The 57671-nt window shown below is 68.6% G+C and carries 51 protein-coding genes (2 of these 51 only partly in view); 23 read left to right on the top strand and 28 right to left on the bottom strand.

Going from position 1 to position 57671, the window contains the following annotated elements; translation table 11 throughout:
* Positions 1 to 1166: the 3' portion of a hypothetical protein gene (locus RWH43_RS05900; protein ID WP_316000918.1), read on the top strand. Its footprint begins 13 nt before the window's first position; 1166 of the gene's 1179 nt are visible here — the last part of the coding sequence; its start codon lies beyond the left edge, outside the window; it ends in the stop codon at positions 1164 to 1166.
* Positions 1167 to 1227: 61 nt separating this feature from the next.
* A complete protein-coding gene (locus RWH43_RS05895) occupies positions 1228 to 2337 on the top strand; it encodes a hypothetical protein (RefSeq protein ID WP_316000917.1) in 1110 nt (369 codons plus the stop codon).
* A 276-nt stretch (positions 2338 to 2613) separates the two neighbouring features.
* Here the strand turns inward: RWH43_RS05895 and RWH43_RS05890 are convergent, their stop codons facing one another.
* From RWH43_RS05890 to RWH43_RS05865, 6 genes are all read right to left on the bottom strand, one after another.
* Positions 2614 to 4305 carry a dipeptide ABC transporter ATP-binding protein gene (locus RWH43_RS05890; RefSeq protein WP_316000916.1) on the bottom strand — a complete coding sequence of 564 codons (1692 nt, stop codon included), beginning with the start codon at positions 4303 to 4305 and terminating at the stop codon, positions 2614 to 2616.
* A complete protein-coding gene (locus RWH43_RS05885; protein WP_144831079.1) occupies positions 4302 to 5381 on the bottom strand; it encodes an ABC transporter permease in 1080 nt (359 codons plus the stop codon). The genes RWH43_RS05890 and RWH43_RS05885 overlap by 4 nt, the downstream gene beginning before the upstream one ends.
* Position 5382: 1 nt before the next feature.
* Complete coding sequence (locus tag RWH43_RS05880; RefSeq protein WP_316000915.1) at positions 5383 to 6456, bottom strand: ABC transporter permease; 1074 nt, start codon at positions 6454 to 6456, stop codon at positions 5383 to 5385.
* 122 nt (positions 6457 to 6578) lie between these two features.
* Positions 6579 to 8219, bottom strand: coding sequence for an ABC transporter substrate-binding protein (locus RWH43_RS05875; RefSeq protein WP_316000914.1), 1641 nt, complete (start codon positions 8217 to 8219; stop codon positions 6579 to 6581).
* A gap of 240 nt (positions 8220 to 8459) precedes the next feature.
* Positions 8460 to 9209: a 3-hydroxybutyrate dehydrogenase gene (locus RWH43_RS05870; RefSeq protein WP_316000913.1), complete on the bottom strand. Its 750-nt coding sequence runs from the start codon at positions 9207 to 9209 to the stop codon at positions 8460 to 8462.
* Positions 9206 to 10597, bottom strand: a complete 1392-nt coding sequence (locus RWH43_RS05865) for an MFS transporter (RefSeq protein WP_186325442.1) — start codon at positions 10595 to 10597, stop codon at positions 9206 to 9208. Before RWH43_RS05865 ends, RWH43_RS05870 begins: the two co-directional genes overlap by 4 nt.
* A gap of 104 nt (positions 10598 to 10701) precedes the next feature.
* Here RWH43_RS05865 and RWH43_RS05860 point away from each other — a divergent pair, with 104 nt between their 5' ends.
* Entirely contained in the window at positions 10702 to 11607 is a 906-nt protein-coding gene (locus RWH43_RS05860) for a LysR family transcriptional regulator (protein WP_260979708.1), read from the top strand.
* A 7-nt stretch (positions 11608 to 11614) separates the two neighbouring features.
* Here RWH43_RS05860 and RWH43_RS05855 read toward each other — a convergent pair whose 3' ends face one another.
* Together RWH43_RS05855 and sfnG are read right to left on the bottom strand one after the other, a co-directional pair.
* Positions 11615 to 12646 carry a putative FMN-dependent luciferase-like monooxygenase gene (locus RWH43_RS05855; protein ID WP_154097029.1) on the bottom strand — a complete coding sequence of 344 codons (1032 nt, stop codon included), beginning with the start codon at positions 12644 to 12646 and terminating at the stop codon, positions 11615 to 11617.
* A 130-nt stretch (positions 12647 to 12776) separates the two neighbouring features.
* The gene (gene sfnG / locus RWH43_RS05850; RefSeq protein WP_154097028.1) at positions 12777 to 13910 is read right to left on the bottom strand and encodes a dimethylsulfone monooxygenase SfnG; all 1134 of its coding nucleotides are present in this window, start codon (positions 13908 to 13910) and stop codon (positions 12777 to 12779) included.
* A 123-nt stretch (positions 13911 to 14033) separates the two neighbouring features.
* Here sfnG and RWH43_RS05845 point away from each other — a divergent pair, with 123 nt between their 5' ends.
* Positions 14034 to 15095, top strand: coding sequence for an LLM class flavin-dependent oxidoreductase (locus RWH43_RS05845; protein WP_316000912.1), 1062 nt, complete (start codon positions 14034 to 14036; stop codon positions 15093 to 15095).
* A gap of 248 nt (positions 15096 to 15343) precedes the next feature.
* On the opposite strand, the gene RWH43_RS05840 is transcribed toward RWH43_RS05845, so the two are convergent.
* Both RWH43_RS05840 and RWH43_RS05835 read right to left on the bottom strand, forming a co-directional pair.
* Positions 15344 to 16657 carry an O-acetylhomoserine aminocarboxypropyltransferase/cysteine synthase family protein gene (locus RWH43_RS05840; RefSeq protein WP_316000911.1) on the bottom strand — a complete coding sequence of 438 codons (1314 nt, stop codon included), beginning with the start codon at positions 16655 to 16657 and terminating at the stop codon, positions 15344 to 15346.
* Positions 16650 to 17591, bottom strand: a complete 942-nt coding sequence (locus RWH43_RS05835; protein WP_316000910.1) for an ATP-grasp domain-containing protein — start codon at positions 17589 to 17591, stop codon at positions 16650 to 16652. The genes RWH43_RS05840 and RWH43_RS05835 overlap by 8 nt, the downstream gene beginning before the upstream one ends.
* Before the next feature lie 107 nt (positions 17592 to 17698).
* On the opposite strand from RWH43_RS05835, the gene RWH43_RS05830 reads away from it, so the two are divergent.
* Positions 17699 to 18529 (top strand): class I SAM-dependent methyltransferase, encoded by an 831-nt coding sequence (locus tag RWH43_RS05830; protein ID WP_316000909.1) that lies wholly within the window; start codon positions 17699 to 17701, stop codon positions 18527 to 18529.
* Here the strand turns inward: RWH43_RS05830 and RWH43_RS05825 are convergent.
* From RWH43_RS05825 to RWH43_RS05815, 3 genes are read right to left on the bottom strand one after another with little or no spacing between them, the layout of a single operon-like run.
* The gene (locus tag RWH43_RS05825; RefSeq protein WP_316000908.1) at positions 18507 to 19034 is read right to left on the bottom strand and encodes a hypothetical protein; all 528 of its coding nucleotides are present in this window, start codon (positions 19032 to 19034) and stop codon (positions 18507 to 18509) included. The genes RWH43_RS05830 and RWH43_RS05825 overlap by 23 nt on opposite strands.
* The gene (locus RWH43_RS05820; protein ID WP_437127380.1) at positions 19031 to 20827 is read right to left on the bottom strand and encodes an alpha/beta hydrolase; all 1797 of its coding nucleotides are present in this window, start codon (positions 20825 to 20827) and stop codon (positions 19031 to 19033) included. Before RWH43_RS05820 ends, RWH43_RS05825 begins: the two co-directional genes overlap by 4 nt.
* Entirely contained in the window at positions 20824 to 21114 is a 291-nt protein-coding gene (locus RWH43_RS05815) for a hypothetical protein (RefSeq protein ID WP_144831043.1), read from the bottom strand. Before RWH43_RS05815 ends, RWH43_RS05820 begins: the two co-directional genes overlap by 4 nt.
* A 181-nt stretch (positions 21115 to 21295) precedes the next feature.
* On the opposite strand from RWH43_RS05815, the gene RWH43_RS05810 reads away from it, so the two are divergent.
* Genes RWH43_RS05810 through RWH43_RS05795 form a run of 4 tightly spaced genes read left to right on the top strand, consistent with a single transcriptional unit; the run spans position 21296 to position 24756 of the window.
* Entirely contained in the window at positions 21296 to 22231 is a 936-nt protein-coding gene (locus RWH43_RS05810) for an ABC transporter ATP-binding protein (protein ID WP_316000906.1), read from the top strand.
* On the top strand, positions 22228 to 23025 hold the full coding sequence (locus RWH43_RS05805) for an ABC transporter permease (protein WP_316000905.1): 798 nt from the start codon (positions 22228 to 22230) through the stop codon (positions 23023 to 23025). The genes RWH43_RS05810 and RWH43_RS05805 overlap by 4 nt, the downstream gene beginning before the upstream one ends.
* Positions 23026 to 23044: 19 nt before the next feature.
* Positions 23045 to 24154, top strand: a complete 1110-nt coding sequence (locus RWH43_RS05800; protein WP_316000904.1) for a sensor histidine kinase — start codon at positions 23045 to 23047, stop codon at positions 24152 to 24154.
* Positions 24151 to 24756 carry a response regulator gene (locus RWH43_RS05795; RefSeq protein ID WP_316000903.1) on the top strand — a complete coding sequence of 202 codons (606 nt, stop codon included), beginning with the start codon at positions 24151 to 24153 and terminating at the stop codon, positions 24754 to 24756. Before RWH43_RS05800 ends, RWH43_RS05795 begins: the two co-directional genes overlap by 4 nt.
* On the opposite strand, the gene RWH43_RS05790 is transcribed toward RWH43_RS05795, so the two are convergent.
* The 4 genes from RWH43_RS05790 to RWH43_RS05775 form a co-directional block, all read right to left on the bottom strand.
* Positions 24753 to 25142, bottom strand: a complete 390-nt coding sequence (locus tag RWH43_RS05790) for a DUF779 domain-containing protein (RefSeq protein WP_154097019.1) — start codon at positions 25140 to 25142, stop codon at positions 24753 to 24755. The genes RWH43_RS05795 and RWH43_RS05790 overlap by 4 nt on opposite strands.
* A 111-nt stretch (positions 25143 to 25253) precedes the next feature.
* A complete protein-coding gene (gene exaC / locus RWH43_RS05785) occupies positions 25254 to 26804 on the bottom strand; it encodes an acetaldehyde dehydrogenase ExaC (protein ID WP_154097018.1) in 1551 nt (516 codons plus the stop codon).
* 269 nt (positions 26805 to 27073) lie between these two features.
* Complete coding sequence (locus RWH43_RS05780) at positions 27074 to 27598, bottom strand: hypothetical protein (protein ID WP_144831020.1); 525 nt, start codon at positions 27596 to 27598, stop codon at positions 27074 to 27076.
* A gap of 62 nt (positions 27599 to 27660) precedes the next feature.
* Positions 27661 to 28947 (bottom strand): GAF domain-containing protein, encoded by a 1287-nt coding sequence (locus RWH43_RS05775; protein ID WP_144831017.1) that lies wholly within the window; start codon positions 28945 to 28947, stop codon positions 27661 to 27663.
* Between the two features lie 163 nt (positions 28948 to 29110).
* Here RWH43_RS05775 and RWH43_RS05770 point away from each other — a divergent pair, with 163 nt between their 5' ends.
* The 3 genes from RWH43_RS05770 to RWH43_RS05760 all read left to right on the top strand — a co-directional run bounded on the left by RWH43_RS05770 (position 29111) and on the right by RWH43_RS05760 (position 31754).
* Entirely contained in the window at positions 29111 to 30145 is a 1035-nt protein-coding gene (locus tag RWH43_RS05770) for an NAD(P)-dependent alcohol dehydrogenase (RefSeq protein WP_316000902.1), read from the top strand.
* Positions 30146 to 30294: 149 nt separating this feature from the next.
* Entirely contained in the window at positions 30295 to 30654 is a 360-nt protein-coding gene (locus RWH43_RS05765; RefSeq protein WP_144831012.1) for a PadR family transcriptional regulator, read from the top strand.
* Complete coding sequence (locus RWH43_RS05760) at positions 30651 to 31754, top strand: NHL repeat-containing protein (protein ID WP_316000901.1); 1104 nt, start codon at positions 30651 to 30653, stop codon at positions 31752 to 31754. The genes RWH43_RS05765 and RWH43_RS05760 overlap by 4 nt, the downstream gene beginning before the upstream one ends.
* Before the next feature lie 301 nt (positions 31755 to 32055).
* On the opposite strand, the gene RWH43_RS05755 is transcribed toward RWH43_RS05760, so the two are convergent.
* Positions 32056 to 33483, bottom strand: a complete 1428-nt coding sequence (locus RWH43_RS05755; protein ID WP_144831005.1) for a CCA tRNA nucleotidyltransferase — start codon at positions 33481 to 33483, stop codon at positions 32056 to 32058.
* A gap of 44 nt (positions 33484 to 33527) precedes the next feature.
* Positions 33528 to 35042, bottom strand: a complete 1515-nt coding sequence (locus RWH43_RS05750; protein ID WP_316000900.1) for a DUF7059 domain-containing protein — start codon at positions 35040 to 35042, stop codon at positions 33528 to 33530.
* A 107-nt stretch (positions 35043 to 35149) separates the two neighbouring features.
* On the opposite strand from RWH43_RS05750, the gene RWH43_RS05745 reads away from it, so the two are divergent.
* The 4 genes from RWH43_RS05745 (at position 35150) to trxA (ending at position 40468) form a co-directional block, all read left to right on the top strand.
* Positions 35150 to 37390: a DUF6049 family protein gene (locus RWH43_RS05745; protein ID WP_316000899.1), complete on the top strand. Its 2241-nt coding sequence runs from the start codon at positions 35150 to 35152 to the stop codon at positions 37388 to 37390.
* Positions 37387 to 39009: a murein biosynthesis integral membrane protein MurJ gene (gene murJ / locus RWH43_RS05740; protein ID WP_154097011.1), complete on the top strand. Its 1623-nt coding sequence runs from the start codon at positions 37387 to 37389 to the stop codon at positions 39007 to 39009. The genes RWH43_RS05745 and murJ overlap by 4 nt, the downstream gene beginning before the upstream one ends.
* 87 nt (positions 39010 to 39096) lie before the next feature.
* Positions 39097 to 40083 carry a thioredoxin-disulfide reductase gene (gene trxB, locus RWH43_RS05735; RefSeq protein ID WP_144830993.1) on the top strand — a complete coding sequence of 329 codons (987 nt, stop codon included), beginning with the start codon at positions 39097 to 39099 and terminating at the stop codon, positions 40081 to 40083.
* 61 nt (positions 40084 to 40144) lie between these two features.
* Positions 40145 to 40468: a thioredoxin gene (trxA, locus tag RWH43_RS05730; protein WP_144830990.1), complete on the top strand. Its 324-nt coding sequence runs from the start codon at positions 40145 to 40147 to the stop codon at positions 40466 to 40468.
* Positions 40469 to 40590: 122 nt separating this feature from the next.
* Here the strand turns inward: trxA and RWH43_RS05725 are convergent, their stop codons facing one another.
* The 3 genes from RWH43_RS05725 to RWH43_RS05715 all read right to left on the bottom strand — a co-directional run bounded on the left by RWH43_RS05725 (position 40591) and on the right by RWH43_RS05715 (position 42924).
* Complete coding sequence (locus tag RWH43_RS05725; protein WP_144830986.1) at positions 40591 to 40938, bottom strand: tryptophan synthase subunit alpha; 348 nt, start codon at positions 40936 to 40938, stop codon at positions 40591 to 40593.
* Between the two features lie 82 nt (positions 40939 to 41020).
* Positions 41021 to 41992, bottom strand: coding sequence for a ParB/RepB/Spo0J family partition protein (locus RWH43_RS05720; RefSeq protein ID WP_316000898.1), 972 nt, complete (start codon positions 41990 to 41992; stop codon positions 41021 to 41023).
* Complete coding sequence (locus RWH43_RS05715; RefSeq protein ID WP_437127379.1) at positions 41992 to 42924, bottom strand: ParA family protein; 933 nt, start codon at positions 42922 to 42924, stop codon at positions 41992 to 41994. Before RWH43_RS05715 ends, RWH43_RS05720 begins: the two co-directional genes overlap by 1 nt.
* 3849 nt (positions 42925 to 46773) lie before the next feature.
* Between RWH43_RS05715 and RWH43_RS05710 the strand changes: the two genes are divergently transcribed.
* A complete protein-coding gene (locus RWH43_RS05710) occupies positions 46774 to 47373 on the top strand; it encodes a TetR/AcrR family transcriptional regulator (RefSeq protein ID WP_316000896.1) in 600 nt (199 codons plus the stop codon).
* Here RWH43_RS05710 and rsmG read toward each other — a convergent pair.
* From rsmG to rpmH, 6 genes are read right to left on the bottom strand one after another with little or no spacing between them, the layout of a single operon-like run.
* Positions 47365 to 47994 (bottom strand): 16S rRNA (guanine(527)-N(7))-methyltransferase RsmG, encoded by a 630-nt coding sequence (gene rsmG / locus RWH43_RS05705; protein ID WP_144830975.1) that lies wholly within the window; start codon positions 47992 to 47994, stop codon positions 47365 to 47367. The two genes, RWH43_RS05710 and rsmG, sit on opposite strands and share 9 nt — an antisense overlap.
* A gap of 6 nt (positions 47995 to 48000) precedes the next feature.
* On the bottom strand, positions 48001 to 48504 hold the full coding sequence (locus tag RWH43_RS05700) for a Jag family protein (protein ID WP_230703934.1): 504 nt from the start codon (positions 48502 to 48504) through the stop codon (positions 48001 to 48003).
* Between the two features lie 15 nt (positions 48505 to 48519).
* Entirely contained in the window at positions 48520 to 49581 is a 1062-nt protein-coding gene (gene yidC / locus RWH43_RS05695) for a membrane protein insertase YidC (protein ID WP_144830970.1), read from the bottom strand.
* A gap of 2 nt (positions 49582 to 49583) precedes the next feature.
* A complete protein-coding gene (gene yidD / locus RWH43_RS05690) occupies positions 49584 to 49940 on the bottom strand; it encodes a membrane protein insertion efficiency factor YidD (RefSeq protein WP_154097008.1) in 357 nt (118 codons plus the stop codon).
* Positions 49937 to 50275 carry a ribonuclease P protein component gene (rnpA, locus tag RWH43_RS05685; protein ID WP_144830964.1) on the bottom strand — a complete coding sequence of 113 codons (339 nt, stop codon included), beginning with the start codon at positions 50273 to 50275 and terminating at the stop codon, positions 49937 to 49939. Before rnpA ends, yidD begins: the two co-directional genes overlap by 4 nt.
* 8 nt (positions 50276 to 50283) lie before the next feature.
* Positions 50284 to 50421, bottom strand: coding sequence for a 50S ribosomal protein L34 (gene rpmH, locus RWH43_RS05680; RefSeq protein ID WP_013584598.1), 138 nt, complete (start codon positions 50419 to 50421; stop codon positions 50284 to 50286).
* Between the two features lie 294 nt (positions 50422 to 50715).
* Between rpmH and dnaA the strand changes: the two genes are divergently transcribed.
* The 6 genes from dnaA to gyrA all read left to right on the top strand — a co-directional run.
* The gene (gene dnaA / locus RWH43_RS05675; protein ID WP_144830933.1) at positions 50716 to 52152 is read left to right on the top strand and encodes a chromosomal replication initiator protein DnaA; all 1437 of its coding nucleotides are present in this window, start codon (positions 50716 to 50718) and stop codon (positions 52150 to 52152) included.
* A gap of 449 nt (positions 52153 to 52601) precedes the next feature.
* On the top strand, positions 52602 to 53753 hold the full coding sequence (gene dnaN / locus RWH43_RS05670; protein ID WP_316000895.1) for a DNA polymerase III subunit beta: 1152 nt from the start codon (positions 52602 to 52604) through the stop codon (positions 53751 to 53753).
* A gap of 53 nt (positions 53754 to 53806) precedes the next feature.
* Positions 53807 to 54961, top strand: a complete 1155-nt coding sequence (gene recF / locus RWH43_RS05665) for a DNA replication/repair protein RecF (RefSeq protein ID WP_144830928.1) — start codon at positions 53807 to 53809, stop codon at positions 54959 to 54961.
* The gene (locus RWH43_RS05660; RefSeq protein ID WP_316000894.1) at positions 54954 to 55442 is read left to right on the top strand and encodes a DciA family protein; all 489 of its coding nucleotides are present in this window, start codon (positions 54954 to 54956) and stop codon (positions 55440 to 55442) included. The genes recF and RWH43_RS05660 overlap by 8 nt, the downstream gene beginning before the upstream one ends.
* A 119-nt stretch (positions 55443 to 55561) precedes the next feature.
* Complete coding sequence (gene gyrB, locus RWH43_RS05655; protein WP_316000893.1) at positions 55562 to 57595, top strand: DNA topoisomerase (ATP-hydrolyzing) subunit B; 2034 nt, start codon at positions 55562 to 55564, stop codon at positions 57593 to 57595.
* A 47-nt stretch (positions 57596 to 57642) separates the two neighbouring features.
* Positions 57643 to 57671 carry the beginning of a DNA gyrase subunit A gene (gene gyrA, locus RWH43_RS05650; RefSeq protein ID WP_316000892.1) on the top strand. Its footprint extends 2602 nt past the window's final position, so only the first 29 of its 2631 coding nucleotides appear in the window; the start codon lies at positions 57643 to 57645; its stop codon lies beyond the right edge, outside the window.

Genomic DNA, 57671 nt, shown 5'->3' with positions numbered 1-57671 from the left:
GACCGTTCGACGCGCGAGCACTGCAGGTCGCGCCCGACCGCGCGGCGGCGAAGGCGTTCACGAAACGGCTGCGCGACGAGGGCCGTCTGCCCGGCAACACCACCGCGACGATCGTCGGCTGGGTGTTCGCGTTCGTCTTCCTCGGCGGGATCGGCATCGCGCTGGTGGTGCTGCTCATCGTGCTGTCGACGTGGCTGCGCGAGGGGACCCTCGTGGTGGGCCTGCTCTTCGCCCTGCCGCTGCTGATCGGCGTCGGCGGACTGATCGCCGCCCTGCTGGTGGGCCTGCGCGGGCAGCGCATCGTCGAGGACCGCCGGTGGCGCCTCGCGGGGTTCGCGCGCGACGTGGGCATGGAGTACGTGCCGGCCGTGCAGAACCCTCCGCTGCCGGGCGTGATCTTCGGCATCGGCAGCTCCCGCACGGCATCCGACATCGTCCGCGGGCGCCGCCCGCGCTTCGTCGAGGTCGGAAACCACGCGTACACGGTGAGCGACGGCAAGAACACGACGACCGTGCGCTGGAGCTACATCGCGATCAAACTCGACGTGCCGCTCCCCCACATCGTGCTCGATGCCACGGCGAACAACGGCATGTTCGGCTCGAACCTGCCCGCCTCGTGGGGTCGTGGCCAGCGCCTGAGCCTCGAGGGCGACTTCGACAAGCACTTCACGTTGTACTGCCCGCGCGGCTACGAACGCGACGCCCTCTACCTCTTCACCCCCGACGTCATGGCGCGCTTCATCGACAGTGCGTCGGTGCTCGACGCCGAGATCGTCGACGACTGGCTGTTCCTCTACTCCCGCGACGAGCTGTCGACGATCGACCCGGCGCGCTGGGCCTGGGTGTTCTCGGTGATCTCGGTGCTGCTCGACAAGCTCGACCAGTGGTGTCGATGGAGAGACGACCGGATGCCGGTGGCCCTGCCCCCCGCGTCGGTTCCGGCCGCTGCCGGCCCCGGTGGAGCCCCGTCGGCCGCGGGTGCGCCGACGGTCGCCGCCGCGCAGGCCGCCCTGCTCGCCCGCCCGCCCGCGGGGGTCGCCGTGCCCGGTCGACGGCTGCGGCGCGCGAACCCCTGGATCGTCGTGGCGATCGTGCTGGGGGTGTTCGGGCTCGGCGGACTGGTGCTCGCCGTGGCTCCGCTGCTGCTGCTGATGGTCGCGCGATGACCCCGGGCGCCGCCCCGACGATGTCGGACACCACCGCTACGGTCGAACGAGGGGGCACGACATGAACGCACAGACCCGGCTCGACACCGCGCCGCTGACCGAGCCCGTCGACCGCGCCCAGGTACGCGCGTTCACGAAAGAGCTGCGGCAGCAGGGCAAGCTCAGCAGCAACGTGGCCGGCATCATCGTTTTCGCGGTGGTCGGCGTGGTCTTCTTCTTCATCATCGGCCCGGTGTTCCTGGGCGTCATCTCTTCCGTCGTCGGCAGGAACTCACTGAGCCTGGTGGCCGCCGCTCCCCTGCTCGTGTTCGCCGCGGTCATCGTGGTGATCGTCCTGGGGCTGATCCGCGGCGTCGGCGGCGCGGGTGTGCGCCGATTCCGCCTCGACCGCTTCGCGCGGGCCAACGGCATGACGTGGGAGCCGGGGTTCGCGAAGCCGCAGCTGCCGGGCATGATCTTCAGCCTCGGCGGCGATCGCAAGAACTCCGACCTGCTGCGGAGCACGTCTCCGCGCTTCATCGAGGTCGCGAACTACACGTACGAGACGGGGTCGGGCAAGAGCAGGCAGACGCACCGCTGGGGCTACGTCGCGCTCAAGCTCGAGACGCCGCTCCCCCACATCGTGCTGGATGCCGTGGGCAACAACGGCCTGTTCGGCTCGAACCTGCCGGTCACCTTCGGGCGCGACCAGCGGCTCAGCCTCGAGGGCGATTTCGACCAGCACTTCGCGCTGTACTGCCCCGAGGGCTACGAGCGCGACGCGCTGTACCTCTTCACTCCCGACGTGATGGCGCGCTTCGTCGACAACGCCGCAGCGCTGGATGTCGAGATCATCGACGACTGGCTGTTCCTCTACGCCAAGCGCGACCTGTCGACGCTCGATCCGGCCACCTGGCAGTGGCTGTTCACGACGATCGACGCGATCGACGAGAAGTTCGCGCAGTGGGCGCGGTGGCGCGACGACCGTCTCGCCGCAGAGGTCGCCGCGAGCAGGAACGCCGGCACCGCGGCATCCGGAGCCCCCGCCCCGAGCGTGCCGTTGCTCACCCCGCCCCCGGCGGGCGTGGCCGCGCAGGGTCGGCGACTCAAGCGCGGGTTCCCGGTGTGGACGGTCGTGGTGGGCGTCGCCGTCGTCGGCTGGTGGATCCTCACGACGGTGTTCGGGCGCTGACGCGGCGGGGCTCTGTCTGCGGGTGCCGCGCACACTCCGCGATCCGCACAACCTCAGCCACGATTCGCCGCATCGCGCTGAGAATGCGCGAATCACTGACCCTGCGCAACGCGCCGCGCGCTCGCCGCGCCGCGCACACTCCGCGATCGGCACACCCTCAGCCAGGATCCGCCGCATCGCACTGAGAATGCGCGAATCACTGACCCTGCGCAACGCGCGCCCACACGACGCGGGGCCCCCACGCTGCGCGCGTGAGGGCCCCGAGGTCGTCAGCCGTCAGACTCCGCGGGTGGTGCGCCACAGCTCGCGGCGCGCCTCCTGCTCGACGGGATCGGGCACGGGCAGCGACACCAGCAGTCGCTTGGTGTATTCGTCGCGCGGCTCGGTGAGCACCTGCACGGTCGTCCCCTGCTCGCGGATCACGCCCTGCTGCAGCACGACCACGCGGTCGGCCACCTCGTCGACGACGGCGAGGTCGTGGCTGATGAACAGGCACGCGAAGCCGAACTCCGCCTGCAGCTGCGCGAACAGCTGCAGCACGCGCGCCTGCACCGACACGTCGAGCGCCGAGGTCGGCTCGTCGGCGATGAGCAGCTTCGGGTCGAGCGCGAGGGCGCGCGCGAGCGAGGCGCGCTGACGCTGACCGCCCGACAGCTCGTGCGGGTACCGGTCGCCGAACGCGGTCGGCAGCTGCACCGCGTCGAGCAGTTCGTTCACGCGCTGGCGCGCGGCCCGGGCACCCGAGGCGCGCTTGTGCACGATCAGCGGCTCGGCGATGCACTCCGCGATCGTGAGCAGCGGGTTGAAGCTCGTCGCCGGATCCTGGAAGACGAACCCGATGTCGGGCCGCGTCTTGGCCAGCTGCCGCGGCTTGGCGCCGTTCATCTCGGTGCCGAGCACCTTGAGCGATCCGCCGACGACCGAGGTGAGTCCGACCATCGCGCGACCGATCGTGGTCTTGCCCGAGCCCGACTCCCCCACCAGGCCGAGCACTTCGCCGGGTCCGATCCAGAAGTCCACGCCCTTCACCGCGACGACGCCCGGCGAGCCGAAGCGTCCGGGATACCCGATCTCGACCTTCTCGGCCACGACGAGGCTCCCCGCCGGTGGCGAGGTGGGCGCGGCATCCGCGAGCGACTGCTGCGAGCTCTTGCCGCGACCCACGTGCGGCACCGCGGCGAGCAGTTCGCGCGTGTACTCCTCGCGCGGGGCGGCGAACAGCTCGCGCACCGGAGCCTGCTCGACGATGTCGCCGCGGTACATCACGATCACGCGATCGGCGAGGTCGGCGACGACGCCCATGTTGTGCGTGATGAGCACGATCGTCGCGCCGAACTCGTCGCGGCACGTGCGCAGCAGGTCGAGGATCTCGGCCTGCACCGTGACATCGAGCGCCGTGGTCGGCTCGTCGGCGATGATCAGCCCGGCGTTCAGCACGAGCGCCATCGCGATGACGACGCGCTGCTTCTGACCGCCCGAGAACTGGTGCGGGTAGTCGTCGACGCGCTTCTCGGGGTCGGGGATGCCGACGCGCCGGAGGATGTCGACCGCCTTGGACTTGGCATCCGCGTTCGACATCTTCTCGTGCGCGCGCAGGCCCTCCGCGATCTGCCACCCCACGGTGTACACGGGGTTGAGGGCGGTCGAGGGCTCCTGGAACACCATCGCCGCGTCGCGCCCGCGCATCTCGCGCAGCTGCGCCGAGGTCGCGTGCACGATGTCGGTCTGCTCGCCGTCGCGCCCGCGCACGATGACCGCACCCGAGAGCGTGGCGGTCTCGGGCAGCAGCCCCAGCAGGGTGTTGGCGGTCACGGTCTTGCCCGAGCCCGACTCGCCGACGATCGCGAGCACCTCGCCGGCGTGCGCCTCGAGCGAGATCCCGTTGATCGCGGCGACCGGCTCGCCGTCAGTGGCGAAGGCGACGCGCAGGTCGTCGATGCGGGCGACGGCTTCGGTGGTGCCGGTCATGAGGGGCTCCCGTCGGAGGGGGCGGATGCCGGGGGCCCGGCGGGGGACGCGGTGGCCGAGGCCTCGGCGGGAGCCGTCGACGGATCGATGGCGGTGACGGGCGCGGGTGCCCGGCCCGCGCGGCGGCGGGTACGCAGACGCGGGTCGCTCAGGTCGTTGAGGCTCTCGCCCACGAGGGTGATGCCGAGCACCGCCAGCACGATCGCGACGCCCGGCGGGATCGCCGTCCACCAGATGCCACTGGTGACATCGCTCACCGAGCGGTTGAGGTCGTAGCCCCACTCGGCGGCGGCGGTGGCCTCGATGCCGAAGCCGAGGAAGCCGAGGCCGGCCAGGGTCAGCAGCGCCTCGGAGGCGTTGAGGGTGACGACCACCGGCAGCGAGCGCGTCGAGTTGCGCAGCACGTGACGCAGCAGGATGCGGCCGGTGGGAACGCCGATCACGCGGGCCGACTCGACGAACGGCTCGGCCTTCACCCGCACCACCTCGGCGCGGATCACGCGGAAGTACTGCGGCACGAACACCACGGTGATCGAGATCGCGGTGGCGAGGATTCCGCCCCAGAGCGTCGACTGGCCGCGGGTGATCGCGATCGACATCACGATCGCGAGGAGCAGCGACGGGAAGGCGTAGATCGCGTCGCACAGCACCACGAGCACGCGGTCGAGCCAGCCACCGAAGTAGCCGCCGACCAGGCCGAGGAAGATGCCGAGGAAGATCGAGAACGCGATCGCGCACACGATCACGAGCAGCGCCGTCTGGCCGCCCCAGATCACGCGCGAGAGCACGTCGTAGCCGCCGACGGTCGTGCCGAGCAGGTTCATCGCGCTCGGCGCCTGCTGGGTGCCGAACTTCACGCCGTCGGCCTCCTGCTGCGCGAAGCCGTAGGGCGCGAGCAGCGGAGCGAACACCGCCGTCAGCAGGAACACCGAGGTGATCACAAGACCGAGCACCAGCATGGTGCGCTGCAGACCGACGCTGCGGCGCAGGTGCGAGATGACCGGCAGGCGATCGCGCAGGGGAACCTTGCGCACCGTCACGGCATCGGGGGTCGTGGGGGTCGTGGCATCCGACATGTCAGTACCTCACTCGCGGGTCGATGATCGCCGCGATGACGTCGACGAGGAAGTTGGTGAAGGCCACCAGCACGGCGATGATCACGACGATGCCCTGCACGGCCACGAAGTCGCGGGCCTTGAGGTACTCGCTGAGCATGAAGCCGAGGCCCTTCCACTCGAAGGTGGTCTCGGTCAGCACCGCACCCGACAGCAGCAGGGCGATCTGCAGACCGATGACCGTGATGATCGGGATGAGCGCGGGACGGTACGCGTGCTTGGTGACGAGGCGGTACTCCCCCACGCCGCGCGAGCGCGCCGAGGTGACGTACTGCGCGCCGAGCGTGCCGATGACGTTGGTGCGCACGAGGCGCAGGAAGATGCCCGCGGTCAGGATGCCGAGGGCCACCCCGGGCAGGATCGCGTGGATCAGCACGTCGCTGATCGCGTTGCCGTCGCCGAGGCGGATGGCGTCGATCAGGTAGATGCCGCTGGGGTTGTCGAGCGTCTGCAGCTTCAGCTCGGTGCGCGTGCCCGCCCGGCCCGCGACCGGCAGAACGCCCAGCCACACCGAGAAGACGAGCTTCAGAAGAAGGCCGACGAAGAAGATCGGGGTCGCGTAGCCGAGGATCGCGCCGATGCGCAGCATCGCGTCCTGCCAGCGGTCGCGCTTGTAGGCGGCGATCAGACCGAACGGGATGCCGATGAGCAGCGCCACGATGAGCGCGTAGATCGCGAGCTCGAGGGTGGCGGAGCCGTACTGCAGCAGGATCTCGATCACCGGACGGTTGTCGGTGAGCGTGGTGCCGAAGTCACCGCGCAGGATGCCGCCGATGTACTCGAAGTACTGCACGATCAGCGGGCGGTCGTAGCCGGCGGCGGCGATGCGCGCCTCGAGCTGATCGGGTGGGAGGCGGCCGCCCAGGGCGGCGGTGATGGGGTCACCGGTGATGCGCATGAGCACGAACACCACGGTGACGAGGATAAAGACCGTCGGGATGATCAGCAGGAGGCGGACAAGGATGTAGCGCCAGAGTCCTCCCCCCTTGGGGGCGACGGGTTTGGCGATGTCGGCGGCGTCGACGGCGGTGACCATACGGAAAGAGACCTCACTCGATGGGGAAACGGCGCCTCGTCGCTCCGCTCTCACCCGACGACCGAGGGTACGTGACCCCCGGTCGTCGGACGAACGGAACGCGACGAGACGCCGTGTCGGTCTTACTTGTGCAGCGGCGCGTAGCGGAACTTGAACGAGCCGTCGAGAACGGCACCGTCCACGCTCGAGCCCACGATCGCCACCTGCTTGCCCTGGAGCAGCGGCAGGGTCGACAGGTCGGCGGCCACCTTGTCCTGGATCTCGCCGATCTCCTGCTCGCGCGTGGTCTTGTCGGTCTGCGTCGCCTGGTCGACGAGCAGCTTCTGCACGTCGGCGTTGTCGTAGTGGTTCAGCAGGAAGTTGTCCTTCGAGAAGAACGGGGTGAGGTAGTTGTCGGCATCCGAGTAGTCGGGGAACCAGCCGAGCTGGTAGGCGGGGTACGCGTCGGCCTTGCGGTCCTTCGTGTACTGCACCCACTCGGTCTGAGCGAGGTTGACCGTGAACAGGCCGTCCTTCTCGAGCTGCGCCTTGACCGCGGCGTACTCGTCACCCGACGAGGGGCCGTAGTGGTCGCCGTTGTACTGCAGGTTCAGCGTGACGGGCGTCGAGAGACCGGCGGCCTCGAGGGTCGCCTTGGCCTTGGCCGCGTCGGGCATTCCGCTGCCGTCGCCGTACATGTCCTTGAGCGCCTCGTTGGCGCCCGCGAGACCCTGCGGGACGTACGAGTACAGGGGCGAGTAGGTGTCTTTGTACACGTCGGTGGCGATGGCCTGACGGTCGACGAGGTCGGCCGCGGCCTGACGGATCGCGAGCGACTTGGCCGGGTCGGCGTCGGGGGTCTTCGCGCCGTACGGCATGGTGTCGAAGTTGAAGACGATGTAGCGGATCTCGCCGCCGGGGCCGTCGATGACCTTGACGGCGTCGTCCTTCTGCAGGTCGGCGACGTCGGTCGCGCTCAGGCTGCGGTAGGCCACGTCGATCGCACCCGACTGCACGTCGAGCTTGAGGTTCGAGGAGTCGGCGTAGTACTTCGCCGAGATTCCGCCGTTGGCGGCCTTGGGCAGCGAGCCCTGGTAGGTGTCGTTGACCTTGTACGAGATGAGCTCGTTGACCTTGTACGAGTCGATCATGTACTGGCCGGCGAACGCCTTGCCTTCGACGATCGTGTCGTCGGGGGTCACGGCATCCGCCGAGAAGACCTCTTCGTCGACGATCGGAGCGGCCGGGCTCGACAGGATCTGGGGCCAGACCTGGTCGTTGCCGTTCTTGAGCGTGAAGACGACGGTGGTGTCGTCGGGAGCGGCGACGCTGTCGAGATTGCCCAGCAGCGACGCGGGGCCGTTCGGGTCGTTGATCGCGACCTGGCGGTCGAACGAGAACTTCACGTCGGACGACGTGAGGTCGTGGCCGTTCGCGAACTTCAGGCCCGACTTGAGCTTGACCGTGTACTCGGTCGGCGAGGTGAACTCGGCCGACTCGGCGATGTCGGGGGTGACCTCCGACGTGCCGTACTGGCTGCTCATCAGGAACGGGTAGACCTGCGTCATGACGGCGAACGAGCCGTTGTCGTACGAACCCGCGGGGTCGATCGAGGTGATCTTGTCGGTCGTGCCGACGATCAGGGGGTCGGTCGATCCGCCACCGTCACCCGACGAGGCGTTGTCGCCGCCGCCGGAGCAACCCGCGAGAAGAAGGGCCGAGGCGCCGAGGGCGGCGCCGATGACGAGGCCGAAACGGCCGCGCCCACTGGTGTGCAGTGTCATGAATTACCTCTGCTGTGAAGAGTCGACTGCGACAAGCGCCGTAGTCCCTCGGACATCCTTGACCGGGGAGGTGTCCACCGTAAAGCACTCCCGCGCATATTTACGAGACCGAAACCCGCCGGAGACCCCGCTGGGACCCTCATCTCACCGGATCCCTTCCGGCATTCACCCGCTGTGTGTCGTAAATCGTCCTGCCGTGGGCGATGACGACGAGAGCGGCCCCCGCGAGGCCCGACCCCGTCAGTGCGCCGACCAGCCGCCGTCCATGAGGTAGCTCGAGCCGGTGACCATCGCGGCGTCGGGACCCGCGAGCCAGAGCGCGAGCGAGGCGACCTCCGCGGGCTCTACGAGCCGCTTGATCGCGGCATCCTTCAGCAGGATCGTCTCGAGCACCTGCTCCTCGGCGATGCCGTGGGTGCGGGCCTGGTCGGCGATCTGCTTCTCGACCAGCGGCGAGCGCACGTAGCCGGGGTCGATGCACACGCTCGTCACCCCGCGTGGGCCGCCCTCGAGGGCCGTGGTCTTCGACAGCCCCTCGAGGCCGTGCTTGGCCGTGACGTACGCCGACTTGTACTCCGAGGCGCGGATGCCGTGCACGCTCGACATGTTCAGCACCCGCCCGAACCCGCGCTCGTACATGCCCGGCAGAGCCGCGCGGATCAGCAGGAACGGCGCCTCGAGCATGAGCCGCAGCATGAACGAGAAGCGCTCGGGATCGAACTCCTCGATGGGGCTGACGTGCTGGATGCCGGCGTTGTTGACGAGGATGTCGACGTCGAGGCGCAGCTCGCGTAGGGCCGCCGTATCGGAGAGGTCGACGGCCCAGGCCTCTCCCCCGACCTCGGCCGCCACCCGCGCCGCCTGCTCGCCGTTGACGTCGGCGACGGTGACGTGGGCCCCGGCGCCGGCGAAGGCGCGGACGATGGCCTCGCCGATCCCGCTCGCTCCCCCCGTGACGAGGGCGCGGCGGCCGGTCAGATCCGTGCTCATCGGACTCCCTTCGCCCCCGTCGTCGCGGGGCCTGCCGCCGTGCGCGCGGCGTCGGCGGCGTCGATGTCGCGCAGCGAGATGCCGCGCGTCTCCTTCAACGACAGCACAGCGATCGAGGTGACGATGCACGCCACGACGATGTAGAGCGCGATCGGCAGCCACGAGCCGAAGTCGCGCAACCACTGGGTGGCCAGGATGGGGGCGAGCGAGCCCGCGAGGATCGCCGTCACCTGCGCGCCGAGCGAGACGCCCGAGTAGCGCATGCGGGTCGGGAACAGCTCGGCCATGACGGCGGGCTGCGGGGCGTACATGCCGGCGTGGAAGACCAGGCCGATCGTCACCGCGAGCACGATCATCACAGGGTTGAGCGTGTCGAACATCGGGAAGGCGAAGAACGCCCACGTCGCGCTGAGGATCGCGCCCGCGAGGTACACCGGGCGGCGTCCGATGCGGTCGGACAGGCGTCCGAGCGGCGGGATCACGGCGAAGTGCACGATGTGGGCGATCAGCAGAGCGAGCAGCAACTGGCTGGTGTCGTACGAGTGCACGATCTTCAGGTAGACGATCGAGAAGCTGACGACGATGTAGTAGACGATGTTCTCGGCGAAGCGCACGCCCATCGCCTGCACGACGCCCTTCGGGTAGCGACGCAGCACCTCGACGACACCGAACGAGGTGGCCTTCTCCTTCTCGACCTGCGCCTTGGCCTCGAGGAAGATCGGGGCCTCTTCGACGTGGCGGCGGATCCAGAAGCCGACCAGCACGATCACGGCCGACAGCCAGAAGGCGATGCGCCAGCCCCAGTCGAGGAACGCGGCGGGGCTCAGCACGAACGAGGTGATCAGCAGCACGAGCGTGGCCAGCAGGTTGCCCACCGGGACGGCGGCCTGCGGCCAGCTCGACCAGAAGGCGCGACGGCGGTCGGGGCTCTGCTCGGCCACGAGCAGCACGGCGCCGCCCCACTCCCCGCCCACCGCGAAGCCCTGGATGAAGCGCAGGGCGACGAGCATCGCGGGAGCCCAGTAGCCGACGCTCGCGAAGCCGGGCAGGCAGCCCATCAGGAAGGTCGCGACGCCGACGATGATGATCGTCGCCTGCAGCGTGGGCTTGCGACCGAAGCGGTCGCCGATCTGGCCGAACACGATGCCGCCGAGCGGGCGCGCGATGAACCCGACCGCGTAGGTGACGAAGGCGGCGATGATTCCGTCGAGCGGTGAGCCCGACGACGGGAAGAAGAACGTGCCGAAGACGAGGCTCGCGGCGGTGGCGTAGAGGAAGAACTCGTACCACTCGACGACGGTGCCGGCCATGGAGGCGGCGACGACATGGCGGATGCGGCTCGAGGTGGGGGCGTCGCTGCTGCGCGGCGCGGTGGTGGGGGGTTGCATGATGCTCCTTCGGTGTCGACGGTGACGACCGCGCCTCAGTCTGAGGTGGTCTGCTGCGCGCGACAATGCCCAGTACCGCTCTCCCGCTGTGCAGAATTGCACACATGGATGCCGGGAACGTACGCGCCGACGACTTGCTGATGCTGCTGGCCGTGGCCCGCACAGGCCGGTACACCGCCGCCGCCCAGCTGCGCGGGGTCGACCACACGACCGTCGCTCGGCGCATCGCCGCCCTCGAGGAGGCCCTGGGCGGCAGGCTCGTGGCCCAGTCGGGCCGCGGGTGGGAGCTCACGACGCTCGGAGCACACGCCGCCGAGACCGCCGGGCGCATCGAGGCGGCGATGTCGCAGCTCGCCGCCGGGGGAGCGGAGCCCGATCCGGTATCGGGTGTCGTGCGCATGTCGGCCACCGACGGGTTCAGCGCCTACATCGCCGCCCCCGCCATCGCGGGCCTGCGCGAGCGGCATCCGGATCTCGTCGTCGAGGTGGTCGCGGCCCAACGGCGCGCAGCCCTGCACCGCCCCGGTCTCGATCTCGAAGTGGTCGTCGGCCAGCCGCAGACCTCGCGCGGCACGACCGTCGAGCTCGGGTCGTACGCCCTCGGCATGTACGCCTCGCGCTCGTACCTCGACCGGCACGGCCACCCGCGCGACCTCGATGAGCTGCAGACGCACGGGCTCGTCTACTTCGTCGACGCGATGCTGCAGGTCGAAGCCCTCGACCTTCCCCGACGCGTCGTGCCGCGCATGCGCGACGGCGTCACCTCGACGAACGTCCTCGTGCAGGTCGAGGCGACGCGCGCCGGGGCCGGTATCGGCATGCTCCCGTGCTTCGTCGCCGACCGTCACGACGATCTCGAGCGCCTCCTGCCCGAGACGATGACCGAGCGGTTGCCGTACTGGATGATCGTGCGCGCCGACTCGATGCGCATCCCCGCCGTCGCCGCCCTTGCCGACGCGCTGCGCGAGCAAACGCGGCGGTCAAAGGCGATGCTCGACGGGGTGTGGTGACGCGGCGTCAGACCTCGGCGCCGAGCGAGCGGAGTTCCTCGGCAGCCGCGGCGCCCGTACGCAAGCCGAGCTGAGGGGCGACCTCGCTCGCCAAGAGGTCGATCGACCGCAGAGTCACCTCGTGGGCCGGGTCGATCGAGTGCACCTGGAAGGCGACGTCGGTCGCGAGCTCGAGGGTGCGATCCGTTCGGAGCGACGCGACCACCTCATCGACCGTCCCGAGGTGAGTGTTGGTCAGAGCCGCGAGTTCCCGCAGGTCGCCGTCCGCATTCCGCTGAAGGAATGTACGCGCGAGACGTCGGATTCCGGCATCCGCCCTCGCCCACACCTCATCGAGGCGGTCGGCGTCGACGACCACCGCGGTGCGCGACGCGAGGATGCGCGGAGCGACACCGCGGGGGAGCGCGGCGAGGTACGCCTCGACGATCGGCACCTGCACCTCATGCAGATCTTGACCGTCGTCGCGAGGCTGCGTGCGCGAGAGGAGCAGTCCGTCACCGGCGGATCCGGCTCGTCGACCGCCGTCGATGGAGAATGTCGCCTGCCACAGCCGACCGCCGAGGTGCGGCGCCGCGGGGTTCAGGCGCAGATCGGTGTTCCGAATGCCGCGCCCAGCGAAGGCGTCACGCAGGACGTCGAGGTGCGCGGCGTGGATCGCCCGGCGATCGTCGGAGGACCGCTCGAAGGCCGCGAACGACGAGGGCGTGCCGCCCGTGCCGATGCCGAGCTGTACGCGACCGCCGCTCAGGGCGTCGACGAAGGCGGCGTCCTCCGCCACGCGCACGGGGTCGTCGATCGGAAGGGTCACGATGCCCGTTCCCAGCGCGATCCGTTCAGTCTGCACGGCCGCCGCGGCCAGGAACGGGAACGGCGACGGCAGGCCTCCCTCGTCACGGTCGAAGTGATGCTGAGCGACCCAGAGGGATGCGAAACCGTGCTCGTCGGCGGCACGGACCTGTGCGAGCGCCTTGCCGTATCGGTCACCGTCGGTACCGGCATCCAGCACCCGTGTGAAGAATCCGAGGCGTGCGCCGCTCATCGAACCGAGTCCCTTCGGGGCCACGCGGCCCGATATCGCTGTATGCGCGGAGTGGAATACACCCGCGCACACCAGGCTAGGCCCGTGTCGTCGAGCTGGAGGCCTCTCTCGGGAACCTGTGACGGGATGCTCAGCCGGCCGCCACCCCGATCGGATCACCCGTGCGCGCGAGATCCGCCTCGAGCTCGCGCACGATCGGGATCACCGTCTCACCGAAGTGCTCCAGCTCCTCCTGGAAGTGCAGGAAGCCGAGCAGGAACAGGTCGACGCCGCGCTTCTTGTACTCGATGATGCGCTCGGCGATCTGCTGCGCGTCGCCGAAGAGCTGCGTGCGGAACCCGTCGTTGTACTGCACGAGATCCTCGAGCGACGAGTCGGCCCACATCCCCTTCTTGTCGGCCGTCGCGTTGCCCGCCTCCTGCACGCTCTTGCGGAACCCCTCGACGGCGCCCGAGTCGGCGTGGGCGATGATCTCGCGCAACTGGGCCTCCGCCTCAGCGCGGCTGTCGCGCTGGATGACGAACCCGTTGAGGCCGAAGCGCGTGCGCCGACCGTGCTCGGCCGCGATGCGCGTCACGTCGTCGTACTGCTCGGTGAAGCCGTCGAAGTCCTTGCCGTTCGAGAAGTACCAGTCCGAGAACGCGCCGCCGTTGACGCGCGCGGCCGTGGAGTTGCCGCCCTGGAAGATGTCGGGGTGGGCCCGCCCCGGCACCTCGTACGGGAAGGGGCGCAGCGTGAAGTCGGTGATGTCGTAGTACTTCCCGTGGAACGAGAACTTCTCCTGCGTCCACAGGCCCCGCAGTACCTGGATGAACTCCGCCGCACGCTCGTAGCGCTCGTCGTGCTCGAGCCACTCGAGACCGAGGTCGGTGTACTCGTCTTTGAACCAGCCGCTGACGACGTTCACCGCCGCGCGCCCGTGCGAGAACTGATCGGCCGTGTTGATGAACTTCGCCAAGACGGCCGGATGCCAGATGCCGGGGTGGATGGCGGCGATGACCTTCAGCTTCTCGGTGGCCAGCAGCAGCGCCAGGCTGATCGAGGTGGACTCGTGCTGCTGCGCGGCGCCGTAGCTGGAGGCGTACCGCACCTGGCTCAAGGCGTATTCGAACCCGACGCGCTCGGCCGTGCGGGCGAGCTTCACGTTGTAGTCGTAGTCCCAGTCGGTGCGCTGCTCGATCGAACTGATCACGAGCCCACCGCTGACGTTCGGCACCCAGTAGGCGAACTTCAGCGGCTCGTGGGTGGGGGTGGAATCGGTCATGGAATCCTCCTCGCGGATCGGAACCCGGCCAACTTCCCACCGCGTCGAGCATCGGTCAACGACATGTGACGGACCGTTTCGTCGCGTGACGCCGGGCGACATGCGGCGGGTGAGGATGGAGCCATGACCTCCCCCCAGCGCGTGCGTTTCGGCTACTGGACCCCCATCTTCGGCGGATGGCTGCGCAACGTCGACGACGAGCAGACGCCCGTGTCGTTCGCCCATATCGCCGCGATCGCTCGCGCTGCGGAAGAAGGCGGCTTCGACCTCACGCTCATCCCCGAGCTGAACCTGAACGACATCAAGGGCGTCGAGGCGCCGTCGCTCGACGCGTGGGCGGTGACGGCGGGGCTTGCCGCCGTGACCTCGAAGCTCGAGCTGCTCGCGGCCGTGCGGCCGGGGTTCCACAACCCGTTCCACACCGCCAAGCAGGCGGCGACCATCGACGAGATCAGCGGAGGGCGCTTCACCCTCAACGTCGTCTCGGCGTGGTGGGCCGAGGAGGCCAAGCAGTACGACGGCCTCTTCAGCGCCCACGACGACCGGTACGCGCGCACGATCGAGTGGGTCGAGGTGCTGCGCGGCCTGTGGTCCGAGACGCCGTTCGCGTACGAGGGGGAGTACTACCGCACCGAGGGCACCTACCTGGAGCCCAAGCCCCAGGTGCTGCCGCGCCTGTACGCCGGTGGCGAGAGCGAGGCCGGGCGCAACGCGATCACGCGCTTCGCCGACGCGTATCTGACGCACGGCGGCACGCTCGAGGAGCTCGAGACGAAGGTCGCAGACATGCGCCGGCGCCGCGCCGAAGCCGGGGCGACGCCGTTCAAGGCGTTCGGCATGGCCGCCTACGCCGTCGTCCGCGACACCGAAGAAGAGGCTCAGGCCGAGATCGACCGCATCACCGACGTGCGCGGGGGAGCGGCCTACGGTTCGTACCAGGACTTCGTGAGCAAGTCGAAGCTCGACACCCAGATCGACCTCAAGGAGTACTCGGTGTCGAACCGCGGCCTCCGCCCCAACCTCGTCGGAACCCCCGATCAGGTGGCAGAACGCATCGTCGCCTTCGCGAACGTCGGCGTCTCGACCCTGCTGCTGCAGTTCTCGCCGCACCTGCCCGAGTTGCAGCGGTTCGCCGCCGAGGTAATCCCGCGCGTGCGCCGCCTGGAGGCCCAGCGCGACGCCTGATCGCGCTTCGCGCCGCGGGGCGTACCCCCCGTTGAGTGAGGGCGCGTCCGGGCTGGGGCTCGGGGCGCCGCTCTCCGGTGCTGAGTGCCCAAAACACCCGGACGGAAGCGAAAACCGTCCGGCTGTTTTGGACACCGAGGTGAGTTCGAAGGCTCCGGATGCCAGGAACCCGGGCCTGCACCGACGGCGGGTCCCGTGGGCGCCGGAGCGTGGGTCCAGGGCGCCCGGAAACCGCCGGGACGGAAGCGCTAGGACGCGGCGCGGAGGGCCTGATCGAGGTCGGCGATGAGGTCTTCCGCGTCTTCGAGGCCGATCGACAGCCGGATGAGGCCGTCGCCGATGCCGAGGCGGTCGCGTGTGTCTTGCGTGAAGCCGAGGTGGGTCGTCGTCGCGGGGTGCAGGGCCATCGACCGCGTGTCGCCGATGTTGGTCATGCGGCTGAACAGGCGCAGAGCGTCGAAGAAACGCTCCGCGGCGGGGCGACCTCCGCGCACGGTGAATGAGAAGACCGAGCCCGACAGCCCGTCGTAGTCGCGGACGGCGAGCGCGTGCTGCGGATGCGAGGGCAGACCCGCGTAGTCGACGCATTCGACCTCGGAGTGCTGCTCGAGCCACTCGGCGATCGTGCGCGCCGTGGCGAGGTGTTGGCGCATGCGCACCGACAGCGTCTCCATGCCTTGCAGCAGGAGGAATCCGTTGAGCGGCGACAGGGCGGGGCCGGTGTCGTTCGCGATGCCGAACCGCAGCGACAGCTCGAACGCGCGCGGGCCGAACGCCTCGACGAACGAGGAGTGCCCCGCGATCGCGGTGTCGGTGATCGCGGGATAGGAGCGATCGGATGCCATCCAGTCGAACGTCCCGCCGTCGACCACCGCACCCGCGAGGTTCGCGCCGTGCCCCGAGAGGAACTTCGTCGCCGAGTGCACGACGATGTCGGCTCCGTGCTCGATCGGGCGGATGAGGAACGGCGTCGCGATGGTGTTGTCGACGACGAGGGGGATGCCGTGCCGTCGCGCGACGCGTGCGACGGCGTCGATGTCGACGACGTCGTTCTTGGGGTTTGGGAGCGTCTCGGTGAAGATGGCCTTCGTCTCGGGGCGGATGAGGGCATCCCACTCCGCCTCGTCCGCCGGATCCCACACGTACTCGACGGTGACGCCCATGCGGGCGAAGGTGCGGTCGAACAGCACCCGCGTGCCGCTGTAGATGCTGGCGGTCGAGACGATGTGCTCACCGCTGGCGGCGAGTCCGAGAAGCGCGATCGTGATCGCCGCCTGACCCGATCCGACGACGATCGCTCCCGATCCACCCTCGAGGGAGGCCAACCGAGCCTCGGCAACCTGATTGGTGGGGTTCGCGTTGCGGGAGTACAGGTGACCCAGATCTGCGCCAGCGAACCGATCGGTCGCCTCTTGAAACGAATCGAATCGGTACGCGGCAGACAGGTGCACCGGGGTGATGCGCGAGCCGTGGGTGAGGTCTTCGATTTCGCCCGCATGGACCTGGCGCGTGGCGAAGCCGAAGCCCTGCCAGTCGGAGTGCGGGGGAGCGGGCTCAGCCACGCAGACCCACCGCTTCTTGGGGGAGCAGCGTGCCGAGCCAGCGGGCGATCTCGCGGGGTCCGGAGCGCGGTGCGGTGGCCTCGACGTCGGGGTTGTAGTTGGTGTTCGTGTTGACGTCGTACGTGACGGTGCGCCCGTCGCGCGTCTCGATGAACTCGATGCCCGCGATGCCGACCCCCTCGGCCGCGAGGAACGCGAGGTACCGGTCGATGAGCGCCGAATCGACGTCCTCACGCAGGCGGAACAGGGGTTCGGGCTCGACCCCGTCCGCCCCCGGAACGGCGCAGGCTTCGGCGGGGCAGAGCTCGAAGCTGCCGGCACTGGTGTCGACCCGCACGGCGTACACGAAGTCGCCGGCGACGAACTCGGCCCGCGTGATGAAGGGCGTCTTGGCGACGAGCAACTCCTGCAACAGCGTGATGCCATCGGGGGAGGGCTCGAAGTCGGGACTCTTCACCCAGGCGGCGAACTCGTCGACGGTGTCCCAGCGCCGCACCCCGAGGCCCTTGCCGCCTTGGTTGTGCTTGCTGATGAAGGGGGCGCCGAACTCCTCGGCCTTCGCTGCGAGGTCGTCGACGCCGAACACGGCGACCGTGCGCGGAACCTCGATGCCCGCGTGCCGCAGAGCCGCGTGCTGCGCGACCTTGCTGACCTCGAGTTCGAGCACGTCGGCCCCGTTGATCACCGTGCGACCCCACGACGCGAGCCAGCGCAGCACGGCGCGGCCAAATTCTTTGCTGTAGGCGTGGTCGCGGGTGTGGGCTGAGGCGCTCAGCCGCGACCAGAAGATGCCCTCGGGCGGCTCGACGGCCAGGTCGATCGACCCGTCGGTCAGCATCCACTCTTCGAACGGCACACCCTCGGCTTCGAACGCCGCCGCGAACGGCGGGATCCATTGAGGGTTCTCGTGGATGACATAGACCTTGCCCGACATGCCGCCAGGCTAACCCGGACCTCCGACATCGGGTCGACCGTGCGTCACCTGACGACACCGGGCCGCCGGCATCCGCCCCCTAGGCTCGGATGCCGGAAAGGGATGCCATGACCTCGGACTACATCGATGCCAACCGCGCCAACTGGGACGAGCGCGCGACTCTGCACGCCGCGCGAGACGGTTCGGGGTACGGCGTACAGCGCTATGTGGAGGATTCCGCGGCGTTGTCGGACGTCGTGCGGTTCGATCTGCCGCTGCTGGGCGACATTGCGGGCAAGCGGGCGGTGCACCTGCAGTGCCACATCGGCACCGACACCCTTTCGCTCGCCCGGCTGGGCGCGCGGGTGACGGGACTCGACTTCTCGGAGAACGCCGTCGCAGAGGCGCGACGCCTCGCCGACGAAGCCGGGGTGCAGGTCGATTTCGTCAGATCGGATGTTCGGCGCGCCGCGGAGGCGCTCCCGCGCGGCGAGTTCGACCTCGTCTACACGGGGATCGGCGCGCTGTGCTGGCTCCCGTCGATCACGGAATGGGCCGGGGTGGTCACCGAGCTGCTCGCGCCCGGCGGGACGCTTCACATCCGCGAGGGGCATCCCGTGCTGTGGGCGATGAACGAGGACCTGCCCGGGCTGACGCTCGCGTTCCCGTACTTCGAGCAGACGGCACCTCTGGAGTGGGATGACGACAGCACCTACGTCGCGGTGTCGGCTCCGCTGACGTCGACGAAGACGTACGAGTGGAACCACGGCCTCGGCGAGATCGTCACGGCCCTACTGGAGCGCGGCCTGCGTCTCGACGCGCTCGTCGAGCACGACAGCGTCCCGTGGGAGGCTCTGCCCGGCCGCATGACCGAGCGCCCGAACGGTGAGTTCGCGCTGACCGAGCAGCCGTCGGTGATGCCGCTGAGCTACACGATCAGGGCGACGAAGGTGGCGTGACGGTCGGCCCGGGTGAATTCAAATCGGCGAGATCGCCCTCCACGCAGGAACTCAACACTTGGAGACCCGCGAACGCACTACTGAACTGAAGTTGGGTGAGAGTGCCGTCTTTATTTGAACCCTGCTGGAAGGGCGGATCAGACACTACATAGGTATCGGGCCTGTCTGAAAGGAGTTCGGCGCGGGCGGAGAGCCCGATGCTCGCCCATTTCGCGGCAACTTTCTCCGAGAGCGCCCCCAGATCATCTTCGGTTGGCTCCAGCCGCTCCACGAAGTACAGAAGTCGAACAAGGCCTCCGTCTTGTCCCTCGCATTCGACCCACGTCGGGTGCGCCGTCCAACCGGAACTTCCGAGGACTTCCTGAGTAGCTCCCAGAACTTGTTCGGCGCGCTTCTGTATCGAGTCAGTAGTTATGAGATTCATCTGCCCCTCGTCTTTCGGCGCACACCCGGCCACCACGATCGACAACACCATCAGGCCCGCGAAGGACTTCCAGAGCCTCATTCGGCATCCCGGAGTGGTCGCGGATCGATGTAGTACCGCGTGTTGATGCCCCCACTCGCGGCATGTCTGGCGAGGCTGTCACCGCCTTCGGGTATGTCCTCACCGGCACCCATCGAAGCCATAGCGGCATAACGGAGAGCGATTGAGCCAGAGTCAAGATAGCTGGGAGCCTGCGGTCCCACGCCAATCGGCCCATGGCTGTGCACGCCGTCGAGACGCTCGCCGCCAGCGACGGAGCGTTCCGACCAAAATGTGCGAGCGCCGAACGACTCCTCAGTCGGGTCCGTCCTTTGCGAAAGTCCTTGGCCCACTGGCGCCCACCCATCCTTCATCGATTGCGTTGCATACACTTCCCCGTCGGGGACTTTCAGATCCGTCGCGGCATCAATTCCATCGCTGACACCGGCCGATCCGAGGAGAACAAGATGATCCGCGTTGGCGTGCTTGAGGGCGAGTGTGCTGACGTCAGTCCCGTAGGAATGCGCAACCACTGACAGGTTTGATCGCCCGCCGTTCAACTCCTGCGCAACCCGCACGGACCCTATGTCGTAAGCGAGTGCTGTTGCTCCGACCTCCGCTCTTGAATCGGCAAGAACTTCGGGCGCCCGCCAAAGAGGATCGCTTACGGGCGGGTGATATCCCAGCCACGCGACAACTGCTATCTCGTCTGTCGAGATTCCCGAAGCCAGGAACTGCTCCCACCTGAGCCGCGCCGCGGCCGAGACGTAGGTTCCCATGTCTCTCCCCACGGTCGTATTCATGCCTGGGACGAGGAAGGTTACGGAGGAGGCCCGATCCAGATCCCCCACCGCAACCTGCGCCAACGGCGGCCGGTCCAACACCAACGAGGCGAGCGTGTTCCCGGTCGCGGCGCGATCCAGCGCCTCCAACGCCGCCACCTGCTCCGACTGGTCCCACGGGCTGTTCCGCGCCTCTTCGAGCGCCTGGGCGAGCACGATGCGGTTCGCGCGGTCGCGCGCGGCGTAGGCGACGCCGCCGAGGTTGCCGATGATCCCGGGGGCGCAGGCGATCAGTGCATCCTGCTGCGCCGAGCTCAGGCCGCGCCACCACGGTGCGAGATCAGCCGGGTTGCTCTGCGCCAGACGCTCCAGCAGGTCGGGTCGTGCCCCGAGCAGGTCGGTGAGCGTGTCGGCGTCGAGGGTGCGCATCATCGCGAGCACGCGTCCGGGCGGAAGCGCTGCGACTCCGAGACCCTCACCGACCCTCGCCCATGCCTCCCCGCGGGCGCGCACGGCCTCGATCGCACGCCGCACGGCGGCTGTCGCGACATCGCCCGCCGCTTTCACGTCGGCGCACGCGTCAGCCACCATCGCCTCGGCCCGCGCTCGCGCCTCGCCGGCGGTCGTCGGAGCCGGCCCGCGGTGGCGGGGATCCGAAACCAGCACGGGCCACCCCCGCGAGAACGACGAGAACCCGGCGGGCGTCCCCGGCGTCTCAGGCAGCGTCGACGCGAAAGCCCACGCCTCGATCGCCTGCGCGGCCAGCCCCTGCGCCGAACTCAACGCCCGGGCATACGTCTGCAGCGGACCGATGACCGCGGAGAGCCCGTCGCCGATCTCGGTCCAGCGTCGCACAACCGATGCCACGCGATTCGCGTACGCCTCGGCCGCCTGCCCGGTCCATCCGTCGATTTCGCGCATGCGCAGCAGTCGGTCCACCAGATCCGAGGCGACGCGTTCTCGCTCGGCGGCGAGATGCGCGACCTCGTACGCGGCCTCCACCGATCCCGGAACGAGCCCGGTCACGTGTGACGAGTGCCCCAGAGCGGTCACAGCAGCGCCTGCAACGCCTTGAGCGTGACGTCAGCGTCATCGTCCACGCGTTCGTACATCGCCGCCACTTCTCGCAGACCGGATGCCACGTCGTCGACGCTCGCGACCGCCTCGGTCCAGCCGCCGGCCAAGGCTCCTGCGAAGTCGTCGACGGCCTCGCAGAGCGCCTCGTGACCGAGGGTGCGGGTCCACGGCATCCGGAACTGAGATTCGGCGGGCCGGATGACGTTGTCGAAGATCAGGGCGGTGCGGCGGAGCTCGTCGGGGATCACGGTGAATGCACGCATGCGGGGAAGGTACTGAGAATCGCGGCGACCCCGAGCGAGTTATCCACAGGGAAAAGCCCGGTCCAGGACATATTCACCCGTCGATTGGCCAAGTTCACCCGAGACACCCATGACGAACGTCACCCCTGAATGGTGACGGCCGGCTGATGTGCCCTCGGAGCCCCGCGGCCAGCATGAACACATGACCTCCTCCACCCCCACCCCCGCCGCGATCGACGCGCGGGGCGTCGTCAAGAGCTTCGGCTCCGTCCACGCCGTCCGCGGCGTCGACCTCACCGTCCGACCGGGCGAGATCGTGGCCTTCCTCGGCCCGAACGGCGCGGGCAAGACCACCACGATCGACATGATTCTGGGCCTGACGAACCCCGACGCCGGCAGCATCGAGGTGTTCGGCCACAGCGCTCGCGGCGCCGTCGCTCGCGGCCTCGTCTCGGCCGTTCTCCAGTCGGGCGGGCTGCTCAAAGACCTGACCGTGCGCGAAACGGTCGAGCTGACGGCGAGCCTGTTCGCCGAGAAGCGTCCCGTCGACGAGGCCCTCGAGCGTGCCGGCATCCTGAACCTCGCCCGCCGCAAGGTGGGTCTGTGCTCGGGCGGTGAGCAGCAGCGTCTGCGCTTCGCGATGGCACTCGTGAGCGACCCCGCGCTGCTGATCCTCGACGAGCCGACCACCGGCATGGACGTCGAGGCGCGTCGCTCGTTCTGGAGCGCCATTCGAGCGGATGCCGCGCGCGGACGCACCGTGATGTTCGCGACGCACTACCTCGACGAAGCCGACGAGTACGCCGACCGCATCGTGCTGATGCGCGGCGGGCAGATCGTGGCCGACGGCAGCACCACCGAGATCAAGAACCTCGTCTCGGGGCGGGTCGTTCAGGTGACGCTTCCGGATGCCGACCTCACGGCCCTCGCGGCTGTCCCGGGCGTCGACTCGGTCGAGGCCGCCGGCGAGCGCATCACCGTGCACACGCGGGATTCCGACGCCCTCGCGCGTCACCTGCTCACCTCCACCCCGGCGCGGGATCTCGAGATCACCGCCCAGAATCTCGAGAGCGTGTTCCTGACGCTCACTGCCGAGCCCTCGGCATCCGACCTCGTCCCGACGGGAGCACTCCGATGACCGCCATCGCCCTCGACCGCCCGCTGCCCGCCATGGGTGGGTTCACGCTGACCTACCTGCGCATCGAACTGGTGCGCAAGCTGCGCAATCCGCGCAGCATTCTCTTCACCGTCGCGTTCCCCGTGCTGATGTTCTTCATCGTGGGGTTCCAGACGCTCGACGTTCCGCTGACCGATACACCGCTGGCGTCCGGGGGAGTGTCGGTGGCCGCGTACATCATGGTCTCGATGGCGATGTACGGAACCATGATGTCGGCGACCCAGACCGGGGCCTCGGTCGCGGTCGAGCGCGCGCAGGGCTGGTCGAGGCAGCTGCGGCTCACGCCCCTCAACCCGATTTCGAACGTCGTGGTCAAGATGCTCGCGGGCATGATGTTCGGCCTGGTCGCGGTCATCGCGACCTACGCCGTCGCCGCCGGAGCCGGCGTACAGCTCGCCCCGGTGCAGTGGATCGTCACGGGTCTCGCAGCCTGGGTGCTCGCCGGAGCCGTCTTCACCACCCTCGGCCTGATGGTCGGCTACATGGTGCCGGGCGAGAACGCGGCGCAGATCACGAGCCTCGCGGTGGTGCTGCTGTCGTTCCTCGGCGGGCTGTTCTTCCCCCTGTCGTCGATGCCCGACTTCCTGCAGGTGATCGGCAAGCTGACGCCCGTCTACGGCATCGGCGAACTCGCCCGGTCGCCCCTCACCGGCGACGGTTTCGACCTCGGCGGCCTCGTCAACGCGGTGGTCTGGCTCGCGGTGTTCATCGCCGGCACCGTGTACTTCTTCCGTCGCGACACGCGTCGCGGCTGACACGCCTAGGGTGAACCACGTGAGCACGACGACCGGCCCGGAGCGCACCCGCGTTCCGGGCCGCCGTCCGTTCCAGCGGGGCTGGTTGATCGGTGCGTCGCTGTCGCTGATCTGGACGTACCCGACGCTCGTCGCACTCTGGGAAGAGCCGAGCCTTTCCGCTCACCTCATCGGCACCGGGGTGGTCGTGGTCTTCGCGGCGGTGTTCCTGGCGACGGTCCCCTACGCCCGGAATACCGCGTCGAGGACGCGACGGGTCATCCCCTCGGTGGTGCTTCTCGGGCTCAGCCTGACGCTGATCCCGTGGCTGGGCGCTGACATCCGGTGGCTGTGGACGTTCGTCGGCGTCGCCTTCGCGGTGTCGGCGATGGGTCGGGGAACGACCTGGCTGGTCATTCCCGCGCTCAGCGCGCTGTCGCTGATCGTCGGAGAGCTCGACAGCGCAGACGCCTTCACGAGTGTGCTGAATGCGGCGATCATCCTCTCGATCTCGATCATGATGTTCAGCTTCGTCGAGAACATCTCGACCCTCGAGCGCCTGCGCGCGGCTCAGGAGCAGATCGCCGAACTCGCCGCCGAACGAGAGCGCGGCCGCGTCGCCCGCGATGTGCACGACATCCTCGGACACTCGCTCACGGTGATCACCGTCAAGGCCGAACTGGCAGGACGACTGATGGATGCCGGCTCCCCGGCCGCCCGCGACGAGATCGCCCAGATCGAAGGCCTCTCCCGCGGGGCGCTGGCCGACGTGCGCGCGACCGTGCACGGGTATCGCGGCGTGAGCATCAGCGGCGAGCTGGCCGCGGCCCGCGCGGCGCTCGAGAGCGCCGGCGTCTCCGCCGACCTCCCCGGCTCCACCGACCAGGTGCCCGCCGATCGCCGAGAACTCGCCGGGTGGGTCGTGCGGGAGGCCGTCACCAACGTGGTGCGCCACTCCGGCGCGAGCGCCTGCCGCGTGCGACTCGACAACCGCTCGATCGAGGTCGCCGACGACGGGTGCGGCCCGGCGTCCACGGCATCCACCGGCTCAGGACTCACGGGACTCCGCGAACGCGTCGAGACCTCGGGAGCGCGGTTGACCATCGGTCGCAGCGACCTGGGCGGCTTCAAAGTGAAGGTGACGTGGTGATCCGACTGCTCATCGCCGACGATCAGGCCCTCGTGCGCGGGGCCCTCGCCGCCCTGCTCGGACTCGAGCCCGACATCGAGGTCGTCGCCCAGGTCGGTCGCGGAGACGAGGTGGTCGAGGCAGCGCGCACGTCGGAGGCCACCGTCGCGCTGCTCGACATCGAGATGCCCGGGATCGACGGGATCGCCGCCGCCGCGAAATTGCGTGCGGAAGTTCCCGGATGCCGTGCCCTCATCGTTACCACCTTCGGACGCCCCGGTTACCTGGCGCGGGCGATGCAGGCCGGCGCCTCGGGCTTCGTCGTCAAGGACACCCCCGCGGCCGAGCTCGCCGACGCGGTGCGGCGGGTCTCCCAGGGACTGCGCGTGGTCGACCCCGCTCTCGCCGCCGAGTCGTTGGCGCAGGGCGACTCGCCGCTGACCGAGCGGGAGACCGACGTGCTCGCCGCGGCGCGCGACGCCGGCACGATCGCCGACATCGCGCGGACCGTCCACCTCTCGGAGGGCACGGTGAAGAACCACCTGTCGAGCGCGATCGGCAAGACCGGCGGGCGGAATCGGGCGGATGCCGTGCGGGTCGCTGTGGAGCGTGGGTGGCTCTAGCGGTCGGCACCCACCCCGAACGCCTCCGCCTCTTCCTCGGTCAGCATCCGGGAGCGGATGAGGAAGCGCATGCCCGTCGGCCCCTCGACCGAGAAGCCCGCGCCACGACCGGGGACGACGTCGATCGTCAGGTGCGTGAACTTCCAGTACTCGAACTGCGACTCCGACATGTAGACCTGAATGGGGTCGTCGAGACCGACCTCGATATCGCCAAGGTGCACGTCGCTGGGCCCCGTGATGAACATGCCCACGGGGTAACACATGGGGGAGCTGCCATCGCAGCATCCGCCGGACTGGTGGAACATCAGCGGCCCGTGCTTGACAGTGAGCTCGCGCAGCAGCGCAGCCGCGGCATCCGTCACGTCGACGCGGGAAAGCTCGGCCATGTCCCGTTCCTTTCGAACGATGTCCCACTTTCGGTCGCCTGAAGGGTCCTCAGGAGACCAAAAGTGGGACATGGGGATGCGGCGCCGGGAAAGCCCCGGCGCCGCTGCGACTCAGAAGAAGCCCATCGCCCCGTCGGCGTACGACACGAGCAGGTTCTTCGTCTGCTGGTAGTGGTCGAGCATCTTGAGGTGGTTCTCGCGACCGATGCCCGACTGCTTGTATCCACCGAACGCCGCGTGCGCGGGGTACTGGTGGTACGTGTTCGTCCAGACGCGGCCCGCCTCGATCGCGCGTCCGGCGCGGTAAGCGGTGTCGCCGCTGCGTGCCCAGACGCCCGCGCCCAGGCCGTAGAGCGTGTCGTTCGCGATCGAGATGGCATCGTCGAAGTCGTCGAACGACGTGACCGACAGCACGGGCCCGAAGATCTCCTCCTGGAAGATGCGCATGTCGTTCGTGCCCTCGAACACTGTCGGGGCGACGTAGTAGCCGCCCGAGAGGTCGCCGCCGAGGTCGACGCGCTCACCGCCCGTGAGCAGCTTCGCCCCACCCTGCTTGCCGATGTCGATGTACGACAGAATCTTCTCGAGCTGGTCGTTCGAGGCCTGCGCGCCGATCATCGTCTCGGGGTCGAGCGGGTTGCCCTGGCGCACCTTCTTCACGCGCTCGAGGCCATCGCCGAGGAACTGGTCGTAGATCGAGCGCTGGATCAGCGAGCGCGAGGGGCACGTGCAGACCTCGCCCTGGTTCAGCGCGAACATCGTGAAGCCCTCGAGCGCCTTGTCGTAGTAGGCGTCGTCGGTGTGCAGAGCGACGTCTTCGAAGAAGACGTTGGGGCTCTTGCCACCGAGTTCGAGCGTCACGGGGATGAGGTTCTGCGAGGCGTACTGCATGATCAGGCGGCCGGTCGTGGTCTCACCCGTGAAGGCGATCTTGCGGATCCGCTTGTGCTGAGCGAGCGGCGCACCCGCCTCGATGCCGAAGCCGTTGACGATGTTCACCACGCCCGCGGGGAGCAGGTCGCCGATGATGTCGAACAGGAAGAGCAGCGATGCCGGCGTCTGCTCGGCCGGCTTGATCACGACGCAGTTGCCCGCGGCGAGGGCCGGGGCGAGCTTCCATGCGGCCATGAGGATGGGGAAGTTCCACGGGATGATCTGACCCACCACACCGAGCGGCTCGTTGAAGTGGTACGCCACCGTGTTCTCGTCGAGCTGGCTGAGCGAACCCTCCTGCGCCCGCAGCACGCCCGCGAAGTAGCGGAAGTGGTCGACCGTGAGCGGAATGTCGGCGGCGAGCGTCTCGCGCACCGGCTTGCCGTTCTCCCACGTCTCGGCGACGGCGATCTTCTCGAGGTTCTCTTCGATGCGGTCGGCGATCTTGTTCAGGATGACGCTGCGCTCGGCGGGAGTGGTCTTCTTCCACGACGCGAACGCCTTCCACCCGGCCTCGACGGCGCGGTCGATGTCGTGCGCGTCGCCGCGGCCGACCTCGCAGAACGGCTTGCCGGTGACGGGGGTGATGTTCTCGAAGTACTCCCCGCTGTGCGGCTCGACCCATTCGCCGCCGATGTAGTGCCCGTAACGCGAGCGGTACTCGGCGACGGCCCCGCGGGTTCCGGGAGCGGCGTAGACGCTCGAGACGCCTTCTTCGACGATGGTCATGCGTGTCTCCTTCGACGGTCATGAGTCGCCGCGTCGGCTTCGGGCGGCGATGCGCCGACGGTACGCCGCAGGAGGTTGCATCGGGTTGCGCGGGCGAGCGTGCGTGCGCTCAGGACGCATTCGTTCGACGAGACCGCACGAGATCGACGCCAAACAGGTGCGTCGTCGACGAATGAAAGCGGCTTCGACGCACACGCGGGCGGGACGCCCGGACAGAACGACGGATGCCGCGACCCTCGGGCCACGGCATCCGTTCGAGTGAACGCGGTCTAGGCGTCGGCGTCGGCGAGCACCGAGCGCAGCGGGGGCACGTTGACCTCGTGCAGGTCGACGTCGTCGAGGCGCTCGATGCTCTGCACGCGCGGCGCGATCGCGCGGTCGTCGGCGACGATCCAGCTGCCGACGAGCAGGAAGCGGTCGTTGCCCGCGGTGATCGGCCCCGTGAGGGCAAACGTCTGGTGCGTGGGCGTGAGGAAGGTCACGCGCACGGGCGTGCCGTGGGGGAGGGTCGAAGGATCGACGACGTCGGCCTCGAGCGCGGGCTGAGGCGCCTCGATGCCCAGGTCGATGCGCTGGATCTCGGAGCTCGTCGCGAGGATGACGTCGCCGACGAGCGGCTGCCCGCCCACGCCGATGCGCACGGTGCCCTCGAGCGCGTACAGGCCGTAGCGCGGTGAACGGACGATGACGCGGGCGACATCGCCCGCCTTGACCTCGGCCAGTGCCTCGCGGATGCGCCCCACGTCGCGACGGGCGCGGGCTGCCGAGAAGATGTCGAGCGCTTTTTCGTCCATATGTTCAGAGTAACGAGGGCCTCCGACATCGGGCTCCGAACCCGCGGGGTCGGGTGCGGGCCTCAGTCGCGATCGAGCCTCTCGATGCGGGCGACGAGTCCCGCGCGCTTGGGAGATCGAGCCGGGAGCATCGACAGGCACAGCCGCAGCACCTCGCCGTCGTCCCGCCCGTCGAGGGTGTCGGCGTAGGCGAGCAGCACATCGACCCCCGCCTCGGCGATGAGGGCCTCGCGCAACGCCGAGCGCACCGATTCGCGCACCTCGACCACCCCGGGCGCGTCGGACTCGGGCAGCACCGGGCCCGGATATGCAGCCAGTGCGACCCTGTGCGCCCCGCGGTCCAGCAGTGACAGCACGTGCTGCGCGTCGGTCTCGAGGCCATCAACCAAGCGGTACGGCCGCGATTGCGGCACCAGCTGCGGAGCCGTCGGCACCAGCGCGCGGCGCAGACGCACCATCTCGGGCCGCAGCGTCTCGACGGCCGGGTGCCCGTACACGGCTTCGCTGAGCGCCTCGGCCGAGAGTCCCTCGCGGTGCATCGCCAGCAGCAGCAGGATCTCGGCGTGCCGCGCGCTCAGTTCGAGGGTCGACCCTCCGGCCTCCAGCAGCGCGCGATCCCGTCCGAGGATGCGCAGGAGGGCCCGCGCGGGCGCCGACCGGCGCGGGGGAGGAGCCTGCTGCGCACGCAGTCGTGCGACGAGGATCTCGCTCTCGATCGCCCGGGCCGTGGCATCCACCAACAATTGCGCTTGAGGGGTCACGGCCTCGACTCCGCCCGTGACGTCGATCACGCCGAGCAGTCGCCGGGTCTCGGGATCGTGCACGGGCGCGGCGGTGCACGACCACGGCTGCACGAGGCGGTTGAAGTGCTCCGCGCCGCGGATCTGCACCGAGCGATCGAGGGTCAGGGCTGTTCCGGGGGCCGAGGTGCCGACGGCGTCTTCCGACCAGTTGGCTCCGGCGACGAAGCCCATGTCGCCCGTCAGCGCGCGGATGTGCCGGTCGCCCTCGACCCACAGCAGGCGTCCGGCGGCGTCTCCGACCGCGACGACCACGCCGGATTCCTCGGCCGTGCCGGGCAGCAGCAGCGAGCGGATCATGTCCATTACCCCGGCCAGCGGATGCCCCTGCCGGTACGCCTCGAGCTCGTCGGTCGTCAGATCGAGCGGGGGCAGTCCCTCGGGACCGACGAGCGAGGCGAGTGAGCGCCGCCACGACTCCTGCACGAGGGGGCGGACGTCGTTCAGCCGGCGGTCCTCGTTGCCGGCGATGAGTTCTTCGTGAGCGCGCGCGATGAGCAATCCCGAGGTCTCGGGGGAAACGGCCGGTCGCGACCATGGAGAGGACACACGACTCCCATCGGCGGTGACGGAGGTGGGTCCAGTGTAGGTCGGGCGGCACGCGGGCGGGAGGGTCAGCCTCCACGGGGTGCTTCCGCGGATACGCCGTCAACCCCGGTTGCCGCCAGTGGGCGAGAAGAGCACGGTGGAAGGACCGACAGAAAGGAACGCCATGAAGGCTGTGCAGTACCGCGAGATCGGCAAGGGACCCGAGGTCGTCGAGATCGAGGAGCCCCACGCGGGCCCGGGCCAGGTGCGTCTGAAGGTGACCGCGGCGGGTCTCTGCCACTCCGACTGGTTCGTGATGGACCTCCCCGAAGTCCAGTACACCTACGGCCTGCCGCTCACGCTCGGCCACGAGGGCGCGGGCATCGTCGACGAACTCGGCGAGGGCGTCGAGGGCGTGAAGATCGGCGCGGCCTACGCGATCTACGGCCCGTGGGGCTGCGGGCGCTGCCACGCGTGCGCGCAGGGCGCCGAAAACTACTGCCCCTACGCGGCCGAGATGGGCATCACCCCTCCGGGTCTGGGCAGCCCGGGCGCCATGGCCGAGTACGTCATCGTCGACGACCCGCGGCACCTCGCCCCGCTCGGCGACCTCGATCCGGTCGAGACGGTGTCGCTGACCGATGCCGGACTCACGCCGTACCACGCGATCGTCTCCGCGAAAGAGAAGCTGTACCCCGGTGCGACCGCCGTGGTCATCGGCGTCGGGGGGCTCGGGCACGTCGGCGTGCAGATCCTCCGCGCGATCACCCAGGCCACCGTCATCGCCGTCGACCTCGGCGAGGACAAGCTGGCCCTCGCCCGCGAAGTCGGCGCGCACCACACGGTGAACTCCAACGAGCATGCGGCGGAGCGCATCCGCGAGCTCACGGACGGACTCGGCGCCACGGCGGTGTTCGACTTCGTCGGCGTGCAGCCCACGATCGACCTTGCGCGCGCGGTCGCCGGAATCGACAGCTTCATCCACATCGTCGGAATCGGCGGTGGCATCATGCCTGCCGGCTTCTTCTCCACGCCGATGGGCGCGGCGGTCCGCGCTCCGTACTGGGGCACGCGCAGCGAGCTCATCGAGGTGCTCGATCTCGCCCGGAGCGGCGCGGTCGGCGTCCACGTCGAGCGCTACGGCTTCGACGGTGCCGTCGAGGCGTACGCGAAGCTGCACAAGGGGCAGGTGCGCGGCCGCGCCGTCGTCGTGCCCTGACGCGAACCTCGAGGGGGTGGCATCCGGATCATGGATGCCACCCCCTCGGTGTGTTCGCCGGGTGAGCGCGGCGAGAAGAAGCGGTTTCGCACTACGCACTACTGCGCACTGCGTGGTACTGTCCGTGGCAGACAAGCGAAGGGGGCCGCGTGGATACGACGCAGCTGTTGAAGGGGGTGCTGGACGCCGCGGTGCTCGCCGTCGTGCAGCACGACGACGGGTACGGGTACGACATCGTGCGGCGCCTACGCGAGGCGGGGCTCGGCGAGGTCGGCGACGCATCGGTGTACGGCACGCTCCGCCGCCTGTACTCCGCGGGCGCACTGTCGAGCTACGTCGTGCCGTCGGAGGGCGGGCCGCACCGCAAGTACTACGCGATCAATCCGCAGGGCCGTGAGCTGCTCGATGCGCAGCGCACCAGCTGGACGCACTTCGCATCGGCCATGACGAGCCTGCTCGACGACACCACTCCCGCCCCGAAGCTGCGCACGATCGGAGACGCACGATGATCACCACGACCGTCCACGACGACATCCGCGCCTTCGCCGCCGCCGTCCGTTCGCATCTCGACGACCTCCCTCTCGACGAGGTCGACGACCTGCTCGACGGTCTCGAAGCCGACCTCGCCGACCAGGCGAGCGAGGCCGGCGAGGAGTTCACGCTTCCGGATGCCGCGACCTACGCCGCCGAACTGCGCGCGGCCGCGGGGCTTCCGGAACGCGGATCCGCGGACACCCCGAAGAAGCGTTTCGCCCTCGTCAATGACGTGCGCCGCGGCTGGACGGAGCTGCACGACCGGGTCCGCGCCTCCGCGGTCGGCGCCTGGCTGCTCGACCTGCTCATTTCGCTCCGGCCCGCGTGGTGGGTGCTGCGCGGCGTCGTGTTCTACCTCTGGTTCTTCCTCGCCTTCATGCCGCGGCCCGGCACGGGCGGCATCCTGGACGCGATCCTCACGCTGAGCTACAACCCCGTCTCGTGGACGATCCTGCTGGCCTGCCTGCTCGTCAGCGTGCAGTGGGGAAGGGGTCGCTGGGCGCCATTCGCGTGGCTGCGGGTGGTGCGCACCACGCTGACCGTCATCGCCGTGATCGCGGTGCCGATGTTCGCGGGCTCGCTCTCGACGGCTCTCACGCAACTCTTCGTCGGCTGGGTGGACGCTCCGCAGGCGGCGGACGCGACGCCCGGACTGGCCGTCGACGGTCAGCGGATCCGCAACATCTACGCGTACGACACCGCTGGCAACCCCATCACGGGAGTGCAGCTCTTCGACCAGGACGGCAACCCGCTGCGCACGATCGGCGGCGTGGGATCGTCCGAGCCCTACGACGCCTACTTCGCCGGGGGCGGCGGCCCCGTTCCCGTCGCCGACTCCTACCCGGGCGCCGCGCCGCTGTGGAACGTCTACCCGCTGCGTGAGGTCCCGGCCGACGACTGGGCCTGGGATGCCATGACCGACCTGGCGACCGCGACGCTTCCCGCGTTCCCGTTCGACCGCGTGCAGCCTCTGCCGCAGGGCGACCGCTCCGCATCCGCGGCCCCGACCCCCGGGCCGACGCCCAGTACAGAAGCGACCCCCGCAGCGCAGCCCACGCAGGCGGTGACCCCGTGACCGATCAGCCGCTCATCATCAGCATCGACCTGACGCACCTCGTGCTCGAGGCCCTCGGCCAGGCCGACGACGATGGCGATCGGCCTCAGTGAGACGGGCGCCCGGGGCGGATCTTCGGGGGAGTGGGGGCTCCCGAATGCCGTGCCGGGCGCCGCTGCAGCGCCTTATTCCGGATCGGGCATGTACCGTCGTGCGGATCAGACCGGTGACACGCCGTCAGCCGTCGTCCACCGCCGGCGTGTCACCCACGAGATCCGCATAACGGTCGCGCCGACAACCACCGACCGGTGAAGGAACGGGCTCAGCCCCGCGCCGCCCACCACTCGCGCAGGCGCTTCTCGGCCTCGTCCTCACCGAGCACGCCCTCGTCGAGCCGCAGCTCGAGCAAAAAGCGGTAGGCCTCGCCGACCTCGCGACCGGGCGTGAGCCCGAGGACCTCCTGGATGCGGTTGCCGTCGAGCTCGGGGCGGATCGAGTCGATCTCCTCCTGCTCGCGCAGCGCGGCGATGCGGGCTTCGATGTCGTCGTACGCGGATGCCAGGCGCTGGGCCTTGCGCTTGTTGCGCGTGGTCACGTCGGCCCGGGTCAGGATGTGCAGGCGCTCGAGCTCGTCGCCGGCGTCGCGCACGTATCGTCTGACCGCGGCATCCGTCCATGCCCCCTCGGCGTAGCCGAAGAAGCGCAGGTGCAGCTCGACCAGTCGCGTGACGACGGTGGTCGTGGCCGCGTCGAACCGCAGAGCCTGCAGCCGCTTGCGCGCCAGACGCGCACCCTTGATGTCATGGTGGTGGAAGGTCACCCCTCCACCCGCCTCGAGGCGCCGGGTCGCGGGCTTGCCGATGTCGTGCAGCAGGGCGGCCAGGCGCAGGGGCACGTCGGGAGCGGCATCCGGATGCCGTTTCTTCTCCAGAGCGATCGCCTGGCGCAGCACGGTGAGCGAGTGCTCGTAGACGTCCTTGTGGTGGTGGTGCTCGTCGACCTCGAGGCGCAGAGCGGGCACCTCGGGCAGGAACTCCTCGATCAGACCGGTCTCGACGAGAACCCGGATGCCGCGGACGGGGTCATCCGTCTGCAGCAGCCGCACGAGCTCGGCCTGGATGCGTTCGGGGCTCACGATCTCGAGCGAGCCGCGCAGCTCGGCGATGGCGTCGAGAGTGTCCGGATCCACCGCGAAATCGAGCTGCGAGGCGAAGCGTGCCGCGCGGAGCATACGGAGGGGGTCGTCGCCGAAGCTCACGGCGGGGTCGATCGGGGTGCGCAGGCGACCGGCCAGCAGGTCCTCGACGCCTCCGGTGGGATCGACCAGCGTCCGTGCGGGAACGCGCAGCGCCATCGCGTTGACGGTGAAGTCGCGGCGGCTGAGGTCGGCCTCGAGCGTGTCGCCGAACTCCACGGTGGGCTTGCGGGTGACGCCGTCGTAGCTGTCGGCGCGGTAGGTCGTGATCTCGACCTGCTCGCCCTTCACCTTCGCGCCGATGGTGCCGAAGGCGCGGCCCACATCCCACTGCACGCTCGACACGGGCTTGACCAGAGCGAGGATCTCGTCGGGACGCGCGTCGGTGGTGAAGTCGAAATCGTGCGTCGTACGACCCAGCAGCGCGTCACGCACCGGACCGCCCACGATCGCCAGATCGCGCCCGGCGTCGGCGAACACGCGAGCGAGCGTCGCGACCACGGGGTGGGCGGCGAGCTCCTCGAGGCGCGCGAGGCTCTCGACCATGTTCAGCATGCCTTCGAGCCTAACCGGGGCGCCTCACGGCCACGGGCTGCTGCTCACGCGTCGGCGAACGACACGAAGCCGGTCACGAGCAACTCGCGCACGCGCGGCAGCACGTCGGCGCGCAGCTCGACGGCATCCACTTCCAACAACTGCGCGATGGCGTCGACGAGCACGCCCACGGCGAGGTCTCCGTCGCACGCGCCGACGAGGGCCGCGAGAGCGGGGTCGACCTCGATCGTCCGCGCGAACCCGCCGCCCTGGCGCAGCTCGATGACCGAGGGATCCTCCTCGCCCGGACGGTGATGGCGCGCCTCGGTGACGTCGGGCGACACCTTCAGCACCGCCGAGGCGAGGTCGTCGTCGTCCATGAGAGCCGCGCGGTCGTGCGCGGCGAGGCAGGCGGCCAGGTGCGGACCGAAGGCCGCCTCGCCCCCGCCCGCGACGCGCTCGTAGCGCGCGAGGGTCGGCGCGCCCGCGAGCGGCCGGCGCAGCAACACGTAGCCGAATCCGACACCGGTGACGCCCCGACGTGCGAAGTCGTCGAGCCACGCGTCGATGAGGGCGGCGTAGGCCGGGGTTCCGGGAACCGTGCCACCGTCGCGCACCCACAGCTCGGCGTAGGCGAGCGGATCGAGCACCTCGCGCTCGATCACCCACGCGTCCATCTCCGACCCGACCCACCCGCGCATGCGGTCGAGGCCCGTCTGGCCCCAGCGGTACTCCCAGTTGCCGAGCGACTGCGCGACCCCACCGGGCGAGAGGTTCTCACCCACCCCCGTGATGACCGCCGCCACCAGGGCATCGCCCTCCATGCCGCCGTCGCGGTATTCGTACGAGGGAACACCCTCGACCCGTGGCGTGATGACGAACGGGGGATTGGATGCCACGCGGTCGAACGTCTCGCCCGCCACCGGCTCGAACAGCGACCCCCGCCGCGTCTCGATGCCGTCGACACCGTTCAGAAGGGCGTTCAAGCGGGTGAAGCGGAGGGCGCGCTCGGAGATGTCGGTGGCCACGACGTGGTCGACGAGCCGCCGGAGGCGGAGGGCTTGGATGCCGCAACCCGTGCCGAGATCGAGGGCGGTGCCCCCGCGTCGGGTCAGCTGCAGGCGGGCGAGGGTCTGAGAGGCTCCGCCGACGCCCAGCACGTGGTCTTCGGGCAGGGGACCCTCGAGCGCGGCCTCATCCAGGTCACTGGCGATCCACCACTCGACCTCTCCCTCGTCGTCGGCGAAGGCCTGCGGCCGCACGAGAACGGCGGGAGCGACCTCGTCGCCCTCGGCGCGGACGAGACCCAGAGCCGCGGCGCCGTCGACACCGAGCGAGGGGAGCGCGGTCTCGGCATCCGCTCGGTCGACGGCGAAACCGAGTCCCCACAGGCGCCCGAGCACGGCCAGCGCGTCGGTGCGCTCACCGAGCGCGCGCTGGGCCGGGCGCCGCAGGCCCCGCGCGACCGCGTCGTCGGCCTGAGCGCCCCACGCGTCGCGCAGGGCGGCGCTGGCGTAGCCCGCCTCACGGAGGTCGTCGGCGAGGGCCTGGCACAGCTGGGGATCGGGTTCGGGGAGCACCGGTCCATTCAACCGTCTGCGCGAGGCTATCGGGGGGCTCGAAGGGAGGCGGGCCTAGACTCGCAGGCGGTACGAGGCCCCCTCGTTCCACCGACGATCGTATGACCGTGACCTCCCAGCCCTCGGGCTCACCCGTGCCGCGGCGCTCCCTCACGCGCCGGCTGCTGGCGACCCTCGCGGCAGGCGCTCTCGCGGTCGGAATGGCCGTTCCGGCCTCTGCGGCCGCAGCCGCGACGCCGACCCCGTCTCCCTCGGCATCCGCCAGCCCGGCGACGATCGCCGCGGCTCCGGCCGGCAACGGCGTGCTTCGGGCGGGTGAAGCGCTCTCCGTGGTGGTCACCGTCACGGCCGGCTCATCCGACACCTCCGTCGCCCCGCTCGTGCTGTCGCTCGGTCGCACGCCCCTCGGCGATGACGCCTCCCTCGACCGCTGGCTCGGCGGCGACACCTCCGGCGCCGGCGTGCAGCAGGTGGCGATCGGATCGATGGATGCCGCGTCCTCCGGCTCGCAGGCCACGACCACCCTGTCGGTCGCTGCCACCGACCCCGCCCTGGCCGGTCTCGCCGCGGGCGTGTACCCCCTGCTCGTCACCACGGGCTCGCTCACGGCGACGAGCGTCGTCGTGATCCCCGCCGACGGTGCGCCCGCGACCCCCATCGCCCTCGTCGTGCCGATCACGGCGGCTCCGATGACGCGCGGCCTGCTCACCGCCAACGAGCTCGCCGAGCTGACCGCCGTCGACGGAGCCCTCTCGGCCCAGCTCGACGCGGTCGACGGCACCACCGCCACCCTCGCGATCGATCCCGCGATCCCGGCCGCCATCCGCGTGCTCGGTTCGGCGGCTCCGCCCACCGCCGTGTCGTGGCTGCAGCGTCTGCTGCAGCTGCCGAACGACCGCTTCGCCCTGCAGTTCGGCGATTCCGACGTGGCGGCGCAGCTGCGGGCCGGCCTGTCGGCTCCTCTCGAGCCGACGTCGCTGCTCGGCTACATGGCGGCCGCCGATTTCACTCAGCCCGCTCCCGCCGTCTCGGCCGTCTCGACGCCCGATCCCTCGCCCAGCTCGACCCCGGGCCAGCCCTCGTACCCCTCGCTGTCGACCTTGCTCGACATCGGCACCGCGACGTCGGGCGTGTACTGGCCGGTGACGGGCTCCGCAGGAGCGGACACCGTCGCCGCGCTCGGAGCTCTGGGTACCGCGGAGCAGCCCTCGCACGTGCTCGTGCCCTCGTCGAGCGTGATCGGCGGCGCCCGCCAGGCGGCCGCGAGCGTCGGTGGAGTGTCGACGCCCGTCTACGACGCCGAGGTGTCGCGGGCCATGGCCGCCGCCGCCGGGCAGAACGACACCACGAGCCGCAGCGCCTCCCTCGCCGCCGCCCAGGGCTACCTCTTCGTCGCGCGGGCGACCACGGGCGGTCAGCCCGTCCTCGCCGTGCTGGACCGCGGCACCGACCGCTCGCGCGTGAGCCTGCGCGCCACCCTGGGGCTCGCGACCTCCGCCCCGGGGTTCGCGGCCTCGACGCTCCGCGACGTGTCGTCGCTCCCGGCATCCGAGATCTCACTCGGCGCTCCCACCGTCGACGCCGCGCGGGTCACCGACATCGCCGACCTGGTCGGTGATGAGCAGACGATCGACCGGTTCGCGACGATCCTCGACCAGCCCGAATTACTGACCGGACGCGAGCGCGCCGAGGTGCTGCAGGTCACGAGCTCCTCGTGGACCGGCGACGCCGCCCGCCAGGCCGTGGCCGACCACCGCGCCGCGACCAACACGACGCTCGACTCGGTCGGCATCCTGTCGTCGGACTTCCGTCTCGTCTCCTCCAGCGCCCCGCTTCGACCGTGGGTGCGCAACGACCTGCCGTGGCCGGTGACCGTCGTGCTCGCGGTCCGCACCAACGACGCCCGTCTGCGCGTGCAGGAGCGCACCACCGTCGACGCGCAGGCGTCGGCCAACACGCGCGTCGAGGTGCCCGTCGAGGCCCGCATCGCCAACGGCGAGGTCAGCGTCGACTTCCAGCTGTACAGCCCCACCGGAGAACCCGTGGGCGCCCCTCAGGCGGTCGACGTCGAGGTGCGCGCCGAGTGGGAGAGCATCGGGCTGATCGTCATCATCCTGCTCATCGTCGGCTTCTTGACCCTCGGCGTCGTGCGCACGGTCGCGCGACGCCGGCGAACCCGTCCCGAAGAGCAGTCCGGTGCGGCCGACCCCGATGACGACGCTCCGGTCGATGGGATCGGGGCGAAGGACCCGGATGCCGACGGCCGCAGTCCGGCCGAAGACGCCGACCACGACCTCGACCCACCCACCCCCGCGCAGAACCCCACCGAGCAGGAGACCCACCCGTGAGCAGTATCGGACGGGCGAGCGTTCTGATCGGAGCGGGCACGATCGTGTCCCGCGTCAGCGGCCTGCTGCGCATCGTCGTGCTCGTCGCGATCGTCGGCTCGGTCGGCAGCGCCGCGGGCGACGCGTTCGGACTCGCCAATCAGCTGCCGAACAACATCTACACGGTCATCTCGACGGGCGTGCTGACGGCCGTGATCGTGCCGCAGATCGTCAAGGCCGCAGCCCACGCCGACGGCGGTCGCGCCTTCGTTTCAAAGCTCTTCACCCTCGGAACGGTGATCCTGCTCGCGGCGACCGCGATCGCGATGGTCGCCGCGCCCTTCATCGTCACGGTCTACATCGACCCGTCGAAGGTCGAGCCCGACCAGATCGCCCTCGCCACGGCGTTCGCGTACTGGTGCCTCCCGCAGATCTTCTTCTACGGCCTGTACGCGCTGCTCGGCGAGATCCTGAACGCGCGGAAGGTCTTCGGGCCCTACACGTGGGCCCCGATCGTCAACAACCTCGTCTCGATCGCCGGCTTTGGCCTCTTCCTCCTGCTGTTCGGGGGGCCGAGCCCCGACGTGGTCCAGTGGACCCCCACGATGATCGGCCTGCTCGGCGGGGTCGCCACCGGCGGCATCGTGCTGCAGACCGTCGTGCTGCTGGTGTTCTGGCGTCGGGCCGGACTGCAGCTGCGTCCCGACTTCCACTGGCGCGGCGTCGGCCTGCGCCACATCGGCCGTCTCGCCGGTTGGACCTTCCTGATGGTCATCGTCGGCCAGCTCGCGGGCATCGTGCAGACACGAGTGCTCTCGGGCGCCTCGGGAACGGGCCCGGCCATCCTCGCGTCGCAGAACGCGTGGCTCGTCTTCATGCTCCCGTACTCGATCATCGTGCTCTCGATCGGGACGCCGTACTTCACGCAGCTGAGCGAGCACGCCGCGGCCGGACGCGACGGTGACGTCAAGACCGACATCGTCCGCAGCATCCGGGTACTGGGTCTCTTCATCGTCGTCGCGACGGCCGCCCTCGCTGTCGCGTCCGTCCCCGCCACGCGGATCTTCACCAACAGTTCGGCCGAAGCCCTCGCCGCCGCTCCCGTGCTGCTGTGCTTCTTGGTCTGTCTGCTGCCGCTGGCGGTGCTGTTCGTCGTCCAGCGCACGTTCTACGCCTACAACGACACGCGGACGCCGTTCTTCTTCACGCTCGTGCAGGGGGGCCTGGTCGCCCTCAGCGCCCTCGCCGCGGGCGGGGCCGTGTCGGCGGGCCTCGTGCCCCTGTCGCAGCTCGCGGCCACCGTCGCGCTCGGTCAGGCGCTGTCGAGCCTCGTCCAGGTGGTCATCGCGACGATCATCCTGCACCGTCGTCTCGGAGGGATCAGGATCGGCGAATGGATGCCACCCCTCCTGCGCTTCATCGGTGCGGCGATCCCCGCCGCGGGCGCCGGCTGGGGAGTGCTGCTGCTGTGCGGCGGTCCCACCGGCTGGGTGTCGGACTCGATCTACACGGGCGCGCTGGGAGCGGCGCTCGTAGGCTCGGTCGTGCTGGCCGTGTACATCGGCATCCTGGCGATCTTCCGCACCCCCGAACTCGCACCGGCGCTCGCGCTCGGTCGGCGCTTCCTGCCCAAGCGCTGAGCCTTCCGCGCCACCCCCGAGGACGCGGAATACCACGGGGCTAGCATGGGTTTCATCGGGCGGAATCAACGAAGGGAACGCGCTACCGTGCGTCACGTCATCATCATCGGATCCGGCCCCGCCGGCTACACGGCCGCCATCTACGCGGCCCGAGCCAACCTCGAGCCCCTCGTGGTCGCGAGCTCCGTCGAGGCCGGCGGCGACCTCATGAACACCACCGAGGTCGAGAACTTCCCCGGCTTCCCCGACGGCATCCAGGGCCCTGACCTCATGGCCAAGATGCAGGCCCAGGCCGAACGCTTCGGTGCCCAGGTGCTCTACGACGACGTCGTCTCGCTCGAGCTCGACGGCCCCGTCAAGAAGATCACGCTCGGCAGCGGAAAGGTCGAAGAGGCCGTCTCGGTCATCTACGCGACCGGCTCCGCCTACCGCAAGCTCGGTCTCGAGGGTGAAGAGCGCCTCTCGGGCCGCGGTGTGTCGTGGTGCGCCACCTGCGACGGATTCTTCTTCCGCGACCGCACGATCGCCGTGGTCGGCGGCGGCGACTCCGCGATGGAAGAGGCCAACTTCCTCACGAAGTTCGCGTCGAAGGTCTACATCATCCACCGCAAGGACTCGCTGCGCGCCTCGAAGATCATGCAGGAACGTGCCTTCGCGAACCCCAAAATCGAGTTCATCTGGAACAGCGCCGTCGACGAGATCCTCGGCGACGAGGCCGTCAACGGCGTGCGCCTGCGTTCGACCGTCGACGACACCACGCGCGAGCTGCCCCTCGACGGGCTGTTCGTCGCGATCGGCAACGACCCGCGCACGCACCTCGTGCACGACAAGCTGCAGCTGACCGACCAGGGCACGATCTGGGTCGACGGCCGCTCGTCGCGCACGTCGGTCGAGGGTGTCTTCGCCGCCGGTGACGTGATCGACCCCACCTACCGCCAGGCCATCACGGCCGCCGGCAGCGGCACGGTCGCGGCTCTCGATGTGGAGCACTTCCTCGCCGCGCGCGGTGAGGCCGGTGAGCCCGCCGTCGCCGAGAGCCCGATCGAGGGCCTCCCCGACGCCGCCGTGGTCTGAGGAACAAAAACGCGTTCACCTGCGTTTTCACACACTGACATCTCATCTAAGGAGAAATCACATGACCGCCAAGGCGACGACCTCCGCGACCTTCGAGCAGGACGTCCTGCAGGCCGACGGACCCGTTCTCGTGGACTTCTGGGCTGAGTGGTGCGGACCGTGTCGCATGGTCGCACCCGTGCTCGACGAAATCCAGAGCGAGAACTCGGGCAAGATCACCGTCCTCAAGCTCAACGTCGACGAGAACCCCGATCTCGCCATGAAGTACCAGATCACCTCCATCCCCGCGATGAAGGTCTTCCAGGGCGGTGAGGTCAAGACGACCATCATCGGCGCCAAGCCGAAGTACGCCCTCGAGCAGGACCTCGCAGCCTTCCTCGGCTGACCTGTTTTCCTCGAATCCCCCGGTGCCTTTCGGTGCCGGGGGATTCGTCGTTTCAGCCGCCTGCGGGAGAGGTTCCGGATGCCGGGAACCCCGCGCATCGCGCGGCGCGGCGCTGTGGGCCTCTACGACGCGTCGAGGCGCACGCTGGCGTCCCAACGCCGGTGCGGCTCTTCGTCGCCCAGAATGCGCCACACAGCGCGTGTGAGGGGTGGATAGTCGAGGGAGATCTGCCGGAGCACACGATAGTTGCGCGAGCGATTGGGGCGGACCCCGCCGTTCTCGGCGATGTTCTCGGCGCGGAGGGTCAGAACGACGAGTTCGTCGACGCTCGGCAGGTCTTCCATGAAATCCCACGGATCTTCGCCGCCGCGAAGACGCTCGTGGATCAGTACGGCCAGCTCGTCCGACGCTTCCGCGCGCAGAAGTTCGAGGCTGGCGCGACGGCGCAGGTTGTCATCGTTCGCTGTCACTCATCCAGCGTACGTCGACCCACCGACATCGCGGGCCGGGGTGCGTTCACCCGCCGCGTGACGCCGGGCTGCGATGAGGCCCTCAGCCCGTGTATCCTTCTTCGCCGAGCACGCCGAGGATGCGGTTCAGATCCTGGATGCTCGCGAAATCGATGCTGATCTGGCCTTTTTTGGCGTTCAGTGACACTCGGACTTTGGTGTCGAACCGGTCGCCGAGTCGCTCGGCGACCTGATCGAGGCCGGCGCGACGCGTTCCTGCCTGCGGCTTCTGACGAACGGGGGCGACACCCGGCATCCTCGCCGCCGCCTCCGCGGCCCGCACCGACAGATCTTCGTTGACGATCTTGTCGGCGAGCTTCTGCATCTCTTTGGCGTCGTCGAGCGAGAGGATGGCACGCGCGTGCCCGGCGCTCAGGACGCCGGCGGCCACACGCTGCTGCACGGGGACGGGCAGCTTCAGCAAGCGGATCGTGTTGCTGATCTGAGGGCGCGATCGGCCGATGCGCGTCGCGAGCTCCTCCTGGGTGATCCCGAAGTCTTCGAGCAGCTGCTGGTACGCCGACGCCTCTTCGAGAGGGTTCAGCTGCGACCGGTGGAGGTTCTCGAGCAGCGCGTCACGGAGGAGGTACTCGTCGTCGGTGTCTCGGACGACCGCGGGGATCGTCTCGAGACCCGCCTCCCTCGACGCTCGCGTACGACGCTCACCCATGATGAGCTCGTAGGTCCCGTCCTTCTTGTCGCGCACGACGACGGGCTGGAGCACACCGAATTCGCGAACGGAGTGCACCAGTTCCGCGAGATCATCGGCATCGAAGTGGGTGCGCGGCTGTCGTGGGTTGGGGACGATCGTCTTGGGATCGATGTGCACCAGACGCGCACCGGGAACCGTGACGAGATCTTCGGCCGGGGAGTCACCTGCGGGGGAGGCCTCTGACGATTCCTTCGTCGTCGTGCTCGCTCCGGGGAAGAACACGTCGACGGGTCGGGACTCCGACGGTTCCGCCGTGGGGATGAGAGCGCCGATACCGCGGCCCAGTCCGGTCCTCTTCGCCATCAGGAATCCTTCTCTTCAGTGTCGCGGGCAACGATCTCGACCGCCGCTTCGCGGTAGGCAATGGCGCCCGCTGACTGGCCATCGTACGCGATGACCGTCTGCCCGAAGCTCGGCGCCTCAGAGACGCGTACAGAACGGGGGATGACGGTGTTGAGAACCTCGTGGCTGAAGTGCGATCGCACCTCTTCTGCCACCTGCTGCGCGAGTCGGGTGCGTCCGTCGTACATCGTGAGCAGGATCGTCGACACGTGCAGACCCGGGTTCAGGTGCTTCTGGATCATCTGGACACTACCGAGCAGCTGGCTCAAGCCCTCCAGCGCGTAGTACTCGCACTGGATCGGGATCATGACCTCATCAGCAGCGGTGAAGGCGTTGATCGTCAGAAGACCCAACGACGGCGGGCAGTCGATGATGACGAAGTCGAGGTGGTTGTCTTCGATCGCCAGGTAGTCGCGGAGCGCGCCGCGCAGACGATGCTCGCGCGCGACCTGCGACACCAGCTCGATCTCGGCCCCGGCGAGGTGGATCGTGCTGGGGGCGCACAGCAGGTTCGGCGATTCGGGGCTCACCTGCACGATGTCAGCGAGCGGGAATTCGTCGATCAACACGTCGTAGACGCTCGGCGTCTCGGCGTTGTGGGCGACCCCGAGGGCAGTGGACGCGTTTCCCTGCGGGTCGAGGTCGATCACGAGAACGCGAGCGCCGACCGAGACGAGAGCCGCCGCGATGTTAACAGCGGTGGTCGTCTTGCCGACGCCACCCTTCTGATTCGACACCGTGAACACACGGGTCCGACCCGACAGCTCGACTTTGGACGTTGCCTCTTCGAGTGCCCGACGTCGCGCAGAGAGATTCGCGATCTCGCGGGCGATAGGGGAGTCCTCGAAAGATGACGGCGTGGCTGCCTCATCGGACTGTTTCACGTGAAACACACCTTCCCATCGCCAACTTGGTCAGTCTACCCGCGGGCGCCGACATTGCCGTGGTTGCGGTGGCATTGACGGCCGGACCTTGGGCTTCGGACGGGCTGCAGCGCCGGGGTGGTGCGTCGACGAGAGCGCTCAATCGGGGAACGTGGTCGATGTTTCACGTGAAACGTAGGTCCGATCCGCTGCGTCATAAGCATCAGAGCTAGCTCAGTGTCCCCACCTGACTCCGAGTCAGTTCGGAAGGGGTGGTGGGTACCAGCGTTTCGGGGTGCCGGTCTATCGCAGACCACTGCCGACGCGTCGTCTCCGAAGTGCGTCACCCCTGGAGATGACAGGGCACATCGAGAGCGGACGCTGCCCGCACCTCCGGCCGGCGGGTGGTCCATCGTGTACGACCGACATTGGGTACAAAGAGCGTCCACGGGCCTGGGCGATCTGTCGGGCTCGGGCGCCATGCCCCTAGCGTTGCTACCGCGTAGCCCGGGAGCTCGTCGTTCATGCTGCCGCGGCTACGGCCCGTTGCCCTTACGCTGACACCGGCTGTACCTGTCGACCGATTAGTTGTGAGCCGCTGCCAGAGCCACTGTGGGGGAGAGACTGATTTGAGTTTGCTCGGTGCAATTCCTTCGAATTGTCAGACGAGCCCGACTGACCCGCCCACACCAAGGGGATTGGAAGCAAACGACTCCACCTTGCAGGGATCGTCGCGTACCGATCATCCGAGCACCGATGGGCGCCTGGTGTTTCACGTGAAACATCCGCACTCGGGGATGTCGCGATCCTGCGCTGGCACAGCGCACGAGGCAATGTGCCCCACACGTCCGGACGCCACGTCCGCACGCACTGACGGCGATCCGCGATCTCAGTTTTGTCTGGTCAGTACGCGCGTGTGACGAGCTTCTTCGCAATGCACCGAATGCGGAGTGCCGCTCGGAGAGAACCATGTCCACGACGCTCGGCTTCGTGGACCGTGGGGGAAAGACCATAAGACATCACACTCAGTGCGCGTGCGTGTTGTCGCGCGGGATGTTCGTAGGCGGGCGTGTCCGATCTTCTTCTCTCGGGTCGACCGGGCCTACGCGTGCTCGTCACGCACCCGACACGAGTGCGGAATGCCTGGCGCACCCAATGCGCCACCCTTCCCGGTGCCGGATGCCCATCACCCGCCAGAGACTCCCGGCCCGGGCGAGCTGCGCATTCTGATTCCGCCGCTATACGAGCCTGCGTCACAGCCATCCAAAGCGGACTATACGGCCAGGCGGAGTGAGTACGCGCCTCGTCAAGCACCCCACCGAAGTCCCACACCAATTGTCGGACCGCTGACTGGACGGACCGAGGTCGAGGTTCCTGATTGAGGCGTGATGCGACACACCGGTCCTGGATGTTTCGCGTGGAACGCCCCCACGCGGTCTGCACTCGGATCGCGGTCGATTGATGGCAACATGCTGCCGTCGCGACGCGCAAAACTGGTGGCGACGCTCCTCGAGTGAGCGGGGCCTCACCCCCGCGGAACGGCTGACGAGGGGAATCGTTTCGGGTACCAGCAGCAGGCTGCTGACTCCCTTCGTCTGTTCAGTTCCCTGCGCTGACGTTTCACGTGAAACACGTCTCCGATGTCTCCCGCGGCACGGCGCATGTGAGGCGGAAGTCGACTGATCACGAATCCCTGCGACGGGTCTTCGAACCCGCTTCAGCGGGCCGCGGATTCCGGCGCAGCGGTGGGGGTGGCTTTAGCGCGATGCCGCTCACAACATCGCCGCGCGCGACCGCTCCGGTAGTGGACGACTGCTGGCTGTCGCAGACGAATGTTTCACGTGAAACAGGCTGATCGATGCGCCGGCTTCGATACCCCCCACGCGACGGCAAACTGTGTGCCTCGTGGCGGGATATCGTCCGCGCGACCGGCTGGCGTTCTAACGACCTCACCGGATTGGGCCAAGCCGTGCGGAAGGCCACGGGCTGCATCCTCCTTCGAAAGGGGCGTGTGAACTGTTTCACGTCCTTGTCATCCAGGCGGGTCTGCGGTCCGACCAGTTCGAGTGCCCCTCGTTCGGACGCGTTTCTCCTCGGCGACCAGGACGGGGGATCTGCCCCAACTGACGGATCAACGGACTGTCGCGCGCCCGGCTTGGCGTGTATCGATCTAAGCCCATGCCGGATCTGCGACCCGCGGCTCGAGACCGTTCGAGTGGCTCCCAGCCCGCTCGAAACAGCCCATCCACGAGGCGAGCTTGTCAGGTCGCGCCATCCAACCCTGCTGCGATGAGACCTCACCCAAGACGCGATCTGCGAGGTGTGGCCGACACCGTGCCTCGAACCAACGGCCTCCAGACCTCAGGTCCGCGCTGTCCCACGTCACCATGGAATGGCGTTCACGTGATCGCCGAAGCAGCACCTGCGCGTCGATCCCGCCGCTGCCACCGCCGCGGGGCGCGGTATCGAGTGTTTCACGTGAAACAGAGGGACTCACCAGGTCGACGCATTGGGCAGCGTTCCTGACAGCGCAGCACCCGTCGACGCTCCCACCCATCTGCGAAACGCACGAACCTCATCCATGCCATGCTCATCCCGGCTCGGGCAGGGATGCTGCTGAGCAGAGCGGGGGAGGACCTCGCAGCCCCGCTCGCTATGGGCGACCAGGGCGGCGACCTCGAGCGAGGCGACGCTGAGGTGTCCCGACAAGCCCCCCCGTCGCCGGAGGCCCCCGGTAGTGGCACATCGAGTGGCCACGACCACGGGCTGCGACCGGCCATCAGAAGCGGCACCCGGCAGGTGCCTGAATAGCGACGCAGGCCATCCACGTTGGGGGAGGAGCGGCGCCGACGTCGGATGAGCGCGGATCGCACGCACGCATCACGGACAGACTCTGCAAACCTGGCGCAGGGACGGACGCACTCCGTCGGCATCCCCAGCGCGCACAGGTCGATCAGTCGGATTCACGGGCAAGACTGCCTCGGCGTAGGTGGTCTCGATCGCGAGGTCTCGAATCTCTTACGCGCTTCGTGGGACACGAGGTTTCACGTGAAACGGAGCTGCTCCGGCGCAGCCCGAGACACGGGGCCTTTGGGCAGCGCCTCACGCTCATCACGTCCTCCTTGCGGCTCGCCGCGGGTCTGTTTCGACGTGGCCTCCCCATCGAGCGACTGTCGCGCCGGAACGCGGCGCGTCCCGGCGGTACCGCCCCGACGGGTGAGCGGATCGGTCAGACCTCTCCGCAGGACCTGGCTACATACCTGGATGCGTTCCGGCCCCGCCGCAGACGAATGCCGGGGAGCCCACGCCGCACGATCCCGCGCGCGTCGCCCCGTCGTTGGAGGGCAGCGAACTGCGAGGAGAATCGACTCGACGCACCCGCCGACGCCTCGAGTGTCACGTCGTGCCCCGTGTACTCGATAAGCGACTGATCTTCGCACCTGTCGAGTGGCCTTGCCTCACCTGCCACCGTGCCCCTGGCAGAGTCCGTCGCGCGACGCTCGCCGATCCCCATTCGCGAAGAAGTGAACACCTCCACCACAGCACGAATCGTGGAGATGACTCCCGGCCTCCGCGCATGACGGGCCCACCTGAAGAGCTTCCGACGACCTGTTCGTCGTCGAGCCGGTAACGCCGTGAACGAAGAGTGTGGGCGCTCACCGTCAGCGCATCGATCAGACCGCGCTGGTTCGCCACACAACTCCAAGCGGTCGCGTCCGTTGTGACTCCGCGCGCTCCTGCACGGGAACGGGGTTCGATCGCCGCTGCCCTTCTCCACCGCATCCCAGCGCTCGGCAATACACACAACGCGAATCACACCCGCGTGCACCCTCGCGCGCTGGAATAGACGTACTGACCATTACATGAAACTATCGACACGTGGGACGACCGAAGCAACCCGACATCTCGGAACACCTTCTCGACAGGTGCACCGACCACGCCCTGGAGCACGGCCTGCCGGACCGTCTGCAGCCATTCGTCGACGCGACGGGAACATCGGCGCGGATGTTGCTGTACCACTTCGGCACCCGCGACGAGCTCCTGCGTGCCGTTCTTCGCCGGGCACGTCAACGCCACCTCGAGTACTTCGCAGCGTTGTTCAGCGTTGTGCCGGGGGAGTCGTACGCCTCCACGCTCGCGCGCGCGTGGGTGGCCATGACCGGCCCCCGGGCGCAGCCGTTTCTGCGGATGTTCGGCCAACTGACCGAGCAGCACGACACCTCGCTGTGGCCGGGCTTTCGCGCCAAGGCCACGACCGACTGGCTGCCGCCGCTCGAAGCCGGCCTCGCCACAATCGATCGAGCCGAGTCGGCGACGCTCGTGCTCGCCGTCATCCGGGGTTTGATCCTCGACATCGACGCCACGGCAGACGTGGACCGCGCAGACGAGGCGTTCGGTCTGCTCCTCAAGAGCCTCGATCCGAGCGCTCCGCCCATCTCACGCGGCGAGAGGACGGTGAGTCGCCCCGCGTCAGCGTGAGACCGTGGCCAGGAACACGCGCGTGGGCTCGTCGAGCAGACCTTCGCCCACGATCTCGACCGTCACGTCCTGCAGGCCGAATTTGCGCACCTGCTTGGCCGCAGCCTCGACCTCGGCACCGACGTTGGCGCCCTTCAGGAAGACGAGCCGACCGCCCGGGCGTACGAGGGGAGCGGTGAACGGCAGGAGCGTCCGCAGAGCGCTCACGGCGCGCGCCGTCGCGACATCGAAGACCCGGCCCTCCGCCCACTCCTCGCCCCGCATGCGGGCGACAGAAACGTTCGACAGTCCCAACTCCGACACCTGCTCCGTCAGCCACGCCGTGCGACGCTCCATGGGCTCGATGAGCGTCCACTCGACGTCGGGTCGTGCGATGGCCAGAACGAGCCCGGGCAAGCCGGCGCCTGAACCCACATCGACCGCGCGACCCGAGAAGAACGGAGCCGCGATCGCACTGTTCAGAATGTGGCGCGTCCACAGCCGAGGAACCTCGAGCGGACCGATGAGGCCACGCTCCTCACCATGGACGGCAAGGTTCTCGGCGAACCGCCGCGCGAGGTCGATCCGGTCGCCGAACAGCGTCGCCGCGGCATCCGGCTCCGTCTCGAGTTGCTCCGCCATCCCCGCTCAGCCGCGTCGCAGCACAGTGTGCCGGTCGGCACCCTCGCCGAACGACTCGGAGGAGTACCCCCGGTCGGCCGCGATGTCGTGCACCAGCTTGCGCTCGTAGCTCGACATCGCCGGCAGCGATGCCTGGGAGGCTCCCTCTTCGAGGCGCGTGATCGCCCGCTCGACGAGCGTCTCGAGCTGACGCTGGCGTGCGTCGCGGGAGCCGCCGATGTCGAGGATCAAGCGCGAGAAGCGTCCGGTCGAGCTCTGCACCGCGAGGCGCGTCAGCTCCTGCAACGCCTGCACGGTGTCGGGGTGCGAGAGCGCCGAGAGCGCCGACACGTCGTCGGCTTCGACCGACACGTAGGCACGGCCGGCGCGCACGTCGAGCGCCAGGTCGCCGTCGATGTCGGCGATGTCGAGCAGGCCCTCGAGGTAGTCGGCGGCGATGTCGCCTTCCTGCTCGAGCTGCTCCTCGGTGGCGGCGGTCTGGTCGGGGGCGATCTGATCGGACGTCGTCATCGTGATCTCCGTGGGTCAGGCGGGGGAGGAGGAGCCCGACGCACCACCGGTGCCGGGATTCTTGGCGGACTGCTGCTTCTTGGCGCGCTGCTTGCCCACCGGCTGCTGGCGCTTCGGCTGGGTGGCGCGGGCCTTCTCGGCCTCTTCGAACAGACGCTGCTGCTCGGCCTCGTACTTCTCGATCGGCACGACCTTGCCCGACGAGTCGATCGCCTTGCCCTTGCGTGCGAGACGCTCCTCGCGGGCCTTGGCGGCGTCGGAGCCGGGAGTGGGCATCTCGCGGATGACGACGAACTGCTGCACCATCGTCCACAGGTTGCTGACGAACCAGTAGATGACGACTCCGAGCGGGAAGAAGACACCCGAGAAGATGAAGGCCAGCGGCAGGATGTAGAGCATGATCTTCTGCATCTGGTACGCCTGACCGGTCTTGGCCTCGGGCGACAGGTTCTTCGAAATGATCTGCAGCTGCGTGAAGAACTGCGACGCGATCATGAGCACGACGAGCGTCAGCAGGATCGCCACGGTGACCTGTCCATCGGACTGACCCCACGCGGTGACGAGGTTCACGTGCATGGATGCCACGTCGAACAGGCGGGCGTCGTAGAACTCCGTCGTCAGCTCGGGCGTGAGCAGACCCACACCACCCTGACCGACGGCGGCGTGCTTGGAGACGTCGTTCAGCACGCTGAACAGCGCGAAGAAGATGGGCATCTGCACGAGCAGCGGGAGGCAGCTCGAGACGGGCGTCGTGCCGTGCTTCTTGTACAGGGCCATCGTCTCGCGGCTCATCGCCTCGCGAGAGAGCTGGTCGCGCTTGCCCTTGTACTTCTCCTGCACCTTGCGCAGCTCAGGAGCGATCTCCATCATCTTGCGCTGGCTCTTGATCTGCTTCACGAAGAGCGGGATGAGGGCGGCACGCACGATGAGCACGAGTCCGACGATGGACAGCACCCACGTGAGGCCGGCGGCGGGAGCGAGCCCGACCGCGGTGAAGAGCGCGTGCCAGCCCACCAGCACGAGCTCGACCATCCATTTCAGTGGCCAGAGGATGGTCCCAATGAGATCGAATTGCACGATCAGTCCTTTCGGGCGGGCACGACGAAACCGTGCCGAGTGAGTTCGTGGCGGAAGGCCCGATGAGGACGGACGTCGTCGATGCCACCCTGAGCCCAGGGATGACAGCGTGCGAGACGGGCCGCGGTGAACGCGATGCCCTTCACGAGTCCGTGCTGCTGCACGGCGCCCACCGAATAGGCGGAGCAGGACGGGTAGTACTTGCACACATCGCCATAGACGTGCGAGATCGTCGCTCGATATGCATGGAGCAGGGCGAGCCCTGCGTTACGGGGGAGGAGGGGGATGGATGCCACGACCCCGTCAGCGGTCAGGTGGGCCGCCCCGGTCGCCGAGGTCGGCAGTGTCGAAGCGCTCATGCCGATGCTTTTCGTTCGAGACACCGCACCACGTCGGCTCGGAGCGTCGCATAATCAGCGGTCGCGGCCGACGGAAGTGCTCGGATGACGATCGAGGCGCCCCCGCGGATGGACGGGAGCGCCTCGGCGCACACCGCTTTGAGGCGGCGGCGAATGGTGTTGCGGGTGACCGCGGAGCCGACCTGTCGGCTCACGATGAAGCCGAAGCGGGGCGAATCGGTCTCAGCCGACGTTCCGACGTAGGTCACGGTGTGCGCTCCGGCACACCGAGAGCCCCGTCGGACTGTGGCTTTGTAGTCCGATCCGCGGGTGAGTCGGTTCGGCTTCGCGAGCACCGGGTCTATCAGGCCGAGAGCTCGGTACGGCCCTTGGCGCGGCGGGCCGCGAGGATGCCGCGGCCGGCACGCGTACGCATGCGGGCACGGAAGCCGTGCTTCTTGGCGCGGCGGCGGTTGTTGGGCTGGAAGGTGCGCTTGCTCATGGGTCACTCCGGAGGTGGTGTCGCCCGATGCTCTTCTGCCGGGGACGGGGTCGGGACTGCCGTATAGGCATAAGTCAACCGACTAAGGCTACGTCGCGCGCGGCGTTAACTCAAACCGGGAAGCCGACCGCTCATTATCCCCAAGCGTTGTCCACAACCGTGGCAAAGACACGCGACCGGCCTCTACAGTGGATTTTGCTCCGCGAGAGCCGCGAACTAGCGTGGCCCCGGAAGTTATCCACAGGTTCGACGCGACACGTCGATCACCCGTCGCGTCAAGATCCCGGAGGGGACATGTCTCTGCACGAGCTCCCGGATGTACCTGTCTGGTCGACCGTGCTGGACCATCTTCTCACCGACGACCGCGTCACCCCGCAGCTCCACGGCTTCCTCAATCTGGCCGTACCGCAGGGAGTGATGGGCGGCACCCTGTACCTGGACGTCCCGAACGATCTCACCGCGGCGCAGTTCAACAAGCGCATGCGCGCGCCGATCCTCGAAGCCCTCGCGCAGGTGCAGGGGACCGATCCCGAGGTCAGCACCTTCCGCGTCGTGGTGAACCCCGACATCGGAGACTCGCACCACAGTTCCCCCTCGTCGCCCGCGCCGGCCGAGACACGGGCGTCCGCGACGGCCCCCACCGCCGGGCATTCCCCCGTGATCGATCAGGCGCCCGAGCCGATCGTCCCGGCCTCGCGCAACGACACCCGGCTCAACCCGAAATACACCTTCGACAACTTCGTGATCGGTCAGTCCAACCGTTTCGCGCATGCGGCAGCCGTCGCCGTGGCCGAGGCGCCGGCGAAGGCGTACAACCCGCTCTTCATCTACGGCGACTCGGGCCTGGGCAAGACCCACCTGCTCCACGCCATCGGCGACTACGCCGCGAGTATGTACGCCGGCATTCGGGTCCGATACGTCTCGAGCGAAGAGTTTACGAACGACTTCATCAACTCGATCGCGAACAACCGCGGCTCGGCGTTCCAGGCGCGATACCGCGACGTCGACATCCTGCTGATCGACGACATCCAGTTCCTCCAGGGTCGCGCCGAGACGCAGGAAGCCTTCTTCCACACGTTCAACACGCTGCACGATCACGACAAGCAGGTCGTCATCACGAGCGATCTGCCGCCGAAGCAGCTGACGGGCTTCGAAGACCGCATGCGGAGCCGCTTCGAGTGGGGCCTGATCACCGACGTGCAGGCGCCCGACCTCGAGACGCGCATCGCGATCCTCCGCAAGAAGGCGCAGAGCGAACGGCTGCTCATCCCCGACGACGTCCTCGAGTACATCGCCACCGTGGTGTCGTCGAACATCCGCGAGCTCGAGGGCGCACTGATCCGCGTCTCGGCGTTCGCGAGCCTGAACCGCTCGACCCTCGACATGTCGCTCGCCCAGACCGTGCTGCGCGACATCATCGACCAGGACGACGCCAACGTCATCTCGCCGACCGACATCATCACGGCCACGGCGCAGTACTTCAAACTGTCGGTCGACGACCTGTACGGCTCGAGTCGTTCGCAGGCCGTGGCGACGGCTCGACAGATCGCCATGTACCTGTGCCGCGAACGCACGAGCCTGTCGCTGCCCAAGATCGGCCAGCTCTTCGGCAACCGCGATCACACCACCGTGATGTACGCCTACAAGAAGATCAGCGACCTCATGAAGGAGCGTCGATCGATCTTCAACCAGGTCTCGGAGATCACAAGCCAGCTCGGCCGTATGCGCTGAGCGCCTCTCTCCCGTGAAGGGTCCGTCCGCATCCGCGGCGGACCCTTTTCGCGTTTTCCCGCGTGATTCCGGGGCTGAACGCCCCTCGGAGGCACTTTTCGACACGGTTCTACACAGTGTGGAAAACCTGTGGATAACTCCCGATTGCTGCGGATGAGATGTGTAGGACGCGCCGAGAGGCTGTGGACGGGCGTCAGGAGCCGGCATCCGGGATCGTGTTAACAACACAGGCGGTCCGCAGCGAGTCCACAGTTAACAACCGCCGCGATCCCTGCTGTCAACAAGCGTGTCGGAAGTTATCCACACTCTCCACAGCTGTTAACAAGATGAAGACTCCATCTCTTCGTTAAGGGTCATTCGATGACCTCGTGGTGCGGTCGGGCCTCGATGGCTCGATGCGAGTGGGGCACTAGCATGGGTAAGCCATACCCGCCGTCAAGGGAGCGTCCGTGAAGTTCCACGTCAATCGCGATGTGTTCAGCGAAGCCGTCTCGTTCGTGGTCAAGCTCCTGCCTCAGCGCAATCCGCAGCCGATCCTGGCCGGTGTGCTCATCGAGGCCGGCGAGCAGGGGCTCACCCTCGCGGCCTTCGACTACGAAGCATCCGCACGCACGACGATCGAGGCCACGGTCGACGAGCCGGGCACCATCCTCGTTCACGGCCGCCTCCTCAGCGACATCGCGAGCCGTCTGCCGAACGCCCCGATCCAGATCGCGGTCGACGACGACGGCGGCATCTTGCTGACGTGCGGTTCCGCGCGGTTCACGCTCGCGTCGATGCCCGTGCAGGAATACCCGGCCATCCCCGAGGTCTCCGGCGAGTCCGGCCTCGTGCCGGCCGACGAGTTCGCCACGGCCATCGCGCAGGTCGCGTTCGCCGCGTCGCGCGACGACGTCACCCCGGTCCTCACCGGCGTGCAGCTCGAGGTCACCGGCACGCGTCTGAGCCTGGTCGCCACCGACCGCTACCGCGTCGCGCTGCGCGAGATCCCCTGGGACGGCGGCGCCACGGCATCCGACGAGCCCACCTCCGCCCTCGTGCCGGCCCGCACCCTGCAGGAGGTCGGCAAGACCTTCGCGCACGGCGGCGACATCTCCATCGCGTTCTCGGGCTCGGGCGACCGCGAGATCATCGCGTTCTCGTCGGGCAACAAGACGGTGACCTCGCTGCTGATCAAGGGCAACTTCCCGCCCGTGCGTCGCCTGTTTCCCGCGCAGACCGAACACTACAGCGTCGTCAACACCGCTGAGCTCCAAGAGGCCGTGCGTCGCGTCGCCCTCGTGCTCGACCGGTCGGCGCCGCTGCGCTTCACCTTCGGACCCGACGGAGTGTCGATGGACGCCTCGGGCACCGAGCAGGCGCGTGCGACCGAGTCGGTCGACGCCACGCTCGTCGGCGACGAGGTGACCCTCGGACTCAACCCGCAGTACCTGCTCGAGTCGCTCGGAGCGGTGCGCAGCGAGTTCACGCGCATCACGTTCACCTCGAGCGACAACGCGAACAAGCTCAGCCCCGTGCTGGTCACCCCGCAGACCTCGGTCGACAAGGGCGGCGAGGGCTCGTTCAAGTACCTGCTGCAGCCGAACCTGCTGCTGCGCTGAGCCGCGAACGCCACGACCCCGGCGGTGTCGGAGGTGACGGGTAGTCTGACTCGGTGATCGTGGAGCAGCTCGGACTGAAGGACTTCCGCAATTACGCGGAAGCCGATGTCTCGCTCTCGCCCGGCGCGAACGTCTTCATCGGGCGCAACGGTCAAGGAAAGACGAACCTCGTCGAGGCCGTGGCCTATCTCGCCACGCTGGGTTCGCACCGCGTATCGAACGACGCCCCGATGGTGCGTGACGGGGCGGATGCCGCGATCGTGCGCGCCCGACTCGCCCACGGTGAGCGCAGCGTGCTGCTCGAGCTCCAGCTCAACCGCCAAGGGGCGAACAAGGCCCGCGTCAACGGGGTCAACGTGCGCACCACCGAACTGCCGCGCTACGCCCAGGTCGTGCTCTTCGCCCCCGAAGACCTGCAGATCGTGCGCGGCGACCCGTCTGCCCGACGCCGTTTCGCCGATCAGCTGATCGTGCAGCGGTCTCCTCGCATGTCGGCCGTGCTCGCCGACTACGACCGCGTGCTCCGCCAGCGCAGCGCTCTGTTGAAGTCGGCCAGGGCCCGTGGCATCCGCGGCGACGCCCTCAGCACGCTCGACGTGTGGGACGACAAGCTCGTCTCGCTCGGCACCGAGGTGATCGAGGCGCGGCTGGCGCTGGCATCCGATCTCTCCGCCCCTCTGGCCCGCGCCTACGCGGCGATCGCCGGCGCCGATCACGACCCCCGTCTGTCGTGGGCGCTGTCGGTGGGCGGCGGCGACCCCGAAGAAGGCGACGCCGTCGACGCGGGCGGATCATCGGCTCCTCTCGCCGACCAGTTCCGCGCCGCCCTCGCCGCCCGTCGCTCCGCCGAGCTCGAGCGCGGTCTCACGCTCGTCGGTCCCCACCGCGACGACCTCGTGCTGCAGGTGCGGGGTCTGCCGGTGAAGGGGTACGCCTCGCACGGAGAGTCGTGGTCGGTCGCGCTGTCGCTGCGACTGGCCTCCGCCGAACTCCTGCGCGCCGAGTCGCGCCTGGGCGACCCCGTGCTGATCCTCGACGACGTCTTCGCCGAACTCGACGCGGGCCGGCGCACGCGCCTGGCCGAGCTGGCCGGCGGCTACGAGCAGGTCATCGTCACCTCCGCGGTCGAAGAAGACGTGCCCGATGCGCTGCGTGCGCACGTCGTGCGCGTCGAGGCCGGCGAGATCCAGGAGCAGGATCATGTCTGACGAGGCGGAGCTCCCCGAGACGATGGCGACCTATCTTCGCTTGCGTGGTCTCGAGCCGTCTCCGTATCGCAGGAAGAAGAAGCGCCGTCGTTCCGACGACGGGGAGAACGCTCCTTTCACTCCCGGGCGCGACCCCCGCGGCCTCGGCGATGTGCTCTCGGCGCTGACGCAGTCCGCCGGCTGGGAGCCGCAGCTCTCGCGCGAAGACCTCGTGCGCACCTGGGACGAGGTCGCCGGTGCCGACACTGCCGCGCACACCCGCCCGGTCGCGCTCGACAACGGCACCCTCACGGTCCAGGCCGACTCCACCGCATGGGCGAAACAGCTCCAGCTCATGCGCGCGCACATCCTGTCGGAGATCATTCGGCGCTACCCCGAGGCGGGTGTCGAGGCGATCCGCTTCGTAGGGCCCGACGTCCCCTCGTGGAAATGGGGGCCCAGAGCCGTTCCAGGCCGCGGTCCGCGCGATACCTACGGTTGAGCCATGGTCGATCCCGGCTCGGCGCGATTTATCGCCGCGTAGGGGCGTACAAGCCATTTCGAGGGCCCTTCCGCGATAGGATGGAGATTCCGACGAATCGATCTGGAGCGCGCGTACCCATGACGTCCGAAAACCCCGACAGCGTTTCCGAGGAACCCGAAGCGACCAGCAAGAAGGTTCCCAACGAGTACGGGGCAGACGCCATCCAGGTGCTCGAAGGTCTCGAGGCGGTCCGCAAGCGTCCCGGCATGTACATCGGTTCCACCGGTGAGCGCGGCCTGCACCACCTCGTGCAGGAGATCGTCGACAACTCCGTCGACGAGGCCCTCGCCGGCTACTGCGACACCATCGAGGTGACGATCCTCAGCGACGGCGCCGTGCGCGTGGTCGACAACGGCCGCGGCATCCCGGTCGACATGCACCGCACCGAGGGAAAGTCGACCGTCGAGGTCGTACTCACCGTCCTCCACGCCGGCGGCAAGTTCGGCGGCGGCGGCTACGCGGTCTCGGGCGGTCTGCACGGCGTCGGCTCGTCAGTCGTCAACGCGCTCTCGACGCGACTCGAGGTCGAGGTCAAGCGTCAGGGCCACGTATGGCGCCAGTCGTTCCGCGACGGCGGCGTGCCCCTCGCCCCCCTCGCGCAGGGAGAAGAGAGCGACGCGACCGGCACGACGATCACGTTCTGGCCGGATGCCACGATCTTCGACACCGTCGACTTCGACTACGACACGCTGCGTACGCGCTTCCAGCAGATGGCGTTCCTCAACAAGGGGCTGCGCATCAGCCTGCGTGACGAGCGTCCGCAGTCGGTGATCACCGAAGGCGATCCCGGCGAAGAGGTCACCGACGCCCGCCACGACACGTTCCTCTACGAGCGCGGTCTCGTCGACTACGTCGAACACCTCAACCGCGTGCGCAAGGCCGACGTGGTCAACGACGAGATCATCGAGGTCGAGTCCGAAGACACCGAGCGCAAGATCGCCCTCGAGCTGGCGATGCAGTGGACGACGGCGTACACCGAGAACGTCTTCACCTACGCCAACACCATCAACACGCACGAGGGCGGCACGCACGAAGAGGGCTTCCGCGCCGCGTTGACGACGCTCGTCAACCGCTACGCGCGGGCGAACAACCTGCTTAAAGAGAAAGACGACAACCTGACCGGCGACGACATCCGCGAGGGTCTCACCGCCGTCATCTCGGTCAAGCTGTCGGAGCCCCAGTTCGAGGGCCAGACCAAGACAAAGCTCGGCAACACCGAGGCCCGCGCCTACGTGCAGAAGGTCGTCGGCGACAAGCTCGGCGACTGGTTCGACCGCAATCCCGCGCAGGCGAAGAACATCATCCGCAAGGCGATCGACGCCGCGACCGCTCGTCTGGCCGCCCGCAAGGCGCGCGAGACCGCGCGTCGCAAGAGCGTCTTCGAGTCGGCTGCGATGCCTGACAAGCTCAAAGACTGCACCTCGAAAGACCCCTCGATCAGCGAGATCTTCCTCGTCGAGGGTGACTCGGCCGGCGGCTCGGCCGTGCAGGGGCGCGACCCGCACACGCAGGCGATCCTGGCGCTGCGCGGCAAGATCCTCAACGTCGAGCGCGCGCGGCTCGACCGCGCCCTGGGCAACAAAGAGGTCCAGGCGATGATCCAGGCCTTCGGCACGGGCATCGGCGAAGACTTCGACATGGCCAAGGCGCGGTACCACAAGATCGTGCTGATGGCCGATGCCGACGTCGACGGCCAGCACATCACCACGCTCCTGTTGACCCTGCTCTTCCGCTACATGCGCGGTCTCATCGAGGCGGGCTTCGTGTATCTCGCGCAGCCCCCGCTGTACCGCTTGAAGTGGTCGAACCACCCGCACGAGTACGCCTACAGCGACCGCGAGCGCGACGCGATGCTCGTCGACGGTCAGGCCTCCGGACGCCGCATCCCCAAAGACAACGGCATCCAGCGCTACAAGGGTCTCGGCGAGATGAACGACCACGAGCTGTGGGAGACCACGATGGACCCCGAGACCCGCACGCTGAAGCAGGTGACCATCGACGACGCCGCCTCGGCAGACGAGATCTTCTCGGTGCTGATGGGAGAAGACGTCGAGTCGCGACGCAGCTTCATTCAGCGCAACGCCAAAGACGTCCGCTTCCTCGACATCTGATCCGCACGACAGATCTCGCACCGACGTATTCACGAAACTGAGAAGACATGGCTGACGACACCACTCCCGAGCCCGC

The organism is Microbacterium algihabitans (assembly GCF_032464975.1).
GTDB classification, from domain to species: Bacteria; Actinomycetota; Actinomycetes; order Actinomycetales; family Microbacteriaceae; genus Microbacterium; species Microbacterium algihabitans.
Note: the sequence above shows the minus strand (reverse complement) of the source record. Positions and strands in the feature narration are given on the sequence as shown.

Bases quoted from the DNA above. Each gene is read 5' to 3' on its own strand.
- rpmH (WP_013584598.1), bottom strand. From the start codon at position 50,421: ATGAGCAAGCGCACCTTCCAGCCCAACAACCGCCGCCGCGCCAAGAAG.
- RWH43_RS05830 (WP_316000909.1), top strand. From the start codon at position 17,699: ATGACCTCGGACTACATCGATGCCAACCGCGCCAACTGGGACGAGCGC.
- gyrB (WP_316000893.1), top strand. From the start codon at position 55,562: ATGACGTCCGAAAACCCCGACAGCGTTTCCGAGGAACCCGAAGCGACC.
- RWH43_RS05815 (WP_144831043.1), bottom strand. From the start codon at position 21,114: ATGCGTGCATTCACCGTGATCCCCGACGAGCTCCGCCGCACCGCCCTG.
- rsmG (WP_144830975.1), bottom strand. From the start codon at position 47,994: ATGGCGGAGCAACTCGAGACGGAGCCGGATGCCGCGGCGACGCTGTTC.
- RWH43_RS05810 (WP_316000906.1), top strand. From the start codon at position 21,296: ATGACCTCCTCCACCCCCACCCCCGCCGCGATCGACGCGCGGGGCGTC.
- RWH43_RS05860 (WP_260979708.1), top strand. From the start codon at position 10,702: ATGGATGCCGGGAACGTACGCGCCGACGACTTGCTGATGCTGCTGGCC.
- RWH43_RS05770 (WP_316000902.1), top strand. From the start codon at position 29,111: ATGAAGGCTGTGCAGTACCGCGAGATCGGCAAGGGACCCGAGGTCGTC.
- RWH43_RS05855 (WP_154097029.1), bottom strand. From the start codon at position 12,646: ATGAGCGGCGCACGCCTCGGATTCTTCACACGGGTGCTGGATGCCGGT.
- RWH43_RS05875 (WP_316000914.1), bottom strand. From the start codon at position 8,219: ATGACACTGCACACCAGTGGGCGCGGCCGTTTCGGCCTCGTCATCGGC.
- RWH43_RS05890 (WP_316000916.1), bottom strand. From the start codon at position 4,305: ATGACCGGCACCACCGAAGCCGTCGCCCGCATCGACGACCTGCGCGTC.
- RWH43_RS05895 (WP_316000917.1), top strand. From the start codon at position 1,228: ATGAACGCACAGACCCGGCTCGACACCGCGCCGCTGACCGAGCCCGTC.
- yidD (WP_154097008.1), bottom strand. From the start codon at position 49,940: ATGAGCGCTTCGACACTGCCGACCTCGGCGACCGGGGCGGCCCACCTG.
- RWH43_RS05885 (WP_144831079.1), bottom strand. From the start codon at position 5,381: ATGTCGGATGCCACGACCCCCACGACCCCCGATGCCGTGACGGTGCGC.
- RWH43_RS05700 (WP_230703934.1), bottom strand. From the start codon at position 48,504: ATGACGACGTCCGATCAGATCGCCCCCGACCAGACCGCCGCCACCGAG.
- RWH43_RS05760 (WP_316000901.1), top strand. From the start codon at position 30,651: ATGATCACCACGACCGTCCACGACGACATCCGCGCCTTCGCCGCCGCC.
- RWH43_RS05660 (WP_316000894.1), top strand. From the start codon at position 54,954: ATGTCTGACGAGGCGGAGCTCCCCGAGACGATGGCGACCTATCTTCGC.
- RWH43_RS05755 (WP_144831005.1), bottom strand. From the start codon at position 33,483: ATGCTGAACATGGTCGAGAGCCTCGCGCGCCTCGAGGAGCTCGCCGCC.
- RWH43_RS05870 (WP_316000913.1), bottom strand. From the start codon at position 9,209: ATGAGCACGGATCTGACCGGCCGCCGCGCCCTCGTCACGGGGGGAGCG.
- sfnG (WP_154097028.1), bottom strand. From the start codon at position 13,910: ATGACCGATTCCACCCCCACCCACGAGCCGCTGAAGTTCGCCTACTGG.
- RWH43_RS05720 (WP_316000898.1), bottom strand. From the start codon at position 41,992: ATGGCGAAGAGGACCGGACTGGGCCGCGGTATCGGCGCTCTCATCCCC.
- dnaA (WP_144830933.1), top strand. From the start codon at position 50,716: ATGTCTCTGCACGAGCTCCCGGATGTACCTGTCTGGTCGACCGTGCTG.
- exaC (WP_154097018.1), bottom strand. From the start codon at position 26,804: ATGACCATCGTCGAAGAAGGCGTCTCGAGCGTCTACGCCGCTCCCGGA.
- RWH43_RS05805 (WP_316000905.1), top strand. From the start codon at position 22,228: ATGACCGCCATCGCCCTCGACCGCCCGCTGCCCGCCATGGGTGGGTTC.
- RWH43_RS05865 (WP_186325442.1), bottom strand. From the start codon at position 10,597: ATGCAACCCCCCACCACCGCGCCGCGCAGCAGCGACGCCCCCACCTCG.
- RWH43_RS05880 (WP_316000915.1), bottom strand. From the start codon at position 6,456: ATGGTCACCGCCGTCGACGCCGCCGACATCGCCAAACCCGTCGCCCCC.
- RWH43_RS05845 (WP_316000912.1), top strand. From the start codon at position 14,034: ATGACCTCCCCCCAGCGCGTGCGTTTCGGCTACTGGACCCCCATCTTC.
- RWH43_RS05780 (WP_144831020.1), bottom strand. From the start codon at position 27,598: ATGGACGAAAAAGCGCTCGACATCTTCTCGGCAGCCCGCGCCCGTCGC.
- RWH43_RS05835 (WP_316000910.1), bottom strand. From the start codon at position 17,591: ATGTCGGGCAAGGTCTATGTCATCCACGAGAACCCTCAATGGATCCCG.
- trxA (WP_144830990.1), top strand. From the start codon at position 40,145: ATGACCGCCAAGGCGACGACCTCCGCGACCTTCGAGCAGGACGTCCTG.
- RWH43_RS05790 (WP_154097019.1), bottom strand. From the start codon at position 25,142: ATGGCCGAGCTTTCCCGCGTCGACGTGACGGATGCCGCGGCTGCGCTG.
- RWH43_RS05825 (WP_316000908.1), bottom strand. From the start codon at position 19,034: ATGAGGCTCTGGAAGTCCTTCGCGGGCCTGATGGTGTTGTCGATCGTG.